The organism is Lacticaseibacillus zhaodongensis, from assembly GCF_009687905.1.
In the GTDB taxonomy this organism is placed as follows: Bacteria; Bacillota; Bacilli; order Lactobacillales; family Lactobacillaceae; genus Lacticaseibacillus; species Lacticaseibacillus zhaodongensis.
Window position 1 is genome coordinate 1 of record NZ_BLBG01000012.1, and the last position, 57671, is coordinate 57671.

49 protein-coding genes are annotated in these 57671 nt (G+C 54.7%); 18 read left to right on the plus strand and 31 right to left on the minus strand.

The genetic code is table 11. The annotated features are described in order from the left end of the window. Positions 1-83 precede the first annotated feature (83 nt). The 4 genes from GN107_RS08420 to GN107_RS08435 all read right to left on the minus strand — a co-directional run bounded on the left by GN107_RS08420 (position 84) and on the right by GN107_RS08435 (position 10114). Positions 84-494, minus strand: coding sequence for a mucin-binding protein (locus tag GN107_RS08420; RefSeq protein WP_155287368.1), 411 nt, complete (start codon positions 492-494; stop codon positions 84-86). A 45-nt stretch (positions 495-539) separates the two neighbouring features. Next, positions 540-5819 (minus strand): mucin-binding protein, encoded by a 5280-nt coding sequence (locus GN107_RS08425; RefSeq protein ID WP_155287369.1) that lies wholly within the window; start codon positions 5817-5819, stop codon positions 540-542. A 247-nt stretch (positions 5820-6066) separates the two neighbouring features. Further along, positions 6067-9069, minus strand: a complete 3003-nt coding sequence (locus GN107_RS08430; RefSeq protein ID WP_155287370.1) for an LTA synthase family protein — start codon at positions 9067-9069, stop codon at positions 6067-6069. Between the two features lie 124 nt (positions 9070-9193). Continuing rightward, on the minus strand, positions 9194-10114 hold the full coding sequence (locus GN107_RS08435; protein WP_155287371.1) for a LysR family transcriptional regulator: 921 nt from the start codon (positions 10112-10114) through the stop codon (positions 9194-9196). Between the two features lie 603 nt (positions 10115-10717). On the opposite strand from GN107_RS08435, the gene GN107_RS08440 reads away from it, so the two are divergent. Next, positions 10718-11911: an aminotransferase-like domain-containing protein gene (locus GN107_RS08440; RefSeq protein WP_196246297.1), complete on the plus strand. Its 1194-nt coding sequence runs from the start codon at positions 10718-10720 to the stop codon at positions 11909-11911. A 78-nt stretch (positions 11912-11989) separates the two neighbouring features. Here the strand turns inward: GN107_RS08440 and GN107_RS08445 are convergent, their stop codons facing one another. The 4 genes from GN107_RS08445 to GN107_RS08460 all read right to left on the minus strand — a co-directional run bounded on the left by GN107_RS08445 (position 11990) and on the right by GN107_RS08460 (position 15000). Next, the gene (locus GN107_RS08445; protein WP_155287373.1) at positions 11990-12877 is read right to left on the minus strand and encodes an SLAP domain-containing protein; all 888 of its coding nucleotides are present in this window, start codon (positions 12875-12877) and stop codon (positions 11990-11992) included. Positions 12878-12984: 107 nt separating this feature from the next. Then, on the minus strand, positions 12985-13305 hold the full coding sequence (locus GN107_RS08450) for a hypothetical protein (protein WP_155287374.1): 321 nt from the start codon (positions 13303-13305) through the stop codon (positions 12985-12987). 25 nt (positions 13306-13330) lie between these two features. Then, complete coding sequence (locus tag GN107_RS08455; RefSeq protein ID WP_155287375.1) at positions 13331-14623, minus strand: Y-family DNA polymerase; 1293 nt, start codon at positions 14621-14623, stop codon at positions 13331-13333. Next, on the minus strand, positions 14620-15000 hold the full coding sequence (locus GN107_RS08460; RefSeq protein WP_155287376.1) for a DNA-directed RNA polymerase subunit beta: 381 nt from the start codon (positions 14998-15000) through the stop codon (positions 14620-14622). The genes GN107_RS08455 and GN107_RS08460 overlap by 4 nt, the downstream gene beginning before the upstream one ends. A gap of 215 nt (positions 15001-15215) precedes the next feature. Here GN107_RS08460 and GN107_RS08465 point away from each other — a divergent pair, with 215 nt between their 5' ends. Together GN107_RS08465 and GN107_RS08470 are read left to right on the plus strand one after the other, a co-directional pair. Continuing rightward, entirely contained in the window at positions 15216-16214 is a 999-nt protein-coding gene (locus GN107_RS08465; protein WP_155287377.1) for a DNA/RNA non-specific endonuclease, read from the plus strand. Between the two features lie 304 nt (positions 16215-16518). Next, the gene (locus tag GN107_RS08470; RefSeq protein ID WP_155287378.1) at positions 16519-16611 is read left to right on the plus strand and encodes a type I toxin-antitoxin system Fst family toxin; all 93 of its coding nucleotides are present in this window, start codon (positions 16519-16521) and stop codon (positions 16609-16611) included. Between the two features lie 505 nt (positions 16612-17116). Here GN107_RS08470 and GN107_RS11315 read toward each other — a convergent pair. The 6 genes from GN107_RS11315 to GN107_RS08495 form a co-directional block, all read right to left on the minus strand. Beyond that, complete coding sequence (locus tag GN107_RS11315; RefSeq protein WP_196246298.1) at positions 17117-17290, minus strand: hypothetical protein; 174 nt, start codon at positions 17288-17290, stop codon at positions 17117-17119. Positions 17291-17343: 53 nt separating this feature from the next. Next, a complete protein-coding gene (locus GN107_RS08475; protein ID WP_196246299.1) occupies positions 17344-18558 on the minus strand; it encodes an AI-2E family transporter in 1215 nt (404 codons plus the stop codon). A 103-nt stretch (positions 18559-18661) separates the two neighbouring features. Further along, positions 18662-18883, minus strand: coding sequence for a putative immunity protein (locus GN107_RS08480; protein ID WP_155287380.1), 222 nt, complete (start codon positions 18881-18883; stop codon positions 18662-18664). Beyond that, positions 18884-19045, minus strand: a complete 162-nt coding sequence (locus GN107_RS08485; protein WP_155287381.1) for a YdeI/OmpD-associated family protein — start codon at positions 19043-19045, stop codon at positions 18884-18886. It abuts the gene before it with no gap. Then, positions 19045-19395: a DUF2200 family protein gene (locus GN107_RS08490; RefSeq protein ID WP_155287382.1), complete on the minus strand. Its 351-nt coding sequence runs from the start codon at positions 19393-19395 to the stop codon at positions 19045-19047. The genes GN107_RS08485 and GN107_RS08490 overlap by 1 nt, the downstream gene beginning before the upstream one ends. Positions 19396-20048: 653 nt before the next feature. After that, entirely contained in the window at positions 20049-21704 is a 1656-nt protein-coding gene (locus tag GN107_RS08495) for a peptide ABC transporter substrate-binding protein (protein ID WP_155287383.1), read from the minus strand. A 403-nt stretch (positions 21705-22107) separates the two neighbouring features. Between GN107_RS08495 and GN107_RS08500 the strand changes: the two genes are divergently transcribed. The 8 genes from GN107_RS08500 to GN107_RS08535 all read left to right on the plus strand — a co-directional run bounded on the left by GN107_RS08500 (position 22108) and on the right by GN107_RS08535 (position 30246). Beyond that, on the plus strand, positions 22108-22797 hold the full coding sequence (locus GN107_RS08500; protein WP_155287384.1) for a response regulator transcription factor: 690 nt from the start codon (positions 22108-22110) through the stop codon (positions 22795-22797). Beyond that, complete coding sequence (locus GN107_RS08505; protein ID WP_230678590.1) at positions 22794-24200, plus strand: sensor histidine kinase; 1407 nt, start codon at positions 22794-22796, stop codon at positions 24198-24200. Before GN107_RS08500 ends, GN107_RS08505 begins: the two co-directional genes overlap by 4 nt. A gap of 367 nt (positions 24201-24567) precedes the next feature. Next, positions 24568-24708, plus strand: a complete 141-nt coding sequence (locus GN107_RS08510) for a teichoic acid D-Ala incorporation-associated protein DltX (RefSeq protein WP_155287385.1) — start codon at positions 24568-24570, stop codon at positions 24706-24708. A gap of 39 nt (positions 24709-24747) precedes the next feature. Further along, on the plus strand, positions 24748-26259 hold the full coding sequence (dltA, locus tag GN107_RS08515) for a D-alanine--poly(phosphoribitol) ligase subunit DltA (RefSeq protein ID WP_155287386.1): 1512 nt from the start codon (positions 24748-24750) through the stop codon (positions 26257-26259). Next, positions 26252-27472, plus strand: a complete 1221-nt coding sequence (dltB, locus tag GN107_RS08520) for a D-alanyl-lipoteichoic acid biosynthesis protein DltB (protein WP_155287387.1) — start codon at positions 26252-26254, stop codon at positions 27470-27472. Before dltA ends, dltB begins: the two co-directional genes overlap by 8 nt. Positions 27473-27645: 173 nt before the next feature. After that, positions 27646-27879 (plus strand): D-alanine--poly(phosphoribitol) ligase subunit DltC, encoded by a 234-nt coding sequence (dltC, locus tag GN107_RS08525; RefSeq protein ID WP_155287388.1) that lies wholly within the window; start codon positions 27646-27648, stop codon positions 27877-27879. Next, positions 27879-29132, plus strand: a complete 1254-nt coding sequence (dltD, locus tag GN107_RS08530; RefSeq protein WP_155287389.1) for a D-alanyl-lipoteichoic acid biosynthesis protein DltD — start codon at positions 27879-27881, stop codon at positions 29130-29132. Before dltC ends, dltD begins: the two co-directional genes overlap by 1 nt. Next, positions 29125-30246 (plus strand): serine hydrolase domain-containing protein, encoded by a 1122-nt coding sequence (locus GN107_RS08535; RefSeq protein ID WP_155287390.1) that lies wholly within the window; start codon positions 29125-29127, stop codon positions 30244-30246. Before dltD ends, GN107_RS08535 begins: the two co-directional genes overlap by 8 nt. A 174-nt stretch (positions 30247-30420) precedes the next feature. Here GN107_RS08535 and GN107_RS08540 read toward each other — a convergent pair whose 3' ends face one another. From GN107_RS08540 to GN107_RS08555, 4 genes are all read right to left on the minus strand, one after another. Then, on the minus strand, positions 30421-30885 hold the full coding sequence (locus GN107_RS08540) for a threonine/serine exporter family protein (RefSeq protein WP_308779505.1): 465 nt from the start codon (positions 30883-30885) through the stop codon (positions 30421-30423). Next, entirely contained in the window at positions 30885-31652 is a 768-nt protein-coding gene (locus tag GN107_RS08545) for a threonine/serine exporter family protein (RefSeq protein ID WP_155287391.1), read from the minus strand. The genes GN107_RS08540 and GN107_RS08545 overlap by 1 nt, the downstream gene beginning before the upstream one ends. A 104-nt stretch (positions 31653-31756) precedes the next feature. Beyond that, on the minus strand, positions 31757-31981 hold the full coding sequence (gene mazE / locus GN107_RS08550; RefSeq protein ID WP_155287392.1) for a type II toxin-antitoxin system PemI/MazE family antitoxin: 225 nt from the start codon (positions 31979-31981) through the stop codon (positions 31757-31759). A gap of 138 nt (positions 31982-32119) precedes the next feature. Further along, positions 32120-32722, minus strand: a complete 603-nt coding sequence (locus GN107_RS08555) for a nitroreductase family protein (RefSeq protein WP_155287393.1) — start codon at positions 32720-32722, stop codon at positions 32120-32122. A gap of 386 nt (positions 32723-33108) precedes the next feature. Here GN107_RS08555 and GN107_RS08560 point away from each other — a divergent pair, with 386 nt between their 5' ends. Both GN107_RS08560 and GN107_RS08565 read left to right on the plus strand, forming a co-directional pair. Further along, positions 33109-33912 carry a putative ABC transporter permease gene (locus tag GN107_RS08560; protein ID WP_155287394.1) on the plus strand — a complete coding sequence of 268 codons (804 nt, stop codon included), beginning with the start codon at positions 33109-33111 and terminating at the stop codon, positions 33910-33912. A gap of 9 nt (positions 33913-33921) precedes the next feature. Then, complete coding sequence (locus GN107_RS08565; RefSeq protein ID WP_155287395.1) at positions 33922-34395, plus strand: NUDIX hydrolase; 474 nt, start codon at positions 33922-33924, stop codon at positions 34393-34395. Between the two features lie 171 nt (positions 34396-34566). On the opposite strand, the gene GN107_RS08570 is transcribed toward GN107_RS08565, so the two are convergent. The 4 genes from GN107_RS08570 to GN107_RS08585 all read right to left on the minus strand — a co-directional run bounded on the left by GN107_RS08570 (position 34567) and on the right by GN107_RS08585 (position 38208). Next, complete coding sequence (locus GN107_RS08570) at positions 34567-34962, minus strand: DUF1634 domain-containing protein (protein WP_155287396.1); 396 nt, start codon at positions 34960-34962, stop codon at positions 34567-34569. Next, positions 34962-35807, minus strand: a complete 846-nt coding sequence (locus GN107_RS08575; protein ID WP_155287397.1) for a sulfite exporter TauE/SafE family protein — start codon at positions 35805-35807, stop codon at positions 34962-34964. The genes GN107_RS08570 and GN107_RS08575 overlap by 1 nt, the downstream gene beginning before the upstream one ends. Further along, positions 35808-36482 carry a hypothetical protein gene (locus tag GN107_RS08580; protein ID WP_155287398.1) on the minus strand — a complete coding sequence of 225 codons (675 nt, stop codon included), beginning with the start codon at positions 36480-36482 and terminating at the stop codon, positions 35808-35810. 610 nt (positions 36483-37092) lie between these two features. Continuing rightward, entirely contained in the window at positions 37093-38208 is a 1116-nt protein-coding gene (locus GN107_RS08585) for an IS110 family RNA-guided transposase (RefSeq protein ID WP_155287399.1), read from the minus strand. 810 nt (positions 38209-39018) lie between these two features. Here GN107_RS08585 and GN107_RS08590 point away from each other — a divergent pair. Beyond that, complete coding sequence (locus GN107_RS08590) at positions 39019-41376, plus strand: ATP-dependent DNA helicase (protein WP_155287400.1); 2358 nt, start codon at positions 39019-39021, stop codon at positions 41374-41376. 278 nt (positions 41377-41654) lie between these two features. Here the strand turns inward: GN107_RS08590 and GN107_RS08595 are convergent, their stop codons facing one another. Then, positions 41655-43115, minus strand: coding sequence for a 6-phospho-beta-glucosidase (locus GN107_RS08595; protein WP_155287401.1), 1461 nt, complete (start codon positions 43113-43115; stop codon positions 41655-41657). Between the two features lie 916 nt (positions 43116-44031). Between GN107_RS08595 and nagB the strand changes: the two genes are divergently transcribed. From nagB to GN107_RS08615, 4 genes are all read left to right on the plus strand, one after another. Beyond that, the gene (gene nagB, locus GN107_RS08600; protein WP_155287402.1) at positions 44032-44742 is read left to right on the plus strand and encodes a glucosamine-6-phosphate deaminase; all 711 of its coding nucleotides are present in this window, start codon (positions 44032-44034) and stop codon (positions 44740-44742) included. Between the two features lie 168 nt (positions 44743-44910). After that, complete coding sequence (locus tag GN107_RS08605) at positions 44911-46812, plus strand: M13-type metalloendopeptidase (protein ID WP_155287403.1); 1902 nt, start codon at positions 44911-44913, stop codon at positions 46810-46812. A gap of 264 nt (positions 46813-47076) precedes the next feature. Next, the gene (locus tag GN107_RS08610; RefSeq protein ID WP_155287404.1) at positions 47077-47775 is read left to right on the plus strand and encodes an SLAP domain-containing protein; all 699 of its coding nucleotides are present in this window, start codon (positions 47077-47079) and stop codon (positions 47773-47775) included. Positions 47776-48020: 245 nt separating this feature from the next. Continuing rightward, positions 48021-48809, plus strand: coding sequence for an SLAP domain-containing protein (locus GN107_RS08615; RefSeq protein WP_155287405.1), 789 nt, complete (start codon positions 48021-48023; stop codon positions 48807-48809). Between the two features lie 59 nt (positions 48810-48868). Here the strand turns inward: GN107_RS08615 and GN107_RS08620 are convergent, their stop codons facing one another. The 8 genes from GN107_RS08620 to dapD all read right to left on the minus strand — a co-directional run bounded on the left by GN107_RS08620 (position 48869) and on the right by dapD (position 57243). Then, complete coding sequence (locus GN107_RS08620) at positions 48869-49861, minus strand: choloylglycine hydrolase family protein (RefSeq protein WP_155287406.1); 993 nt, start codon at positions 49859-49861, stop codon at positions 48869-48871. A 173-nt stretch (positions 49862-50034) separates the two neighbouring features. Further along, complete coding sequence (locus GN107_RS08625; protein WP_155287407.1) at positions 50035-50739, minus strand: hypothetical protein; 705 nt, start codon at positions 50737-50739, stop codon at positions 50035-50037. 609 nt (positions 50740-51348) lie between these two features. Next, positions 51349-52434, minus strand: coding sequence for an aspartate-semialdehyde dehydrogenase (locus tag GN107_RS08630; RefSeq protein ID WP_155287408.1), 1086 nt, complete (start codon positions 52432-52434; stop codon positions 51349-51351). 54 nt (positions 52435-52488) lie between these two features. Further along, positions 52489-53664 (minus strand): aminotransferase class I/II-fold pyridoxal phosphate-dependent enzyme, encoded by a 1176-nt coding sequence (locus GN107_RS08635; RefSeq protein WP_155287409.1) that lies wholly within the window; start codon positions 53662-53664, stop codon positions 52489-52491. Between the two features lie 28 nt (positions 53665-53692). Next, a complete protein-coding gene (dapB, locus tag GN107_RS08640; RefSeq protein ID WP_155287410.1) occupies positions 53693-54454 on the minus strand; it encodes a 4-hydroxy-tetrahydrodipicolinate reductase in 762 nt (253 codons plus the stop codon). Next, on the minus strand, positions 54454-55326 hold the full coding sequence (gene dapA, locus GN107_RS08645) for a 4-hydroxy-tetrahydrodipicolinate synthase (protein WP_155287411.1): 873 nt from the start codon (positions 55324-55326) through the stop codon (positions 54454-54456). Before dapA ends, dapB begins: the two co-directional genes overlap by 1 nt. Before the next feature lie 15 nt (positions 55327-55341). Beyond that, entirely contained in the window at positions 55342-56496 is a 1155-nt protein-coding gene (locus tag GN107_RS08650) for an N-acetyldiaminopimelate deacetylase (RefSeq protein ID WP_155287412.1), read from the minus strand. Positions 56497-56526: 30 nt separating this feature from the next. Then, positions 56527-57243, minus strand: a complete 717-nt coding sequence (dapD, locus tag GN107_RS08655) for a 2,3,4,5-tetrahydropyridine-2,6-dicarboxylate N-acetyltransferase (protein WP_155287413.1) — start codon at positions 57241-57243, stop codon at positions 56527-56529. Between the last annotated feature and the right edge of the window lie 428 nt (positions 57244-57671).

Consider the following 57671-nt stretch of genomic DNA (forward strand, 5'->3'; position numbering starts at 1 on the left):
GTGGTGCATCGATCACCAACTTCTCCGCTCAGTCAGTATTCGCAACGCTCCAAACGTTGCTTTCAGACCGGCCAGATGCGATTTTATGTCCCAAATACCGAGGTGAATAATCCAGGTTGATTAACTACAGCCGGTGCGGCCACAGCGCCATCCGCAATCACGTACACAATCGTGCGGGTCACTGGCTTCGTCACCGTCTTTTGGCTGGTCGTGTGCAGCAAGTGCACGGTGAAGGTCTGGGTCGTGCTGTCGTCCGCGTCAAAAGTTGCGGCCGGATCGTAACCATCCGTTACCAGATCGTAGCCCGCGGCCCGGTATTGCTTAATTTTTGCCGCCGGGTCAAAAGTAATTGCCGTGCCCGTGTTTCCGGTCAGGGTGTCGGTGTGGAGCACCTTCTGGGTGGTGTCATCAAAGTAAACTAAAGCAGCGTGCTGAGCATCGCCATCCGTGTTGTCATAGTACTTATCCGGCGTTACGGATGCCCCTGCTGGCACCGCAGTCTTAACCTGCGGATCGGTGTCTGGCAGCTCGGCCGGGCGTTAAGTAACCGTCACGGTCGTGTCCGCAGCACCAAGCTGAACTGTCTGGGCCGGGACGGTGAACATATCCGTGCCGTACCCATTGAGCACTGGCGACTGCTGTGCAGGCAGGGTCAAAGCTGCTGGGTTGGGCTGGGTGATTGCAATCTGCTTGCCAGTCACATTATCCGTAATGACTGTCTGCGTGAAGTTAACGGTCTGGGTAACCGAAGCTGGAGCCGCAACCCCACCATCCGCAACCACGTAGTTAATTGTGCGGGTGACTGGTGTGGTGACGGTCTTTTGACTGGTTGTGTGCAGCAGGACCACGGTGAAGGCCTGAGTGCTAGCGTCATCAGTATCGAACTTGCTGTCGGCAGCGAAATCACTCTTGAGCAGATCGTAATGCTGGTCCAGATAGGTCTGAATTGCTGCCTGAGGGTTGTAGTCAATTGCCGCACCCGGCGCACCGGTTACTTGATCAGTTTTCAGGGTCGTGCCGGTCGTCTTGTCAACATAAGTGATGGTCGCTTTTTGCAGCGCGTGGTAGGTCACAGTGACCGCGATATTCTTTTGATCAGGCTTAACGGTTTGCGCCGCCACAGTCGCAATATCAGGCACGTAGCCGGTCAGTGCTGGCGTATCAACGGCGGCAAAAGTCTGGCTCGCCGGCGTTGACGGCCCGCTGGCAACAGCTTTACTAGTGACCTGATCGATGGTATCCGTGCGGGTAAAGTCCACCGTTTCGACTTTTGTTGCGGGTGCGCTAGCCTTACCGCCAGCGACCACGTAGGTAATGGTCCGCTGAACATGAGTAGTTACCTGCTCATCTTTGGTGGCATGCTCAAGCCGGACGACAAAAATCTGGGCGGTCTTGTCATCGGCATCATACTTGGCTCCGGCCGGGAACCCGTTGCTGATCAGTTTGTAACCCTGTCTGGTATATGAATCGATTCGCGCCTGCGCATCGTAAGCGATGGTCGTCCCACTGACACCACTGAGCTGATCCGCTCCCAGCGCGACGTGCGCTGTTTCGTCTAGATAGTTAACCACAGCTCTTTGCTTTGCTAACTTATTGTAGACCAGGGTAATCGTGCCGTTAGTGAGCTTGACGGTGTCTTTGTCATAGGCAGCCGTACCGGTTAACAGGCTCTTACTGTTATCAGTCAGCACGTAGCCGGTGAAGCTGTGCACTAATCCTAGTGCGTTCAGGTCGTAAGGCTGTCCAGCAGCAACGTTGGTCTGGGCATCATCACCGAGCTTGGTGCCGTCTTCAGACTGGTACTTAACGACTAGGGGCAGCTGCAACTGCTTATAATTAAAGACATAGGTTGAACTGCCAGCAGAGAAGGTCATGTCCTTCTTTGAAGTACTTGGAACGTAGCCAGCAATCGCTTTAGCAACAATAGTCACCGTTGTTCCGACGGTGCCGGTTTGAGTATCCGCCGGCAGCAGATCAACCGTTTTGCCACTCACATCCGTGGTCTGATACTTCACGGTGAGCGTGCTCTGCTGCGGAGTGAAATACAACTGAACCAGCTGCTTCTGCGCATTAGTTACCTGATAACTCTTAGGGTTGTTATTATCGGTGGTGTAACCGGCAACTTTAGTGTAGGCATCCCCCGTCAGGTCAACGGTAGAGCCGTACAGTGGGGTAAGGTTAGCATTTTTGATGTTAGCACCAGTTAGTTTGTTGATGTACGCAACCTGAACCTGCATCTGTGTCTTGTCGTAAATAAACTTGACGACCTCATTATTACTGTCAATGTAAGTGAAGTCTTGCGTAGCTTGCTCTGGCTTGTAACCCGCAATCTCCGGAGCAGTCAGCGTGATTTTGGCACCGACATCCCCCTTTAAGGTGTGGCTGTTCATCAAGCTGTTACCAGCCTGATCAACGTATTCAACCGTGACCATCCGCTGCGTCCGTACTTGGGTTGGCAGCTGGGTAATCCGGGCGCCAACGATTGCGCCACCTGTATCGTTCGCATAGGTGTACGCCGTAGCAGTTACCGCTGCGTCTTGACCCGTCTGCGTATCTGTTACCTTAACTGGCATTTCAACATCGAGAGCCGTGGCCGCGGGAACGGTATTGCCTTCGACCAAAACGCTACGGACCTTGCTCCAATCAGTGATTGCACTAGCGTCCTGGAAATCAACAGTTTGTGCAGCAGTCAGCGGCGTGCCATCAGTGACGGTGTAGGTATTGGTACTGTATTTAACAGTCGCCCCCGCCGGGTCAGTAACCCCACCGGTGAGTTGTAGCGTGTATGCCGCACCATCATTTTTGCTTGGTAAGGTGACCATCGTGGTGTAGTTGTTAATTGGCGCACTGGTCCCGTTGTAAACGTACGCCCGGATAACACCGGTATTTTTGTCATCATCGGGGTAGAACGTTGCAACACCACTATCATCTGCCACGTACTCAGGCTCACCATCTGCCTTAATTCCGTTGGTCAGGTAAAGTGTTGTTGGCACTGATAACTTCCAAACTGCTGTTGTGTTGATATTGTTATTACCTGCGTACAACTTGTTTAGTCCTAATGCCTCCGCATCCTGGGCCACCACTGTATCTCCGTTTGCGGCGACTGCTGCCGGCGTTAGGGTCTTGCCGTTAGCGCGATTCCAAAAGGTCTCATCAATTTGATTATTCGGCATGCCAATCAAAACTTGGCCGTAATCATCTGGCGCCAGGGTTGGATCATCACCAACAACCACGTCTGAATTAACCTTCATGGTCACCCAAATGTTGTTAACGATTGGATTCGAGCTTGCACGCCCATTCGCAGCGTTATTCAGACTGTAGCCGGCAGGAACTGCAATTTTCAGGTATTGTGTTCCGTCTGCCTCAGTTAGAACGCTGGTGTTGTTATTAAAGTTATCAGTTTTCTCGTAGGTTGCATGCGTAGGTAGGCGCACATAAAGAATTACCCCTTCATCTGCATTAACATATGTCTGCTGACCGGCATCAAAGAAGGGATCAACTCTGAATTCGAACTCATCACCAGCCTGCACAGTGTGACTAGGTGCATCAATTGAGTTATCCTGCTGATAAATCGTGTGGTCTGGCGTCAAGGTTAGCTTAGTTCCATCGAGTTGCTTGGTAGTGCCACTGGCGTCCTGATAGCTCACATCAACATGGTAAGCAGTATCCGTTGCCGGTAAAGCATTCGTGGTTAAATTAGGATCGATGCCAACCGTCCCGAAGGAAGAATTGACCATCTTGTTAACTTTCAGCACATACTTCTTGATACTACCGTTAACCGTTGGATCCCACACAATATTGTCGTTTTTATCATAATTCAGCTGGTTCAACCCAACCGTTGCTAGTTCATTACCGTCTGCATCAACCGCACTGATTGTTGCATCCAGTCCCCGGTCACGTTGTGCAACATCCGCGTTAATCAGGATCGATTTGGAGCTCAGACCATCTGGAACACTGACGGTCCAAGCTCCGCCCTGATCACCAGTTGTATTCTTGCTAATGTAAATCATGCCGCGCTGGTTAACGTTGTACTGATTAACGTCATTTGGACCAACGTAGACCTTACCAGTGCCACTGCCAAAGACGACCTCACCATCGTCCTTGTTCTGATAACTAACTTGAAAGGCATCCGGTTGCTTAGTAGGGTCCGCGCGCTGCACCGTCATTGGTGTGTTAGCTTCTTTGGTAACACTACCGTACTTGGTACTAATAGTTGCGGTCGCTTTGGCAGTGGCAGTTGCGGTTCCTGTCCCATCGGTGGTTAATTTACCAACGAAATATGTTGAACGATCAAGCGAATTTGCATTTGTATAACCGGCTGCAATGGCCGCACCAATATTTAATTTGGCAACAACATCCGCACCGGGAGCAGACTGGGAAAAGTCGAAAATTGACGCATGATTGCGTTCATTTTCCAATTGATTGCTTTCAGATGGATCTAGAACAAAGCCGTCTGGAACCGGGATCGTGTAGGTGTAATCATTGACGTCTGTCAGCGGGATGGGATCGCTGTAATAACTATCAAATTCGGACGCAAACTCCTCGTTAGTAGAAACAGTCTTAGCCGCGTTATCCCCCTGAGTTGTGTACTGATCATAATCGAGTGAATCAAGAGGGTGCATATTGTACGTAGTTTGGACGGCAACGCTTTTGGCAACCTTGTTGTTCAATGCAACCGTAAACTGACCCTGGTTAACATTTTGCATTGGTGCAGAGTTCGTGCTGACGTCTATGGAAAACTTGACAGTAGAATTGTCAGCTGTTGCGGTGTAATTAACCGTTTGCCCCTGCGTTGACTTATTGAGACCATTAACAACGTCAGCCCGCGACACAGTCTGGAACGCAGGCGTGGTGATGGTAATTACATCATCTTTTTTCAAGTCAGTGGCCGCAATTGTAACTGTGTGCAGCTTTGGCGTGTTACCAGAGGGATTGATGTTGAAAATACCATCGTACGTGTCCGTGACAGTGTCGACATCCTTACCGTCCACCTGAACGCTAATAGCTTCAACATTATCGTTTAATGACTTGTACTCAACTTTCGGTGCCGCAGAGCTGGTCACTATTGCCTTCTTAACACCCGCTTGATTAGCAACTTTGTTAGGGCCATCCGTATTGTTCGTGGCGGTATCACTTGTAGCTGACTGCGTAGCGCTGCCCTCAGTTCCTGCAACCGCCGTGTCAGGGGCCTTAGTGCCCGCATCTGTCGTACTTGCTGCCGGCGTAATCGTTCCGGCAGGCTCATTGGTCGTGGTGTTCGCAGTTGTTGCGGGTGCTGCTGCCTTTGCATCTGGCGCGGCATCTGTACTTGTTGTTGTCTTATCCTGAGCTGAAGTGGCAGGAACGGTGTTAGCTAGTGCATTAGCCGTCTTGATGTAGTGCACCGTCACCGCACTGCTGCTGTCAGTAGCGCTTGGCGTTGCCGCGACCACCGTTGCCATATCTGCAGTCTGCCCAGCAACGGTTGGCGCGCTAACGGCTGCGAACGCACTAGCGCCAACTGCATGCCAAGTACCGTGCGCATCTTGGCTCAGGGTGACACTTTGCACGGTGTCAGGACTAACGCTCGCGCCATCCGCCCCAACGTAGTGAATGGTCCGCGTGATGGTTTTCGTAACCACCTTATCGGCCTGCTGCGTATTCGCCGCAGTCTGTTCTTCAGCTGGGTCTGTCGTCGCGGCAGCCACACTATGCACATGACTACCGATGTTGGTCACGGCAAAAGTGGCGATAACTACACCGGCAATCACCCAGCCGTGCTTATCCTTATACATCCGATAACGAACTTTACGCTCAACAATATTATTTTTAGTCTTCATGAGTTACTCCCCCTCAAGTGCAAGCAAAACGTTAGTTATCTTTTTCTTCACCCCTAGTTTTAAAGGAATCCAGCAATATTCGTGGTCAATATTGCATAAAATGTTTAGTCTATTTTGAATCTCCACTATTGTAGTTAATGGTTACGATAACCTATCGTTAAATGGATTTGCTTCACAAAATTTTGCGCACGAAAACAGGGTGCACCACAGCTTCCACTGCGATGCACCCTGCTATTAATTCTAACGTTTACTTCATCATCCCCGCCGCATACGAATACTGCTTACCGACGTTGATGTCGTACTGAATCATCTGGTAGTCATGGAACAACTGTTTCTGTTTCTGACTGAGCTTCTTGTAATCCAATGTTTGGCCTTGGTCATTCACGAAGGTCGTGCCGTACGTGCTGCTGTCCCGAGAACTAACGGTTTTCGTCCACTGGGCGGGCAGCTGGTTGTGCGTTTGCGTCAGCAGTTCAGAGTACGGGTCGACCTTGATGTTACCCTGCTTGAGCGCCATGGCAATGAAGTCGTTGGGACTGACCATGGTGTCTTTACCCTGCATTTTGCGGGCGCCGTGTTCGCGGGCGTACTTGTTACTGTAGATGAAGTAGTCCGTCTTGTGCATGAGCACCTCATCGGTCAGACCGGCGTAGATGCCCGGCAGGTGGTCGCCGTAGAAGACCCAGATGATCGGCTTATTGATTTTGTCGATTTTGGCCTTGAACGCCTTTACCGCTTGATCGGTGTAGTTGATTCCCTGCGCGTAGGTCTCGATTTGCGACTTACGCGCCGTCAGCGTGGCGGTCGATGCCTGCACCTTGAACTTGCTCTTGTACCAGTCGTTGAACGGCATGTGGTTTTGAATCGTGATCAGGTTGATGAACTGGCCACCCTTGCGCGCGTTGATCTGCGCCAGCGCGTTGGCGTAGGATGTGCGGTCGGACATGTACGGACTTTTGCCCAAGCGATGCTGGTCAATGATCGGGTACTTGCTGTCGAGGTAAACAAACTTGTTGAACTTGAAGCGCTGGTACACCTCGGGCCGGTTGTAAAAGCTACCGGTGTAAGGGTGAATGGCGCTGGCATAATTAAAGTTATTGCCAATGTTCGGGTTCGCCTTGAGCTTCGGCACCAGTTGCGTGTAGGGCGTGTTGATGGTGCTATCAAAATTCCCATTGTTGAAGCCGGTCAGCGTCATGTATTCCATGTCCGCGGTGCCGCCGCCGTAGCCAAAACTCATCATGTAACCGCTCGTGGTTTGCTTTTGCAGCTGGTGAATGTACGGAATTGGGTCGCGGTTAAAGTTCAGCTGCGGAATTCGGGTTGGGTCGGCAAAACTCTCGGAGAGGTTAAACAGCACCGTCTCGTTCTTCAGTAGCTTGCTGCGGTGTTGATTTTGCTGATCCGCCGCCCGCTGGTACTTGCGCACGATGCGCAGCACGGCCGCCTTGGAGTAGCCGCTCGGTTTGGCCATCGCGTGCACGTCTAGGCTGGTCGCAAACTGCATGATTGGCCCGTTCGCCTGCGCAAAAGTCAGCTCGTTGTTGTTCTGCAGCGACACGCCCATGCTGGTGATGACGTTGCGGCTGTAGTTGAAGTTGTGGTTCAAGGTGCCAAGTGAAACGATGTACGCCGCCGCCAAGCCAAACTTGAGCACCCGGTACAAGAGCGGCTGGTTAAGTGGCTTAGCCCGGTGCTGTAAAATCCCGATGGCCACCGCCGCGGCCACAATGGCGATGACTGCAACGCTAACGAGCACCGGATTCAGCATCCCCATCAGCTCGGAAGTCGCCTTGAGTTCCGACAGGTCAGACGGGACGATGGGCTCGGAGCGCTCAGCAATTTTGATCACACTCGCCGCCGCGATGCCGAGGCCGATTGCCACCGTTGTCAGCAGCGACGTCCAGTAGCGGTCCGTCAGGCTGAGCAGGACCCAATAGATGGCCAGCAGTGCGATCGTACCGACCAGCATGTTCGGCGTCAGCAGCAGGATCGTCACGCTGAAGATGTTCAGGTTCGGCGTGGCCGTGCCCTCCATCGTCTGGAAGGACTGGTTCATCAGCAGCGCGCTGGCAACCTGCACGCAAAACAGCAGGCCGAACGCGAGCAGCGGCCGCCAGTAGTGACCCCACAAACTGCCCAGACCCGCCCGCCAGGTGGTCGCAAAATGCCGCCACGCATCGGTTGGGCTGAGCTGCCAGTTGCGGTCCAGCTGCCGCCACAGCCAGGTCCGTTCGGCCACCGCAGTCGCCAGTAGCGCCGCCACCGCGGCCACAACGGCGAAAACAATTGCTGCAGGGACAAGCCAGAACAAGTGCAGGGCGGCAAAATCGAGCTCCAGCTTGCCGAACGCACTCGCGGTGGCGCTAGACCAGGTGCCCCCGGCCATCAGCAGCGCCCCCGCCCACACGGCGAAGCGCTGCCCGCGGTCGCTCTTTTGCAGCTGGGTGCTAGTCCCTATCAGGTCCGCACTGGCCGATAAGCGCAATGCCCAGCGCACGATGACCAGCGCGGGCAAAACTGTCAGTGGCGATAGCATGCCCACAAAGCGCGAGGAGCTCTCAATGTTCAAGTTGGCCGACTGCATCCAGTAGCCGTAGCCAATCGTGCCGGCACCACCAAACAGGAACCATAGTAGGTTGCGGGCGGGCAGGTGCACGCCGTTATCCACTGTCACGAGCCCCAGCGCGGCGATCACCGCTACGCCAAGGACGCTGCTGCCGTTGCCGAGCATGAAAATGTCCTTATTGAACACTAAGGGTACCGTCAGCAGGAACAGCCCGAGCGTCCGCAGCTCCCGTTCGTGCAGCCAGCGCTTCAGTGGCGGCTGTACGCAAACGTAAAGCAGTACCCCCGTGATGAGTGGCTGGGAGTTGCGCAGCAGTGGCAACAGTTGGTCGTAAATCGCCGCCCGGTTCAGCAGGTGCACCGTGGTGAAGTTCAGCAGCAGATATGTAATGCCTGTTAAGTAGGCAAGGATGTAAAAATGGCCGCCGTCCGCAACCTTCAGCGGCTTGCGTGCCAGCGCGACGGCAGCCCAAATCAGCCCCGCCAAGCAGAGGATTGATAAACCATACTTCAGTAGGGTCCCCTCAATCCACAGTGGGGTCGGAATTGACGCATTAAGCGTGTATTGTAAGGCGCCGTGCACACCGTAAGTTAGATAATAAACAATCACCGCGCCCAGCATGACAATGCTGATCAGCGCGGTGACCACGGGGCGCGACTTGTGTTGGTCTGTTCCGTCCATCGTTTTATTTTCTTTCTTAATCACATTTTTTATAAGGTAACTATTGTTGTTAATTTTAACCCAAAATCATGGGCAAGCAAGACGGCCGCAGCCGCCCTGACCGCAAACTGCCTAGTTGTCACAATTAGTTGGCGTGCTGCGCGTGTGGCCGGTGCCCTAAGTAGTCAGCACCGTACTGATCGGCGAGGTAGCGTTCGATTTCGCGCTGCATCCGGGCCACACTCGGTGCTTGCGCCTGGGTCGGGTTGACCAGCAGGCAGAGCGTCCGGGCAAAGGGTTCGGAGAACGGATAGGTGTTGACCGAACCGACCAGCTTGTTCAGGGCCAGCTGCGGCAAAATGCCCATTCCGAGGCCAGACTCCACCATCGACAAGATGGACTGGTCATCAATCGAATAGGTGATGGAGTTGGTGGAAACGTGGTAGCGGTCCAGCGCCATTTTGGTATCACGGTCATAATCCTGTTGTTGCAGGATAAAGTTGCGCTTGGCGATGTCATCATCATCGACGTAAGTCTTGGCGCGCGGTACAAAATCACTGGGTGTCACACAGTAAATCGGATCTTTAAGCAGTGGCTCGACCGTCACGTTGGCGTTCACCGGCAGCAGCGAAAAGCCAATGTCGATGGTCCCCGTCCGCACCTCTTCAGCTATGTCGTTGAACCCGGCCTGGACCACTTCAATCTGCACTTGCGGGTAGCGCTTTTTGTACGCGCGAATGATCGGCGGCAGCCAGTTGGTCGAAACCGAGGAGAACGCCCCGATCCGCACGCGGCCGGCCGCCAGTCCGTTAATATTGTCGGCGACCTGCTGCAGCTGGTCTTCCAGGTTCAAAATACCTTGGATCACCGGTAGGACGGTGCGGCCGTCACTGGTGAGCTCCACCCCGCTGCGGCTGCGGATGAACAGCGGGAAGCCGAGTTCGGTCTCCAGCTGACTGATACTGTGGGACACCGCGCTGGGAGTGACGTTGAGGGCACCGGCTGCTTGGGCGAAGGTACCGTAGTTGACGACGGCGGCGAATACTTGATACGAAAAACTAGCCATGAATTTACTTACCTTTCTTGGTGCTGTGACGGTTAAAACCGGGTGGTGCGCGCCTCTTGCTCCCGTTTCGCCGGCGGTAGTGACAGACAGGCATGCTGGGGCCGGGTTCAAGCCTCGGAAAATCGCCGAGTCTTGACCCTGAACTACGAGCCCGCCGTGTTGTCGCACATAACCGCGATAAACTAGCAATAGTGACTATTATCTTACAAGCGGTCTCTCCGTTCTCCCCGATAATCAGCGAAAAGCACGCTGATTATCGTTTCAGCATGGTCACTACCGCCAGCTACACTCCGCAAGAGGAGCGCACCACACTTAGTTAGCTGTCCGAAGGCTACTCTGTTTGCAGTCATAGAGTTCTTCGGTAAACCGAAAGCTATTCTTGCATACGCCATTGTCCTAGAATCAGCTTAGCCAAGCAGCACCAAATTAATCATGGAATTAGTTTAGCATAAAAGATGAGCCGAATTCACCTCAAAATGAAATAGTTGAGTTTTACTTACGTCAATGTAGCATCTACCATAGAAAACGTAAACAAAACCGTTTCGCTGCACAACAATTTTCGCGCAATCAATTAATAATCTTATCAAAATGGAGGACTTACCCATGCGTTTAGCTAATCGTATCGACGTTAATTCAGATTCTGGCTTAGAGGCACTGCTGGCCGCCCCGGCGCAAGGGCAAGTCTCTCTTGCTGGCGGACTACCTGACCCCGAGCTGTTCCCCGACACCCAGATTGCGGCGGGGTTTGCGGCGGCGATGCAAACAGACTCTCAGTGTGCGCTGCAATACGCTAGCGCTAGTGGTTACGCACCCCTCCGCGCTAAATTAGCAGAACGCATGCGCCGCGACGGTATTGACTGCGCAGCTGAAAACGTCATGGTAACGCAGGGTGCGCAGCAGGCCCTCGACCTCGTGGCCCGCATGTACATTAACGAAGGTGACGGACTAGTCGTTGAAGGGCCCACCTATCCCGGCGCCCTCGCCGCGTTCGATACTTACCAGCCGCAATACTACACAGTTGCCATGCAGGAAGACGGGCTCGACATCGGCCAGTTGCGGCGGATTTTGCAGCAACACGCAATCAAGTTGCTGTACACGGTTCCCGATTTTCAGAATCCGACTGGCACCGTGATGAGCATGCTCAAGCGCCGGCAGCTATTACAGCTAGCCAACCAGTACGACTTCATGATTCTGGAAGACGCCCCTTACCGCGACCTGCGCTACCGCGGCATCAGTCTCCCCACCCTGCGCGAACTCGACAAGAGTGACCACGTCATTCACGTGCGCAGTTTCAGCAAAATCCTCTCACCAGGATTGCGCCTCGGCTGGCTCACGGCTAGTCAGGACATTTTGAATCAGCTTGTTAGCCTCAAAAGCGGTGCGGATCTTGAATCCAGCAGCCTGATGATGCGGGCCATTAACGCGTACATGGATGCCAATGACCTTGACGCCCACGTTAACGCTCTGCGCCACCGCTACGCTGAAAAGTGCGCCGCGATGGTTGATACCCTCGTAGCCAACCTGCCCGCAAACGTTCAGTTCAGCCGGCCAGATGGTGGCTTCTTCGTTTGGGTCCAGTTGCCAGAGGGCTGCGACAGCGAGGTCATTTTGAGTGACTGCAAAAAGGCCGTAAGTTTCGTGCCAGCAACCACACTTTACCCTAGCCACACCATCAAGAACGGCATGCGGCTGGCATTCACGAACCCGAGCGTTGCTGAAATCAAACGGGCCTGCACCGAACTGAGCGCGACGATCCGCGTATATGTAGGGGCGGATATAGCAGCGCAGAGTAAGTAAAATAATTAACGCCTATTGAACGCAAAAAGTGACCAGCTCATCGAAAAGCTGATCACTTTTTTGATTGTCTAAATGAATTTACTTAAAGCTGACGTACTGCCCATCGATGTACTGGTCCCCACCGAGGTTGTAGTAGAGCTCATCGTCGATAAAGACGTAACCGAATGTCTTCCAACTCGTGCCATTCTTGGCCTTCTTGAGCGTACCATTAGCATTCTTCAATGGCTTGAGGGCTCGGTTCCAAATCTGCACACCGGAACCTGGAACGTACTTAACGGTCACCTTACCAGTCTTCTTAACTAGCTTCATTGTCTTGGAGTAGCCAGTACCGGCGAGCGCATTGGTCTTAGCACCCGTGAGCGTTCCCGTTGTGGCCTTGACCCACTGGTTACCGCCAAGGTCGTAGTAGAGATCACCGTTCAGTGTCATCTCGCCGAAGACCTTCCACTTGCTGCCGTACTCGAGCGGGTCAGCGAGACTCCAAACACCTTCCTTGCTGTACATCATTGAACCCGTTTTGCCCGCGGTGAAGACACCGCTGATTTTGGTAACTGCTGGGGCTGCATTGTTGCCACTGTTGCTGGTGAACACACCTAAACCGGCAGCGACGTACTGATTACCACCAACGTTGTAGTAAAGTTCAGAACCCAACTTTTTGGCGCTGAAGACCTTCCACTTGGAGTTGAGGCTCAAATGCTTACCTGTATCTTTGCCGTCCGCGGTACTGATGGAGGCTGTGATGTTCTTGACCGTGAAGGTGCCGATCGTGCTCATCTTGGCAGTAGCGGTTGTGCTGGTGCTAGTTGCGGCAAAACTGGTGACGGTGCTAGCTGCAACGGGTGCGATGGTGATTGCCGCGACCGCAACTGCAGCAATCGTGAATTTCTTATTAGTTATAAATAATTCTTCCTTTACGTATTGGTTGTGATGAATGATTGCGGTAAATGCTATTAGAAGTATTCCCACGTATATTATAGTCCAGTTACTAACCCAGCGGACCTATCTTTAGCAGAACGTAATCTATTCAATTTACCAACTAATTTTGCATAGTAGTGACTAATAGCAATTACAACTCATCCGTGGTGCCCGTGCACAGTATCGTGCGTGATGTCGGTGCCGGGGTGGATCAGGTAGCGGGTGTCGCGCATCTCGATCCTCAGTTTGCTCATCCGCCGCAGTGCCGCCAGCATTTCCTTATACAGCACCGGGTCGCGGGCAAAATGCACCAACTCGTAGCTGCGCGTCAACTTGGTCCGCTGCTTGCGCGTGTACAAAAAGAAGGAATAGATGTCTTCAAAATGATTATCGACGACAACTAACCAGTATAAGTAACGGTATTTACGCAGGAAGTAATGCTCATAGTTGGCGCGCATTTCTCTTTCTTCTGCGAGCACATAATTCCTCCTTTGCTGCTATGTTTTAGCCGTGATGGCCGCCGACCAACCCGGCCCGCTTGATAGCGGTGCCGCCAGCGGTCTTGGAGTAGCCCCTGACAACCGCCTTGTATCCGTAACGGTCGCGTAAGGTATCGATAGTTTTTTCAAGCTGGCTGCGGGCGGCCGCCTCAGCGACCGGTTCGAACAATGATAATTGCATGGTGCTGCAGGTACTGATGCGCCCGGCGCGAACGCCCACGTTGCGCAGGGCGTTCCCGTGCCACTTCTTCTCAAACAAGTAACGAACGGCTCTGATCAAGTCATCGGTGCGGTTGCTCGGATCAATGACCGTCTGCGCTCCGAAGCCATTTTTGCCCGCCGCATCAGGTTCCGCGTAGCCGATGTAGATACCAACGATTTCGCACTGCACCTGGTGCTTACGCAGGCGGGTGGCCACCTGGTCGGCAATTTCGCTCAGCACCGTCTCGATGTCTTCACGCTTGGTGTAGTCACGCATCAGCACCTGGCTGTTGCCGTAACCTTTGTTCTCCGCGCGGGGAACGTAGCGGCGGCTGAGGTCGGAATAGTCGATGCCCCAAGCGTTGTAGTACAGTTGCAGGCCCATAACCCCCAACTTGGCCTTGAGCTGGCGCTTATCGGCGTGCGCCAGGTCGTAAAGATTGTGAATTCCCATGGCCTCGAGCCGGGCGGCATAATGACTGCCGATGCCCCAACAATCCGTGAGCCGCGGGATTTTCCAGATTGTGTCCGGCACGTCATCGTAGGACCAATACGCCCGCCACGGCGCCTCGTCCTTGGCCGCGTTGTCCAGCGCCAGCTTGGCCAGCAACGGGTTGTCGCCCATCCCCACCGTCGTCACAATGCCGAACTTCTGGAACACCTTGTCCTGAATCGCCGCCGCGATATCTTCGTTGCTACCGAACAGCTTGTGCGAATCGGTGACATCAATGAAGGACTCATCAATCGAGTAGGGGTACCAGTGCTCATCGTCGGTGTACTGGCGGTAAATCTGGTTGATGCCGTAGTTCTTGCGAATATAATCCGCCATCCGTGGCTCGGCAAGCTCGATGTCCATGTCATCGTTGACCTGATAGCGCCGGGTGCCGAGCTTGACGCCGTAATCCCGCTTGGTACTGGGACTGGCGGCGAGAATCAGGCCGCCCTGCGACTCCTCGTTACTGAGCACGGCAATTTTGGCTGCCAGCGGGTACTCCCCGCGGCGGATTGCCTCCACCGACGCGTAGAAAGACTTGCAATCGATGCACATGATGTCATGAACGGGTAGCCGGCGCGGATCGTCCAGCGGGGTGCTCATGCTGCCCACCACTTCTCCGGTTGCAAAATGTCCACGTGCCGCGTGTCCGCGATGTTGAAGGCACGGACTCTACCGTCTTTAGTCTGCAGGTAGCCCTGCCCATCCGCGAGGCCCACGCAGGCCCCCTCAATCGGTGCGAGGTAGTGGCCATCCGCAATCACGTTCGACTGCACTGACAGTACCAACCCGTTCTCCCAGGCCTCCTGCACGCGCGTGTTGATGAGAGCGTACGATTGCTCAGCTTGCGGCTCCGCGGGGATATTAGTACGGGCTTCCTTTTCCATGTAGGCGGAATGGTCGCTCAGGATCCAGCCCATCCACTTCATCATGCAGCGGTCGTCGTATAACCACAGCTCACGCGGGACATCTCTACTCATTCTAATCATCCTTTCACGGCATTTTTTACAAACAGGCGTTTGCTTTACCCACATTATACGAACATACGTTTGCTACTGCAAGTCCCGATTTTGTTTTCTGCGTATCAAAATTATTTTGGTTGCCTCGGATAACAACATTTATATTGCTATTGCTACCTGCTAATAGGACAATATTAGTTGGTACAATCTGAGGGATTAATTTTGGAGGAGACAAAATGAAGACAAACATCGTTACGCGGCTGGGTAGACGCGTTACCAAGACGTTTGCGCTCGCCGTCACCATGCTGGCGGTCGGCGCAGGCGCAAGTACTATTAACGCGCAGCCAACCAATGCCGCAGCTAAGACTGGGACTTACGCCTGGTTTGCGGCCCAGAACTACAAGGGCAAGCAGACCATCACGGTATCTGGTAACAAGCCAACTTTTAGCAAGAATGACCTGAGCCTGAAGCGCGGCGCATGGGCAACTTACGGCAACCTGGACCGCTACAACCGGGCCACCGCCGCTAACGCCATGCTGAACAAGCGCCTCATGCCGACTAAGGAACGCGAGCCACTTTACATCAACCCAACTGGCTGGCACAACAAAAAAATCGGTAAAACTTACCTGTTCAACCGTAGCCACCTGATCGGTTACCAGCTCACCGGGCAGAACAACAACCCGAAGAACCTCATCACCGGGACTGCATTCCTGAACGCGCCAGCAATGGAGCACTACGAGAACACGGTCGCCGGTTACTTGCGGGCCCACAGCACGTCCTACATCCGTTACCGCGTTGAACCAATTTTCCGTGGCAAGGAGCTGCTCGCCCGTGGGGTCCACATGATGGGCCAGTCCGTTGGTAGCAATGCCGTCCGCTTCAACGTTTACATTTTCAACGTGCAAAAAGGCGCCACGCTCAACTACGCAACTGGGAACAGTACCGTCAGTGGTGTTGCCAGCACGCCGGCGAAGAAGGCACCCGTTAAGCGAGCTCCTGCTAAAAAGGCAACGGTTAAAAAGGCACCGGTTCGGCACGTGACCAAGAAGGCGCCGGTCAAAAAAGCCGCACCCGCAACGAACCTGAACCGCACTGTGTACGTGGTTAAGAACAGCAAGGTTTACCACTTCAACCGCCACTGTGTCGCACTTCGCCGTAGCAAGCACGTCTACACGATGACCTTGCGCCAGGCAAAAGCACAGGGCCACACCCGTCTGTGCAAGGACGAATACTAGAACTGCAAAATTAGATAACGTAAAATGAAAAGCAGCTCGCAATCCGGATTTGGATTGCGGGCTGCTTATTTGATTTTACGATAACGCTTGTGATGATGATTTACATATTCACCGTAAATAAATTGACGTATGGGTTTGTCCCATCAGCACCAGATACGAAAGCACGCATTTGTATCTCTGCAGTCTAGTCGTTAACTTGAATGCGTTTTGAATACAGCACGTAAATTAGCGTAAACATAAGCATTTGAAGTTCCATATAATAATTGTGTCACCCATCTCCCAGTGACTGGGGGGAGGTGAAAACATGTATTTTGTTCTATCGAACCTCATTTTCCCGCTCGTCGTCGGAATGCTCCTTGCAGTGTTTGAGCGGTGGCTGAATAAACACGACGACTAGGGTGACAATTCAGCCTTTTGGCACCATAGTAGCGCTCTCCACCAAGAGCGCTACTTTTTTGCACAAAAAAAGCCTGTTGCCACCACAACAAGCTTTTTCGAGGCAAAAAGCATGCACTCGTTCTATCTATGGGCATTATATCATGAATTCACACTCACGCAATACAAGTTGCTGCCGCTTTAGCATTAAAAAGTGATTGCTACCAAAGCTGCCAGCTCTTTGCAGCAAAAAAGCCTGCCGCCGCCAGACAACAAGCTTTTTAGAAGTGAACCACATGGGCACCCTCTTATCCACGGCGATTATATCAATGAAGCCAATTTTGCACAACACTAATTGGACTTCTAGCCACATCCGAAATTTTCAGGCACATAGAAAAATGGCACCCGCTGGTTAGACGGGCACCATTTAAGGGGGTAACTGCGGGCTGGTTAGGCCCTACCTATTGCCACATTTCATCTTGGTAGAATTGTATCACGCAAGCAATTTAACAATCAATTCACTGCGTTTACTTAGCCGCACCGCAGTAACCGTTGCAGGCACACTTATCATCCGTAAGCATCCGACAATGGCAAACGCCATCCTTGCTGGCGCAGCGGCAACCGTCATGGCAGGTCATCCCCGCGTGGCAAAATGGATTAACGGCTTGGCTCTGATTATGGTTCTGATCTTCTGCAGACATTATTTTCGCTTCCAAGATCTGACTAGTAAACCAACATTTTCTGAATCAGCGGCCTACTTTTTGTCCGCTGCATCCTTCTTATCAGAGCTAGGTTCCTCAGGCTTCGGCGTTTCCGCATCCGCGTCATCTCCGGCAGCCGCCGCCACGGCCTTATCCCGGCGCATGAAGTTGAAGAACGTAATTCGGGGCTCCTCAACCAAACAAGCCAAAATGGTTTTGATGACCGCGTAAACGGGGATGCCCAGAATCACACCGAGCAGGCCGAACATGTTCCCCGCCGTCAGCAGTAATACCAGCACGGTCAGCGGGTGGATCTCCATCGACTTGCCGATCACGTTCGGGTAGACAAAATTGTTGTCGATCTGTTGCACGGCAACGGCGACAATCACGGCAAAGACAACCTGTTTCCAAGACACCGTGGACGCCACCAGCACGGCGGGAATCGCACCGAGCCACGGCCCGATGTACGGCACCATGTTCATGATCCCGGCTGTGATCCCAATAACCAGAGCATAAGGCGTACCGCTGATGGTGTAACCAATGCAGCTCAGGATGCCGACAATCAGCATGTCCGTGAACTGGCCGGTGAAGTAACTATCCATCGTCGCGTTCATTTTGTGCAGAAGGTTCGCAACGAACTTGCGCCAGCGCGGCGGGGTGAACCGCTGCAGGCTTGGGGACAGGCGGTCGCCATCCTTCATGAAGTAGAACAGGACCAGCGGCGCCATGAAGACGTTCACCAGCGCGTTGCCAATGTGGCCGACCACCGCGCTGAAGGTGATAGCACCGGTGCTCAGGTGCTTGCTGGCAAACTTGAGCGCCTCACCCTGGTTTAAGTTGATGCTGTTCAGAATATCCTGAATGTGCAATTCGGCGGCCAAATTGCTCTTGGCAAAAGTCCGGACAAAACTCTCCGTGTCCTTCAAGAAGGCCGGAATGCTGTTGACCAAGCCAACGACCTGGTCCACGACCTGTGGAATCAGGTAGGCTAAGCCGCCGACAATGATCAAGACAAGGAACACGAAGGCCATCACGTTCGCTGCCCGGCCGGTAACGTGGAGCTTGCGCAGCAACTTCACCAGTGGTTGCAGCAGGTAGTACAAGAAGCCCGCAATCAAGAACGGCCCCATAATGGTCGACAGGAAGGTGCTGATGGGTGTAAACAAGAAGGAAATTTTGGTGCAAACAAAGATCAGCGCCGCAATCACCAGCAGCAGTAGGCCCACTAGCAAGCCTTTGACAACGTTGTTCCACGATTCATGTTTCATGGGGCCACCTCGATTCGTTGATTTTTCCGGATAGATAACACTTAGTTTCATTATACACACCCGGCGTACGGATTCCTCATGCAAAAGTCGGAAAAGCGGCCGCTCAATTGCCGGTGCAGACGGTTTTTGGGGCCGCGAGCTGCCATTGCCGCTCCGTTCGCGCCGCGACCAAGGGCTCAGCTTGGCCAAAAGCAATGACGGCCATGGCAAAATCAGCGGCGATGAGCGCGTGCCGTTTCACGTGCGGCGTCAGGCTAGCCTGGTGGCAGAAACGGTAAAATGCTTTGGCTTGAGGTGCGGCGGCCGCCCGGTATTTTGCCATCATTTACGTCGCCAGGGCGTGCACAAGTCGCACTTGCTGGGCAGCCGGGTTCGCGGCCGCCGCGACCCAGGTTTCATAGCGCCGCCGGTAGCTTGGGGCCAGCTGCTGGAAGAACGCCAGTGCATCCTTATCTGCGGCCAAGAATGCGGGTAGAGTAGTTGCCATTAGTGCTGGCCCCGGTGGATGATTTTGGTGACCGGGCGCCCCTTGGCCAGTTCATCGACCACCTTGTCTAGCTCGCGGACACGCCGCATTAAGGGGTCGGTGCTGGTTTCGACCCGCACCCCGCAAACAACACCGGTGATTGCGGCCGCTTCAGCCCGCCACGGTGCGCGCTGGCAAAATTCAGCAACCGTTTCGGTCTCAGGCAGGTTTTGCAAAGTAGCAGCGGGCACACCGGTAAACGCGGTCAAAACTTCGTCCAGCTCCGCTTGCTGGCGGCCTTTGCGCGTAATTTTTTGCAGGTATAGGGCGTAGATGCGCTGCATTGACATGGTGCCGATTGGTTTGGGCATGGAGAGGGCTCCTTTCAGGTAGGGGACGGGTGATAAGGACAGTATAACGGACCGGTGGATTCGGGAAAATAAAAATTCACCCTGAACTAAGGAAAATGTTCAGGGTGAATTTTACGTTAATGCTCAGGAGCTAAGCGGCTTGGGGATAACTCGCATTACATTGATTTATTTTCTAGCTTACGGTGTCTAGTCGAGCTCCGCGGGGCTGCCTCTTGAACTTTTGCAACTTGTTGCCATTAGTTCAAAGGACAACGTAGTGAAGGTTGCGGCTAGCTGACACCGAACCTAATTGGCATTAGGCCCAGTGTCCTCTAGTCCTCACCTTCAAACCGCCCCGCTGCGCTCTAATTTACACTGTCCATCGCCCCCGGCCACTCCGTTGTCCATTCCACTACGGGCAGCAAGCTGCACTAGTGGAAGTGGCGACTTTGGACCGATCTGAATAAGAGCTAATCGGTGCAAAGTCGGCCACCTTCGCCTCGCTACGGATGTAGGAGAGTAAGCGGTGAACCGCCAACTCTCCCAGCATCTGAACGTGCGGCAAAAGCCAGCTCCTTCCGCTTAACAAAAAATTCACCCTGAACACAAAATACATGTGTTCAGGGTGAATTTTACGTTAATGCTCAGGAGCTAAGCGGCTTTTGCCGCACTCCCTACTTAATATACGCGGTCTTGTAAGACCACTGCGTACCAGCGGTGTTGTGGACGATGCCCTTCACGTTGCTCTTTTGCATCCATGAGTAAACACTCTGGTACAGCGGTGTTACCGCCTGGTCGTTGGTCAGCAGCTTGCTGGCCTGGACCATGTCGCCCCAGCGCTTGGCCGCGTCATTTGCGTCCGTCGTGCTGGCCTTGGTCACAAGGTCGTTGTACTGGGCGTTGTTGTACTTACCAACGTTGTAAGAAGAATTATTGCCCATGATTTGCAGGAAGGAAATCGGGTCGTTGAAGTCGGCACCCCAACCGGTCAGGGCGATGTCAAAATCACCCTCGGTCCGCAGCTGCTGCGCTGACTGAGTTGGCACCGTCTTGATGACGATTTTGATTCCCGGCATCAACTTTTCGAGCTGGGCCTCAACGTACTGGACAACTTCCTTAGTCGCGGGGTCATCCCCGTTGTCGGAGCCCGCCAGCAAGGTGATTTTGGCGCTCGTCACGCCCGTTGCCTTCTTGGCGGCGGCCCACTTCTTAGCAACTAACTGCTTGTTGTAAGTGTTGGCCCCACTAACCTTCTGGTCAACGGAGAAGTCCTTACCCGTGGTCGGGTTGCTTGCCAAGTCACTAGCAACCATCCCCGTTGGGATCAGCGTGTTGACGCCGACCACCTTCTTGGCGAGAGTCTTGCGGTCCAGCGCCGCAGACACGCCCTGACGGAAGTCGCGGTTGTTAAACAGTTTCTTCAGCTTCGGGTCGTGGTCGCGGAAGTTGTAGGCCATGAAGCTGACGTAAGAGTAGGCGTAGGTGTGGTACTCCTTGTTGCGTGCGTAGTTAGCCACCTGCGTTGGGTCCAGCTGGCTCATGTCGACTTTGCCGGTCTGGTAGAGGTCGAGGCTGGTCGTGTTGTCGTTGACCACGTGGTAGGTGATCTTGTGCAACTTGACCTTGCCCTTATCCCAGTAGTTATTGTTCTTAACAAAAGTCCAGTCGTTCGCGGTCCCGTTCCACTTGCTGACCTTGAATGGGCCGGAGTAAACACTGTACTTGGCGTTCGTGCCGTACTTCTTGCCGTACTTCTCCGCCACGGCCTGGTTCTGCGGGCCAAACAGCGGGTAGGCCATCAGGACCTTGAAGTAGGCGATCGGCTGGTCGAGCTGGACCTGCACCGTGTGCTTGTCCAGCGCCTTGATGCCCAGCGCGTCCGGCGCCATTTTGCCCGTTGTGATGGCACTCGCGTTCTTCACGCCGTCAAAGAGGTAGGCGTATGGTGAGGCCGTCTTCGGGGTGACCGTGCGCCGCCAGGAGTAGACAAAATCCTGCGCGGTGATGGGGTCGCCGTTGCTCCACTTGGCGTTCTTACGGATGGTGAAGGTCCAAGTCTTGCCGTCCGCACTCTTGGTGCTGGACGCGGCGAGACCGGCGATGGCCTTGCCCTTCTTGCCCAGGCGGTAGAAGCTTTCGTAGACGTTCCCAGTCTGGCCAAAACCGGTCGACTTGGAAATATCGATCGTGTCGAGCTGCGCGGCGGCGGGCAGCTTGAGCGTTTGCTGCTGCTTGGCGCTATCAGCGGACTTGCTGCCACATGCGGCCAGCAACACCGCGGAGAGCAAGGTAACGGTCGCGACACTAAATAACTTATAATTCTTCTTCATAAATTGGTTTCTCCCAACGTGTGGTGTGAGCCGAGCCCACCGCCACTTTTACCGGGCACTAGCAGTCCGCTAGCGAGAGGTTCTTGCTACGCGGCCACTGGCACCGTTAGATTCAATTCCATACACGCGCACTGACAACAGCAACACATATATGACCACCCCCAGAATATCCTTCGTTTCGGTTGTGCAAATGCGCAACCCGCTGGCTTTTATTATCGCAGATTAACTTATCTTTAGTCAATGAATTTGCCCGGACAATCCCGGGGGTGCTGTCCCCACGAGCGGGTAATAACAATCTTAATTGCGACTTCACTCATTCTTAAGTCGCTTACGGACAACGCCGTGATACGCTAAACTGATTCCAAGGCTTGTGGAAACTGAATTATTTTGGAGGGTAAACATCATGGCACAAACGATTTTACTAGTTGAAGACGAAGATGGGCTGGTTACCTATTTGCGGTCCGAGTTGCAATTTGAGGACTACCAGGTACTGACCGCCGGCACCGGCACGGAGGCGCTACGGGTTTACGCGGCGCACAAGGACGAACTGGACCTGATTATTTTGGACTGGATGCTGCCCGAACTGGACGGACTCGAGGTCATGCGGCGGATCCGGCGCCACGACAACATCCCCATCATCATGATGACCGCCCGCGATTACGTCGGTGATAAGGTTGCCGGGCTCGACAACGGTGCCGATGATTACATCACCAAACCCTTCGAAATCGAGGAGTTCCTCGCCCGCCTGCGCGTCATCATGCGGCGCAAGGGGCGCAGCCACCCCGCAGCAAATAACTACCAGGTTGGCGACCTAGAGCTCGACGTCAAGGCGCGCCGGGTCACCCGCGGCAAGCATCAGGCCGAGCTAACCCAACGTGAATTCGCACTGCTACGGGTGCTGATGCAAAATAGCGGCGAACCGCTGACGCGCGACGAGCTGCTGGACCAGGTCTGGGGCGCCGACTACAGCGGCCAGCCCAACATCGTTGACGTCTACATCCGCTACCTGCGCGGCAAAATTGACCTGCCCGCCCACCAGAGCATCATCCACACGGTGCGCGGCGTCGGTTACGTGATTGAAGGCGGTGAATGATGCGCAAAAGAAAACCCCGGGTCCGCTCCAGCGCGGCCCGTATCAGCCGCACCTACGTGGCCCTGCTGACAATCGTCATGCTGAGCACGGCTCTGGCCACCGTCAGTGCCGTGGGGCTGCACCTCGTCCGCAACAAGCGGGAGGACGCGACCCAGCTGATGACCGTCCTCAAGAAATCATTTTCCGACTACAAACCCGACTGGGATTACTGGCGGGACACCGCACCGATCAACGTCCACAGTACTTTTGTGCGCGTCAGTGTGACCAAGGCGAACGGGCAGAAACACTTTTTCTACTCCCACAACGCCCACCACTTCCTGCAGTACAACTGGGAATCGCTGCCCATCCTCAAAAATATTCAGTACCAGCCAGCCCGCGGCATCTACTACCACACCACCGACAAGGTTGCGTACACGGGCCACCTCACCGTGCGCTATGAGGTCTGGCTCAGCCTGAACAACGTCATCCAGCTGTTCAAGCTGATTTTGGAGGTGATTACCCTCATCACCATCATCGGAATTGCAATCGGCATCTGGCTGACGATCCTGCTGGCCAAACGCCTGAACCAGCCGCTGGTCGACCTGACCACCGCGAGCCAGAACATCAAACAAGTCGCGAATCCGGAGCAGGCTGAATCGCTACCGGTGCCGGCTGAGCCCCAGGAAGTCCACAATCTCGCCGCCCAGTTCAACAAGCTGCTCGCGGCCCAGAACCGGCAGCTCGTCCGCGACCACCGCTTCGTTTCGGACGCATCCCACGAGCTGCGCACCCCGCTGGCGGCGATTCGCGGCCACATTGAACTGCTGCAGCGCCACGGCAAGCAGCACCCGGAGATCATCCCCGCTTCCCTGGCCACGATTGATACCGAATCGCGCAAAATGCAGGCACTGATTGAAAGCCTGTTGCAGCTGTCGCGAATGGACCAGGCACAATTGACGCTCCAGCCCTTTGACCTCAGCGCCCTGTGCAAGCAGGTGGCGGCGACCTACCAGAAACAGTTACCGCAGCAACTGATCGTTAAGGCCCCCGAACAGGTCACGGCAATGGGCGACCCCGAAACCGTCGAGCACATCCTGCTGGCACTACTGGCCAACGCCCGCAAGTACGCCCCAGAAAACAGCACGATTCTCCTTATAGTTGCGGCGGCGGGCAACACGGCCAAAATGGAGGTCCGGGACCACGGCGCTGGCATCAGTGCCGCGGACAAGCCCCGCATCTTCGACCGCTTCTACCGCGTGGACGCATCGCGCTCCAAGAAGATTCCGGGCACCGGCCTCGGTCTCGCAATCGTCGCGCGCCTGGCAGCCCTCAACCACGGCCAGGTAGCGGTCCACGACAACCAGCCCCACGGCAGTGTGTTCACGCTGGAATTGCAGCGCGTCCGGAAGAATCAGCTAGCTTAACAAAAGCTTTGCTATTGGGTCATTAATTTTTAAAATGCTGCTAAGCCAGCATTTGCAAGGCTAATCTTAAAAAATCTCATTTGTTGCTCAGCTTTTATAAATAGCGCCCCCTAAGGATGATTCCTAAACTGAAATTATCCTTGGGGGGCGTTTTTGTACAGAGCGGAACGGGGCGTTCTGAAACTGAGCATTAACGTACTCAAGTCCAAATGCTTGGGTTTAAGCGTTTGGATTTGAGTGGGTTAAGCGCAAGATTCAGCCCCGTGTAGCTCGACTCAGCACCGGCTGCTAGAAGAGCATCATTAAGCAGCTCGACTACGTGCAGAGCAGATCCCCCACAAGCAGATATTGGAGGCCAGTAGCCATTATGCACAAATATTTTGAGCAGCACCCGGCGGCGAGCTTCATCTTGCGCACCGCTATCTACGCCGCAATTATCCTCACCCTGGTTTATCTATACAGCTACCGCGGCGTTTCTGGAGCCCACTTCATTTACAACGAATTTTAAACCACGCGGATTCTTACCCGTGGCAGAGGAGAGACCAATATGAACATGGAAATCATTAGCGAAATTGACCGCAACGCCGCACTGCACCCGGAGCGCATTGCGTACGACTACCTAGGCCAGCAAAACACTTACGGCGAGCTAAAAGCTGCCAGCGACGCCATCGCCGCGAACATCACCGCCCGGTACTTGGACCGCAAGCGGCCCATCATGGTTTACGCCGACCAGCAGTTCACGACCATCGCGGCCTTTCTGGGCTGCGTCAAGGCCGGCCACGCCTACATCCCCGTGGACACGCACTCACCTAACGAGCGCCTGACCATGATTGCGGAGATCGCTCAACCAGTTTTGACCATCGCCACCGCCGCACTGAGTGTCGAACTGAGTATGCCCATCATGAGCCCCACAGAGCTCGCCATGTGCATTCAGAACCCGGAACAGCAGCCAAAAGTGCAGCTGCAGCCCGTCAGCGGCGATGAGAACTTCTACATCATCTTCACCTCCGGCACGACCGGCCAGCCCAAGGGCGTGCAGATCAGCAGCACCAACCTACGCAGCTTCACCGACTGGATGCGCGACTTCAAGTTGCCGCAGCAGCCCCGCTTTCTCGTTCAGGCGCCGTACTCATTTGACCTTTCCGTCATGAGCCTGTACCCAACCTTACTCGCCGGTGGCACGCTGGTGGTTTTGCCCCGCGCCGAATCGGAAAACTTGGGCACAATGTTCAAACTGTTGCCCAGCCTGCATCTGGACGTTTGGGTGTCCACACCGTCATTCATGGCGATGTGCCTGCTCGACAATAATTTCACCGCTGCGCACTACCCAGAACTCAAGCAGATTTTCTTCTGCGGCGAGGAGCTCACAAATCAATTAGCCAGCACAATTTTGGAACGCTTCCCGGACGTTGAGCTCTATAACACTTACGGGCCGACCGAGACGACCGTTGCCGTCACCGCGGTCCAGATCACGCAGGCGTTGCTCCAGCAATACTCCCGCCTGCCCATTGGTTACGCGAAGGCCGACACCACAATCAGTTTAGTTACTGATGCGCCAGCCGGGACGGAGGGCGAACTGCTCATTAGCGGCCCCAGCGTCTCCCGCGGTTACATCAACCGCCCGGAAAAGACGGCCGCGGTCTTTAGCACCCAGGGCGGCAAGCGGAGTTACCGCTCCGGCGATCTGGGCACCATCGCCGCGGACGGGCTGGTGTTCTACCACGGACGCACCGATTTCCAGATCAAAATGAACGGTTACCGCATCGAACTGGAAGAGGTCAACCACTTCCTGAACGCCTCCAAGTACATCAAGCAGGGCGTTGCCATCCCCCGCTACGGCGCCGATCACAAGGTCAAGCAGCTACTGGCCTACATCGTGCCGGAAGCAGGCGCGCTCAGTGGCACGCAGCTCACCGTCGCCATCAAGGCCGAACTCAAGCAGATGATGATGGCCTACATGATTCCGCAGCGTTTCGTCTACCGGGACCAATTGCCGCTAACGGCGAATGACAAGGTGGCCATCAAGGCGCTGATCAGCGAGGTCAACGATCATGCCTAGCATGCAGCCGTACACCGACCCGCGCTACTTTTGCATTCTGCTCCTCGCCCTCGCCCCACTGGTACTCGGTCTGCTCCGGGGGCGGCGGCACCGCAATTACGAAAGTATCGTCAGCCTGGTCTTCATCGTCCTGATGTTCGCCGGACCCAAGTGGCAACAAGGAGTGTCACTCATCGTTTACGTCGCGTGGCAGTTCGGCCTCATCTGTGCCTACGCCCACTACCGCAAGCACAATAACGCCGGCTGGGTCTACTACCTGACCCTGTTTGCGGTCATCTTGCCCCTAGCAATCGTCAAAATCACCCCGGCGGTCGCCGGCGGGCAGCCCAGCCTGATCGGTTTTCTGGGCATCAGCTACCTCAGTTTCAAGGCGATTGGCACCCTGATGGAAATGCGCGACGGCGCCATCAAGGAATTGCGGCCGCTGCTTTACCTGAGCTTTTTGCTCTTCATGCCGACCATCTCCAGCGGGCCAATCGACCGCTACCGGCATTTTGCCAAGTCCTACGACAACGCACCGAGCCGAGACAAGTACTTGGACATGTTGAGCCACGGGGTGCGCTACCTGTTCCAGGGCTTCCTCTACAAGTACATCATCGGTTACTACTTCGGGACCATCCTGCTGCCAATCGTCGCCCGCCGTGCCCTCTTGGACCGTGCGGCGGCTGGCGGCACGGGGATCTCACTGGCGCTGGTCGCGTACATGTACGTTTACAGCATGTACCTCTTCTTCGATTTTGCCGGCTACAGCCTCTTTGCCGTCAGCGTCTCGAACTTCATGGGCATTGACACCCCAATGAACTTCAACCAGCCCTTCCGCGCCAAGAACATCAAGGACTTCTGGAATCGCTGGCACATGAGCCTGTCCTTCTGGTTCCGCGATTACGTCTTCATGCGCATCACCTTCTTCACCATGAAACACCGCTGGTTCAAAAAGCGCGTCCACATCTCGCAGTTTGCGTACCTCTGCAACTTCCTGATCATGGGCTTCTGGCACGGCGTCACCTGGTACTACATCACTTATGGCATCTTCCACGCCTGCGCCATCATCATCAACGACATCTGGCTGCGCTTCAAGAAGGGCAAAAAGTTGCCGAGCAACCGCTGGACTAACGCGCTCGCCATCTTCGTCACCTTCAACGTTGTGTGCTTCAGCTTCCTGATTTTCTCAGGCTTTTTGAATAAGCTGTGGTTCACTACGGCTATTCGTTAAAAACACAGAGCGGAGCGGGGCGCTTAGAAGCTGAGCATTAACGTACTTCCGGAAGAATGCCTGGTCTTTAGGCATTGTTTCGGAAGTGTGTTAAGCGCAAGCTTCTGCCCCGCGCAGCTCGACTATGAAGTAAATATCAACTAAATCCAAATCAATTTTAAGGAGAAACAATTATGGACGTTAAAGAAACTGTTTTAAGCATTTTGAATGACCTCACCGGCGAGGACCTGTCCGACCGGATGGATGAGGACCTGTTTGCCACCGGCCTAATGGACTCCATGGACACCGTGCAGCTCGTTTTGGAGCTGCAGGAACAACTGGAAGTGGATATCCCCGTTTCCGAATTTGACCGCAAGCAGTGGGCCACCCCGAACATGATCATCACCCGCGTCAAGGAGCTGCAGTAATGAAACGGCGGCTCTGGCAGATCCTCGGGCCGGTGCTCTGCGCCTGCATCCTGGTGTTCGGCGCCCTGCTACTGCCGCTGCGTTTCGGGGCCCCGAGCGCACGTGAAGTCCACTCGGCGGCGGTATCACTGAACCGCGATGTTTTGTCCGGGGAGCGCATGAAAAAAGCGGCGGTGCGCCGCGGCTACGTCCCCTTCATTGGTTCATCAGAACTGTCCCGGATGGACCCCTTCCACCCCAGCGTGCTGGCGCAAAAGTACCACCGCAACTACAACACCCTGCTGCTGGGTGACCCCGGCACGCAGGACCTGAGCCAGTTTGTCGACAACCAAAGCCTGCTGGGCAAGTTGCGCGGCAAGAAGGTCGTCTTTATCATCTCGCCACAATGGTTCACGGCGGGCGGCCAGCGCAGTGACGCTTTTGCCTACTACTACTCGCCCCTCGAAATGAGCGGCTGGCTGCTGCACAAGCGTGGCGGCCTGGCCGACCGTTACGCGGCGCGCCGCATCCTGGCCATGGGCAACACTAAGGGCGCCGTCCACGCGGCCCTGCTCAGCGTCGCGGCCGGGCAAAAGCTCAGCTGGCCAGTACGCACACAGCTGCGCGCCCAGCACCAGTTGCTGCTTAACGAGGACAACTTGTTCAGCCGCACATTGCACTCCGGGCGCCCGGCCAAGATCACCCGCGCGGCGGCCAAACTGCCGGCCCACGCTACTGACGCACAGTTAGCCAAACTGGCGGACAAAATGGGGCGGCGGTGCAGCCGCAACAACCCCTTCGGCATCAATGACGGTTTCTTCCGGAAACGTCTCTACGGCCGCAAATTGGCCCGGTTAGCCGGCAGTCAGCAGAATTTTGACTACCGCCGCTCCCCTGAGTACAGCGACCTAGAGCTACTGCTACATGAATTCGCACGCAACCGCATCAACGTGCAGTTCATCATCCCGCCCGTTAACGCCCGCTGGGCCGATTACACCGGACTGCCGCGCGACATGATGACGGAAACCGCCAGCAAGATCAAGTATCAGCTGCGCAGCCAAGGCTTTGACCACATCCTCGACATGACCACCGACGCCAAAAAGAGTGCGTACATGGAAGACACGATTCACTTAGGCTGGCGGGGCTGGGTCGCTGTCGACAAGACGGTCCACCCATTCCTAGAACGCAAACTGCCAGCGCCGCACTACCACCTGCAAAACCGCTTTTACACCCACAAGTGGCAGCAAACCGTGATGGGGGCAAATCATGAGTAAGCAGAACCCAGTTAAACAACATGCGAACATGCGCATTCACCTGATCCTCTTGGGTATCGTCATTTTGGCCCTAGCAGTTTTCGGCGGCGTCGCCAACTACATGCACCACGCAGGCCAGCAACACGCCCCCCTGATTTCACTACAGCAGCAGGCGGAGAACAACGCCCACAACCTCGTGGCCCAGCAGTTAAAGGCCGCTGGGTTCAGTGGCAACGTCCTCGTTGTCCGCCACGGCCGCACCTTCGTGAACGTTAGCCGCGGCCTGGCTAACGCGCGCACTAAGCATTCAAACACTGCCCGCAGCGCCTATGAGATCGACTCAGTGCAAAAGTCCCTGACCGCGGCCCTAGTCATGCAGGAAGTGGAACGCGGCCGGCTGCGCCTTAGCGACCGCCTCGCCCGATTTTACCCGCAAGTACCGGGCAGTCGGGACATCACCATCCGGGAACTCCTCGACATGACCTCGGGCCTGAGCTGCAAACGGTTCATCCCGCGGGCGGGAGCCAGCGACAGCCAAATTGTGGCCGCCTACTGCCAGCAGGTCCACTACCACGCCAGCCACCGTGGGACTTGGGATTACCAGCCGGTGAACTACAACCTGCTCAGCGGGATCCTCGAACGCGTCAGCGGGATGCCTTACGCCCAACTGCTGCAAAAACGGCTGCTCACACCGCTGCATCTGGCCGACACGCATCTGGCCTATGTTCCCGGCCAGCGGGACGCGACCGGCTACGGCAAGAAAAACGATGTTCCTAACTACCAGGGCTCTTACCACACCAGTGCCGCTATGCAGCACGCGGAGCTCGGCACCGGCCAGTTGTTCACGACCACGTCCGACCTTTACCGCGTGGAAGCGGCAATCGTCTCCGGCCGGCTGTTAGGGCAACGAGGCAGCTCACTGCTGCACCGACCCGGCAGCGTCAGTTCCTACGGCGGCGGCCTGTATAATAACGCCCGCTACCTGTATGCCAATGGCTTTGGCTACGGCTTCTCCGCCTTCGTGCGCATCAGCCACGACGGCAAGAATGCGGTCATCATGCTGGCCAATGCCGACGACAGTCACTACCAGTTCAAAAAGCTGGCAGACCAACTGGCGGAGAGGTATGTCAGATAACACAGAGCGGAAGCACGCGCTTAAAGACTGTAACAAGTGATGAACGCACTCTCTGTGGCCAATATTCCGACCACAGGTGAGTAACTCCTCGCCTTCAACAAAATCCCCTATTCACAAAGACAGGTCCACGCGCCGCATACGGCACCGTGGACCTGTCTTTCAGTTAACAAGGAATTATTTATCAATTTTGGCGTTTGCCAGCCGCTTCAGCTCCGGCCGCAGCTTGCTGAAGATGGCCTCGGCGATCACGAAGCCGACTGCCAGCGAAACGGCAATCGTCAGTGTCTGCACGAAGCCGTGCGAGGCGCTGGCGTCCCGGCCCAGGGTGAAGGCGCGCATGCTCTTGTAAATGATTGCGCCCGGGACCAGCGAGACGAGGCAAGGAATGTAGAGGACGTTGACCGGTGCCCGCACGATGACCGCCGCCAAGTTGGCGACCAGGCCAATCGTCACCGCGGCCAGCAGGTTGGGCAGGATGACGCCCCGCGTGTGCGCGTCCACGAGCAAGTAAACGAACCACGCCGCGGCGCCCGTGTAGCCCGCCGGCAGGAGCGTCCGCTTGGGGATGTTGGTGATGATGCCGAAACCATAACTGGAGGCAAAACTCAAAATAATGCCCACTATGTACTGAATCCACATTAGAAGCCACCCCCTAACAAGCGCCCGAAAATACTGCCGAGCACCACGCCGGCGCCGATTGCCCCGGCGGTCATGATGGCGTCGACCACCCGCACGAGCCCGGAGATGGTGTGCCGCGCGATCAATTCCCGCAGCGAGTTGGTGATGGCCACGCCGGGAACTAGGGGCATCAGCGCGCTGACCACGATTTCATTCGCACTATTGCCGAGTCCGCACGCCTGCAGAAAGCTGGCGAGCAGGCCGATGACCAAACCGCCAACGCCGACCGCGATGTAGGGCACCTTGTTCACGTGCCCGGTCCACTGTGCGGCTAAGTAGCCGATGATGCCCACGGGCGCCGCCCACGCGAGGTCACTCCAGGTCGCGTGAAACGCCAGCATCGGCGCCACGGAGACGAGTCCGGCCCCGAAAATTTTGACCGGCCAGCTGTAATCCTGCCGGCGGGCGTTGACCCGGTGCACACTGTGCTTGAGCTGGGCGTAGTCGATCTTGCCCGCGGTGAACTCCCGGGAGAGCGTGTTGATGGCGTCCACCTTGCGCAGGTCGAAGTCGCCGGTGCGCACCTTAACGAGGTGGGTGGTCGGATCCGTGTTGGAGTCAACGAAAATCGCGGTCATGGCCGCGTGACAGGAAACGTCCACGCCCGCCGCCTTGCCGATATACTCCACCGTGCCCTCAACCCGGCCCGTCTCCGCGCCGTTTTCCAGCAGGATTTTGCCCACCAGGCCGCAGAGGTCGATGATGTCTTTTTCTTGAGTACTATTCATTGTGTGCCTACCTACTTCGCATCGTTATAGCTAAACTGTACCGCCAAACCAAGTTGGGGCCAAGCTTACTAGACTCCTTTGTTCAAAATGTCTTGCACTGGGGATCACTCATCAACGTGCCAATCAACATCTGACCATTCTTCCGGCATCTTATCCGCAGATTGTTGCTTGCGGTACGGATTGACAAGTTTAGGTACCACCGTGAATGCCGTTCCGTCCGCCGTCGGAATCATTAACCAGTGCTGGCCCGCAGTAAAATCAATCCCCGTATTATCCGGCAAACTCAGAACCAGTGAATCGCCGCGCGCTACTACTTTCACTTCAAACATGCCGAACGCCTCCTTGCTCAGCACTAGTATAACTGAACAGCACAACTTATGAATTGGCGCCAACCAAAATAAATGGCCCCGCCAACACCAACTTTTACAGTTAGTATCAGCGGAGCCACAGCATAACCTTATCTAGTTTTACTTCAGGACCTTGAAACGACTAGCCTTGTCGAGGTAAGTCTTCTCGCCGGCAGGCTTCTCAATGGACCCGAATGGCATCTGGGCCCGCAAGCGCCAGTTGGCAGGAATGTCGAACGCAGCGCGGACCTGATCGTCAATGATCGGGTTGTAGTGCTGCAGGTTGGCACCAAGGCCGTTGGTTGCCAGGGTGGTCCACACTTCGAGCTGGGCGTTACCCTGTGACTGTTCGGACCAGTCGTAGAAGTTGTCAGCGTAGAGCGGGAAGTCGTGTTCCAACTTCTTCACCACGTCAGTGTCGGTGAAGTACAAAATGGTGCCGTACGCAGCCTTGAAGGCAGCAATCTTGGCCTTGGTCTTCTCGTAGGCAGCTTCAGTTGGCACCTCACTCTTGAGGCGCTTAACAACGATGTCCCACAACTGGTCGTGCTTGTCACCGAACAGGAAAACGACCCGGTTCGTCTGGGAGTTGAAAGAACTAGGACTTTCCTCGATCACGTTCTCGAGCAGGTCAACGATCTCGTCATCGCTCTGCTTAACATCCTTGCCGAGGGCGTAGATGCTGCGGCGCTTCTTCAATTCATCAAGTACTTCTGTATTCATAACGTTAATCACCTTTCGTTTTCTTCAACTTACTTATTATAAGCGAAAGCTAGGCGCTACGTAAAGAGCGAACATCAATTCGTGCAGAGCGGAGCCATTTCCAATTGTGCAGCTTGCTGCCCATAGAGGAATGGACATCGGCGTGGGAGCAGGGTGGCACAGCTCGACTATGATACAGAGTGGAACGGGGCGCTTAGAAGCTGAGCATTAACGTACTTCAGGTAAAATGCCGGTTTTTGGCATTTGGACTGAAGTGTGTTAAGCGCAAGCTTCTGCCCCGTGTAACTCGACTATGCACGGAGCCGTGCGTTCAGTTACGCCTCCAACCGCGCACCATGTTACCATATAGCTGTAAGTGGACGCAGCGGCAAAATGGAGGCCTACCCATGAACTACACGCAGCAACTGATTGCACTCGAGCAGCAATTCACCATCTGGGCGCTCTACTTCTTCGCGTACGGCTTTATCGGCTGGATCTGGGAGAGCGGCTACGTCAGCGTGCGCAAAAAGCGGTGGGTCAATTCCGGCTTTTTGAACGGCCCCATTATCCCCGTCTACGGTTTCAGTATCGTTGCCGTGCTCGCGGCGGTGCGCCCCTTCGCGCATAACCTCATTTTGCTCTACCTCATCAGCGCCGTCGTGATTTCAATTATTGAATACGTGACGAGCTGGGGGATGGAAAAGCTGTTCCACGCGCGCTGGTGGGATTACAGCAAGGTGCCGCTGAACATCAACGGCCGCATCGCCATCCCCATCTCCGCCTTTTGGGGCCTCGGCGTGGTCTTCATCGTGAATTGCGTCCACCCCTTCGTTGCACGCGTGGTCACGCACCTCGACCTGCGTTACGGCATGTTCGCCGTCGTGGCCATCATGGCGCTGTTCATGTTTGACGTCGGCTTCACGCTGGCCAACGCGCTGGCGCTGGGTGCCGCGACCAAACGCATCGGGGACGCCATCGCCGCCAAGAAGGCCGAACTCGCCGCCCGCGTCGACCTGCGCGAACAGGAATGGCTGGAAGACTACAAGGATGGCAAACGTGGCAGTAAGCTGCCCCACCTGTCCTACGTGCAGCGGCGCCTACTGCAGAGCTTCCCAAACCTGCAGCTGCGCGACACGCCAACTGAAGTTAAGGATATCCGCGACCTAGTAGCCCTGCTCCGGCAGCAGCAAAAGGCTAAGCACAAGCAGTAATTCTAGGGGGTGGCCACAATCGGCTATATCGAAGACTTACGCGAAATCATCGGCCACCGCCGCGTCATTTTGAACGGTAGCTGCGCGGTACTTGTAAACGCGCAAAACGAACTGCTCATGCAGCAGCGCAACGAACCGCAGAAACGCTGGGGCCTGCCCGGCGGCCTCATGGAGCTGGGCGAAACCACCCGCGCAACGGTCGTGCGGGAGGTCGCAGAGGAGTGCGGCATCCGGCTCGACCCCGCTGCACTCACCCTGCTCAACGTCTACGCGGACGGACAGATGCGCACGGCGGCCAACGGTGACCAGTTCGACATCGTGAACACAGCCTACTACGCGGAAAAAATTGAGGGTACGCCACATGTTAACGACGCTGAATCATTGCAGTACTGCTGGATCCCGCTCGACCAACTGCCAAGCAATATTCCCCGGAACCACCGGCAAGCGATTGAAGATTACCTGAAGTTGAAACGGCAAAAATAAATAACTGAAGGTGCAAAAAGGTGCAAGTCCGTGAAGACCTGCACCCTTTTAGATGGATTGATTACCAAATAAAAAAAGCCTGCCGCCGCAGATCAGCAGACTTTTTGAGGTGAAAAACATGAACTCCTTCTTATCTAAGAGTATTGTAACGCGTCATTTGACTACACGCCACTACTTTCCGTAGTACCCGATGATCATCGCGATAATCAGAATCACCAGCACCGCGGACGTGATGTACGCGTAGAGGCGGTCGTGCTCCTTCACGAAGGCGTAGATGGAAACCACGACCCGCAGCACGGGTGTCAAGATCAGCAGGAATACACCGGTCATGATGACGGCATAGGGCCGCAGTTGCAGTGTGCCGCGGATGATACTGCCAAAACGGTGCGGGTGCACGCCCACCGGATAGCCACTTTTGCCGGTTACAAACAGCAGGATGAGGCCGATGACCAGGACAACGGCGGCGGCCACCACCCCGATCTGCATGATGCGGCCGATGAGCAGCTCGACCTCCTTGTTCTCGGCGGTAAGCTGGTCTGGATTATTATTTTCAGGTGTTTTTGCCATTAGATACTTACCCCGAATCCCTTAAGAAACATCTGCAGGCCCATGTAGCCGATGATGGGGATGAAAATCATCCGCAGCACGCGCGTTGGCAGCAGCGGCATGATGCGTGTCCCAATCGTGGCGCCAATCAGAATCCCAATGGCGAGCGGTGCGGCAATCTGCGGCTGCATCGACCCGTTAAAGAAGTACACGGTGGCACTGGCCGCGGCCGTGACCCCCATCATCAGGTTCGAGGTCGCGGATGACGGCTTGAGCGGCATGTGCATGATGGTGTCCATGGCAATCACCTTGAACGCCCCACTCCCGATACCGAGCATCCCGGACGCAACCCCGGCGCCGAACATCATCGTGAAACCGCCGGGAACATTAGTAACCGAGTAATCAGTTTGCTTGCCGGTCGCCTTATCAAAATAGATCCCGTTCAGGCGCAGCTTGCTGGCGATGGCGTCGTTAGTCGTCGCCGGCTTCGAGTCGGTTTTGCCGATGAGCTTCCGGATCATGTTGTAAGTGGAGAAAATCAGCAGCGCGCCGAAGAGCCAGTACAGAATTTTGCCCGGCACGAAGCCCGCGGCGATGGCCCCCACGATGGCCCCCACGGTCGTTGCGATTTCGAGGAACATCGCCACGCGCAGGTTCAGCAGGTCGTCGCGTAGGTAGGCAATCGTCGAACCAGAGCTAGTAGCGATAACCGCGATGACGCTGGCGGCGATAGCGTAGCGAATCGGCAGGCCCATGATCATGGTCATGACTGGCGTGACGATCATGCCGCCACCGATCCCCATGATGGCCCCCAGAATGCCGGCGAAGAGGCCGGTCAAAACGAGCAGTGCAGCTTGACTGAGCATCTAGGCACCAGCCTTCTTGGCCGCAGCTTTCGTCGTGGTCTTGCGGGTTGTCGTCTTCTTCGCTGCGGTCTTAGTGGTGCTCTTCTTGGCCGCGGTCTTGCGCGTTGTGGTCTTCTTAGCGGCCGGCTTGCGCTTGCTAGTTGTCTTCTTGGTCGTACGGCGGGTCGTCTTTTTGGCGGCCGGTTTCTTGGCTGGTGTTGGTTCAGGCTCAGGCTTGGCGGCTTCTTCCTGAATGTGCAGCAAGTAGGCGCTGACCTGCGTAACGGCGGCGCTGACGGCACTACTGCTGTCCTTGGCAAAATCACCGGAGGTTGCGAGCAGGCTGATGTGCAGGCCGGAAGCGTTCAGGAACTTGCTCTCGACGACCAGGTAAATTTTGACGGGGACGATTTCGTCCGGTTCAAAGAACCCGCCAACCTTCTTGGCGTTGGCGAGGGGCAGGTTGATGACGCCCGTCTCCAGGCTGATCAACGTCGGCTCCGGCGTGCTGACGGTCAGCGTCGCACGCATGAGTTCCCCAGCGGCCGTGGCGCCGTTGATAGCGGTGGCGAGCTGCTCAATTGCAGTCTGCAGGGCTGCATCACTAGCCGCGGCTTCGGGAGTGATGCTCTGTTCAAAATGCTGCACCTGCTCGTCGGCGGTCCGGTTCAGGTAGTGCTGGATATTAATGTCCATCAGGTTTGATCCTCCACATTTACTTCGTTTTTTCTATATATATGGCTTACGTTAGGGGCCGGCTTGCGGTCCGAATTACGGTGACAATCATAGCGTAACAAGGGTGAACTGCGCAAATCACGGGCAAAATCATACACTGTTTTTTAAAGTTTGCCGGGCCGCGGGGAGGGGTGCCGCTGCTCCGCTACGTATATGCTTACGCGTGGAACAGCCCGGGGCCGGCTCCCGCGAAGCTCCGCTTTGCTCCCGCCTGTTATGAAGTGACCTCTGTCAAGCCACATTTTCATCTTTGTCAGTGACATTAATAAGCTTCAGAATCGATCCATCGACGATTAACCACTCTGTTATCCGTGGATTGGTTACCACCAAGTTAATGGTCCTGTCGAAGGCAATATAATCTAATTTCGTAGGTCACAGATTTTTTCATCACTCTGCACGGCCAATGCAGCTGATGATCTGTGCTAGCATAGGCGGAAACGTATGTTGCCGGACCTTCCCACACTCTGAAGCTTATTGATGCCACTGATGCTGATGTATTCCCTTGAGCCCTTTAATTATTTTGTGATTCTTGAATTTCGAACTCTACACTTAAAGTTAAACCACGCAATTATTAATCTAGGTGCCCAGTTTCCATACCCCATACGAATCCTGCCAATTCTCTTGCAACAGCCGCTGTCGCAACGCAACTGTTTTTACCCCTTGCTACCATCCGTTGATACTTTCTTTGAAGGTGCTCTGTTCCCCGATCGGCATAGGCAATGACTCGTGTACTTTGATTTACTTGTCGCCGTGTCACTCGCTTTGATTTTGAACCAACGTGACCTTGTACCAGTGATCGAGTGCATTCGATTAGTAGAGTCCGAACTGCTGTATTGCCTTGCTTAGTGATTCCGCCTTTGTTATTTGGATGTTCACCACTAGAATGATCTGATGGCGTCATTCCAATAAAGTTCATGAATGCACGGGCGTTAGGAAATCTAGTGAAATCTGCGATTTCAACTTGTAGTGTTATTGCCGCAGTAGTGGCGATACCTTTGAAACATTGCAATTCGCCAACCTTTTCTGCATAGCGGTCGTTATGAGCTATTTCATCTAGTTCCTGATCAAAGCGCTTGATTTTTTCTGCGAATTCTTCCAATTGCGCAACGTACTCGTCTATAGTTGTACGCAGTAGTGGTGATACTTTAAGTCCTTTTATCCACTTGAGATGTTTCTCCGTCCAAGCTGAGCCCTCTACATAATGAAATCCTTGACGTAGTAGTAATGAGGACAGCTGTTGCTTTACGCGTTTAAGTGCCGAACAAAAATCGTTGCGCATACGAATGTATTCTTTGACCTCAATGTCTTGATTGTCTGGAACGTAAACTTCGGCGTAGGTGTGGTTTGCCAGATTAGTGGCAATCATTCTTGCATCAACCTTATCGTTTTTGACCATTGTGTGCTTTGCCTGGCTGTACATAGTTGTAGGTGCCATGATGACACAGTCAATACCCAGCCGTACTAGCGCATTACGTAACGCATAACCTAGACAGCCAGCCTCATAACCCGCCTTAAAGGCCGTACCTGGTTCTGATTCATCTGACAAATGATCAATAAATTTGACCACGAGTTTGGGGTCTGACGCACATTGTGTTTCACCTAGTATCTCTCCAGTCTCACCATTTAGAGCACAAAGACTAAATGTAGATTTGTGGACATCCATACCAACATAAACTATACTTTGCATTATGGTGACCTCCTAATTGTCATAGGGTAAGGGCTTTTATTCTTCCAACAAGGATATTATGCTTCCGAATCCCTGGCCTGACAACTTAGGAGGTCACTTCATATTATCTAATTTTGGGGCCGCCCTCACTTCGTTCAGTCGCGGTCCCAAAATCACCCCCAGATGTTAAACAGAAACCCGCTGTTTAACATCTGTTTGGGCTTTACGCGGCATATACTACGCTACGCAGCGGCACCCCTCCCAGCTACGCTTGTTTTCTAATGTTGGATAGTTCATTAATCTACTTAGTGCTAACCGACTGACAACGATGATATAAAACTAACGGTACATTTAGGGTGAGACGTTACCAATCGTGCTAGCTAAGTCACTATGAGTAATCCAAACTGCTAGCAGATGGTGATACGGTGTTTGCCACATGTTGATTACAAGATATCTGTCGACCAAGAATATCACTGTAGGGCGGTGGGCGCCTTTTCCGGGAACGTAGCTGGCGGTAGTGACCATGCTGAAACGATAATTACTAGTCTAGCCGGTTTTCGGCTAGGCTAGTAATTATCGGCGCGAGTGGAGAGACCGCAAGGAAGATAAATCAGCAACCGTTTAGTTTACCGTGGCCAAAATGGCAACACGGCGGGCTCGGAACTCAGTGGAAGACTTGGCGTACTTTGCCAAGCCTGAAACGGCGCCAGCATGCCTGTCTGTCACTGCCGCCAGCGTAGTGGAAGGAAAATGCGCCCGCCACCCGGCATATAAGCAACCACTGCGCTACAATGTCAGAGTATATCCATCAAACAGAAAGGAGTCCTGACCATGCCTAGCACCCGCATCGGTGTCCGCGAACTAGTTGAATTCACCGTCCGTTCCGGCGACTTGAACCCCGCCACCCAAGCGTCCAACAACACCGCCGCGCTGGGCAGCCGCATCCACCGGCAGGTTCAGGACGCCCACAACGAGGACGGCTACGAGAGCGAAGTCTACCTAAAGCAGGCGGAAACCATTGCCGGCCAAGATTACATCATTGATGGCCGCGCCGACGGGGTACTCACCAGCGATGACGGAGTGCTGCTTGAGGAAATCAAGACTTCGGCCCGTGACTGGGACAAGTTGGACCAGTGCACACTGGACCGTTACTGGGCCCAGGCCAAGGTGTATGGCCACTACCTGTGCGCGCAGCGGGACATCGATGAAATCGACATCGACCTGATTTATTTTGATACCCGGCACAATCAAGCCGCGCACCACCACCAAGTGCTCACCGCCGCCGAGCTGGCTAACTTTTACCGCGAGCTCTTGGCCACTTTTGCCACCTGGATCCAGATGCGCAGCGACATCATTACAGAACGAAACAAGACGGCGGTGGCACTGCAGTTCCCCTTCACGCAGTTTCGCGCCGGTCAGCACGATTTTGCCGGCAACGTCTACAAAACTATCTACAGCGGTAGCCGGCTCTTCGTTGAAGCTCCAACCGGCACCGGCAAAACTATCTCCACGCTCTTCCCCACCATCAAGGCGATGGGTGCCGGCCTCATCAACCGGGCCTTCTACCTAACCGCCAAGACTGCCACGCGGATGGTTGCCGAGGACGCGATGGCGCTCATGGGCAAGGGCGGGCTCAAGGCCAAAAGTATCACCCTAACCGCCCGCGACACTATCACCTTTCCCGAAGAACCAGAAGACGCGACGCTGAACCCCTACATGCTCGGCTACTACGACCGCCTGCAGCCGGCGCTGGCGGACATGTTGTCGTCGGAAGACCTGATCACCCGTAGCGTTATCGAGACTTTTGCCCGGAAGTACACGCTCGACCCCTTCGAATTTTCGCTGGACGCCAGCTTATTTTGTGACGTCATCATCTGTGACTACAACTACCTCTTCGACCCGCGCGTGTTCCTGCAGCGCTTCTTCGCCGAGAACGACGACGGCAACTTCTTCCTCATCGACGAGGCGCACAACCTCGTTGACCGCGCCCGCAGCATGTACTCCGCTGCCGTGAACCGGGCGGCGTTTGCGGATATCATCCCGGCACTCAAGGGCCAAAAGGGTGGCAAAATGACGCAGCTACGCAAGGCTATCCGCGGCGTGCTCGACACCTTTGACGTTTTGGACGCCAACTCGGACGGTCAGGAACACTTCCAGCAGGACGCCATCGAACCCATGCGCGACAGTCTGGACGGCTTTTGCACCAGGTTCCACGAGTGGCTGGAAATGGAGCCGAGCGCCCAGACCAAAATCGTCATTGACGCCGGACTGGATACCTTCTTCCTCGCCAACGCTTACGTCAAAATCAGCGAGCTTTACGATGACACCTACGTCACCCGCGTCGTGCGCATCAGTCGCGATGACATCATGGTCAAGCAGCTCTGCCTGAATCCGAGCACCTTCCTCGACGCCAGCATGAAAAAGGGCCGCGGAGCAGTCCTCTTCTCCGCGACCCTAACGCCCATGAACTACTATCAAGAAATGCTCGGTGGTAAGGACAACAGCATCAGCTACACTCTACCCTCACCCTTCCCGCCGGCCAATCAAAAAGTCATCGTGACTAGCAACGTCCAGACGACCTACGCCGAGCGGGAGGGCAGTCTACCGACCATCACCGCCTGCCTGACCGCGATGGTGCTGGCCCAGCCGGGTAATTACTTGGTGTTTGCACCATCGTACAGTTATCTTGATAACGTCCGCGCCGCCTTCACCCGCGCCAACCCCGACCTGCGCCAAGTTGCCCAAGTCAGCGGTATGAGTGCAGAGGAACGGCAGAATTTCCTGGACGCGTTCGCGGACGGCCAGCCAGTTGTTGGTTTCGCGGTTCTTGGTGGCAGCTTTGCGGAAGGCATCGACCTACGCGGTTCCAGCTTGCTAGGTTGCGCGATTGTTTCCGTTGGGCTGCCCGGTTTATCCGGCGAAACCGACCAGCTGCGCGATTACTACCAGCACCTGAACGGCCAGGGCTTTGCCTACGCCTACCAGCTGCCGGGCTTCAACAACGTCCTGCAGGCGGCCGGCCGCGTGATTCGCGGCGCGCATGACGTCGGCGTGGTGTTGCTACTGGACCGGCGCTTTGCGACGAGTCGCTACACGGAACTCTTCCCCGCACACTGGGCCAACTACCAGGTGACGCGGAATACAAAGGAGCTGGCGAACAGTTTGACGCAATTTTGGAATGAAAAATAGAGTGGACCACAATGCGGTTAGCTTCTGAGCATTAACAGAAAATGCGCCTATTCCCGGGCTTTGGGAGTAGGCGCATTTTAGGTTAAGCGGAGGAAGCTGCATTGTGGGCCACGTTTACATGCTGGGAGAGTTGGCGACTTGTCGCTTACTCTCCCACATCCGTAGCGCAGCGTAGGTGGCCGACTCCTCACCATAATTACGAACGGTCAGGAGTCGGCCGGCAGCGATGGCCGTTAGTAAATTCGAAGCCTCTTCTTGTGACCGAGCCTCTTAGTTAGTTACTTAGCTTTTACATCGCTCAAATCTGCACCATTTGTCGCAATCACGTTCTTGTACCAGTAGAAGGAATCTTTCCGGCTGCGGGCCAGCGTCCCCTCACCCGCGTCGTTCTTGTCGACGTAGATGAAGCCGTAACGCTTGTCCATCTGGCCACTGCCAGCAGAAACAAGGTCGATGCAACCCCACGGCATGTAGCCCCAGAGCTCAACGCCGTCCTCGTTGACGGCCTTTTCCATCTCCGCGATGTGGGCGCGCAGGTAGTCGATGCGGTACGGGTCGTGCACGCTGCCGTCCGCTTCAACCTTGTCGTAAGCACCAAGGCCATTTTCAACGATCATCAGTGGCTTTTCGTAGCGCTCACTCAGCCAGTTCAAAGACCAGCGCAGGCCCTGCGGATCAACGGTACAACCCCAGCTAGTCTTTGGCAGGTGCGGATTATCCACACCCTCAACATCGCCAACAAAATCGTAGTGCGGGTTGTCCGCCTTGTGGGCCACGGTCTGGGAAGCGTAGTAGGAGAAGCCAACGTAATCAACGGTCCCGGCAGCGAGTGCTTCTTTATCAGCAGCCGTGATGTCCTGCCGGTAGCCAGTGCGCTTGAAGTAAGCCTCCATGAAGGCTGGGTAGTGACCGCGCACTTGAACATCACTCCACCAAGTCCGCTTTTGCATGGCTTTTTCCGCCATGAAGAGGTCTTCAGGCTTGGAAGTGGCCGGAAACATCGGGGTGAAGTTGATCATGCAGCCAATTTGGTTGGTAGGGTCGATCTCGTGGCCAATTTTGACCGCCTTGGCGGACGCAACCAGTTCGTAGTGGGACGCCTGGTACATCGCGCTGGCGCGGTCCGCATCCGTTGCGTCCTTCGGGAACAGTAGCCCGGAGTTGGTGGCCATGGAGAACTCGTGGCGATAGTTGCACTGGTTATCGATTTCGTTGAAGGTCATCCAGTACTTAACGACGCCCTTGTAGCGCTTGAAGCAGACCGTCGCAAAGCGCACGAAGAAGTCGATCAGCCGCCGGTCCCGCCAGCCGCCGTATTCATTAACGAGGTGCAGGGGCATTTCAAAATGACTGAGCGTAATGACCGGCTCAATGCCGTACTTGTGGCACTCCGCGAAAACATCATCGTAGAACTTCAGCCCCGCCTCATTCGGCTCCGTTTCATCCCCGTTCGGGAAAATCCGCGTCCAGGCGATCGACGTCCGGAAAGCCTTGAAGCCCATTTCGGCCAGCAGCTTGATGTCTTCCTTGTAGTGGTGGTAAAAATCGATGGCTTCGTGGTTCGGATAGTTCAGTCCCGGCTGCGGACCTTCAGGAGTGATTTTGCGTTCCACCCCATTAGCACCCGCGGTCATCACGTCGGCAATTGAAACGCCCTTGCCGCCCTCTTGCCAGCCGCCTTCGAGTTGGTGCGCCGCAACCGCACCGCCCCAGAGAAACCCATCAGGTAATTTAGCCATAATCAATATTTCCTCCCCATCCATTTGGATATGCCTTTTAATTTAAAAGGGTTTACAAATTTATTCTACCGCAATTCACGTGAAAGAGCTTACAAACTTTTTTTGCGGAAACGTTGTACTTTTGACGACAAAAAAACAGCAGCGGCCGGCCGCTGCTGTTAGCTCGTGATTTTAACTTTAATGGCACACATTCTTGCTTGCGTACTGCTTTAATTATGTAGGCTTGCTTGCAGCTGTTGATCACTGCCGGACTATTCCCCCCAAATGCCGTCCGCGTACGCGATCTGCATTCGCGCATAAAAAAACCACCATTGCGGTGGGAAAGTTTGGGGGAACTTTTGTAGGGAGTGTAAGTTTAGGTTTGTTTGAGCTATCGCTCTTACAAGTATTACTATAAAGGATTTATTTTCTGGGCGAATGCAAAAACAAACAGAATGTTTTATTTACTTCTGAAATGGCTTCACAAATAATTAATGGTTATGCTAAGAAATATCTTTATAGGCCAAACCAAATAGTGGCTGTCAATCGCCAAGCTAGCGCTGTAAACACTGTTGTGACGGTCTTCATAGCAGTTCACAACTAATGTTGATTTGTTGCCAACACTTGAAAAAATACAGTACAAATTAGGACCATTTTGTCAAAAATCAGTGTTAGACAATTAAAAAAATTGTATAGCTTTTTAGCATAAAAATTGTTTTTTATTCCCGCCAATCTAGGTGCAAAAACCGCCAATAAGTCTGTCAGCTTTTGCCTAGCCGAGCCCAGCCGCAAGCTACTTGTTGCTGGCCAAAATATTATCTGGGCGTGGAAACGGTATTTTTGGTCTAGCCCTATTGACAGGGACTGGGCCAATGTTATAATTGGACTATACCAATAAAGGAACGACAGTCAACATTAAAAAAGGAGAACATCAAACATGCAAGTACGTGTATTCAACAACAAGGACGAAGCTAGTGCAGCTGCTTTTGACATCATCAAGGACGGAATGCAGAACGGGGCGAAGGTCCTGGGTCTGGCAACAGGTAGTTCACCTGTTACCCTCTACGACAAGATGGTTGCTAGCGACCTCGACTTCTCTAACATGACCTCCGTCAACCTGGACGAATACGTTGGTCTCTCCGGTGATAACGACCAGAGTTACCGCTACTTCATGAACCAGCACCTCTTCAACAAGAAGCCTTTCAAGGAAACCTTCGTTCCCAACGGCCTCGCAACCGACGCTGACAACGAGCCAGCTCGCTACGACAAGGTGATTGCTGAACACCCAATCGACATTCAGCTGCTCGGTATCGGCCGTAACGGTCACATCGGCTTCAACGAACCCGGCTCAGATCTCAAGGGTGGGACCCACAAGGTTGCCTTGACCCAGTCCACCATCGACGCCAACGCCCGCTTCTTCGCTAACAAGGATGATGTTCCTCGCTACGCATACTCCATGGGAATCGGTTCGATCCTGAAGTCCAAGAAGATCATCCTGCTGGCATTCGGTGAGAGCAAAGCCGACGCCATCAAGGCCACTGTTGAGGGCCCAGTTACGGCAGATGTTCCTGCTTCAGCATTGCAGAACCACGACGATGTAATCATCCTCGTTGACAAAGAAGCAGCCAGCAAACTGAGCCAGAAGTAAAACCGAATTAGCTGAGAAAAGGAGCCTGCCAGGCCTTGGCAGGCTCCTTTCTGTATTCTGAAACTGAAGACGGACAAAATCACCACCGTGACAGGGTTTAATTGGTATTAGAAAACAGTATACTGAATTGAAAAGTAGCTTATCTGCGGATACGGGAGGAACTTCAGAATGACAAGAATTCAAGATGATTTGTACATGGCCATCAATGGTGACTGGCAAGACAACACCGTAATTCCACCTGACAAGTCGAGCATTGGCGCCGACCGGGACCTAACCGATAACATTGAAAAACAGCTGCGCGCTGATTTCGATGCCCTCAATTCCGGCAAGAAGAGCAGTTCGGATACGAACCTGCTAACGGCCGCAAAGCTCTACGCCAAGGCTGCTGACTTCAAAACTCGCGACCGCTTAGGCATTGAACCCGTTTTGCCGCGGGTGCACCACTTGCTTGACCTGCCAACTCTGGCCGATTTCAATGCGGACTTACCCGAGTTGATCGCGCAAGGCTACCAAATGCCTCTGGACTGGCAAGTCTACGCCGACCTGAACGACGCCAGCACCAACCAGATCAATTTTGGCGCGCTCGACACGATTCTGCCCGACGCTGCGCTGTACAAGGAAAATCCAAGCAAATACCAGCCAATGCTCAACTCTTGGAGTGATATGGCTAGTCAACTGCTGCTAAAAGTGGGGCTGACTGCTGGGCAAGCAGCGATGTACATTCGTGACGCTCTCGCGTTCGACGCCCGCTCTGCGAAATACACCATCACAAACGAAGAGGCCGCGGAGATCAAGAACCTGAACAACCCCTGCAGCTGGGATGATTTCGTTCAGCAACTCGCCGGTTTTGCCTTCCCGGCTGCCGTCGCCCGCTTCATGCCGGCGACACCAGCGACCGTCAACGAGTTCACGCCCAAGACTTTTGCCAACTGGTCAACGCTGCTAAACGAAGACAATTACCACGAATTCCAGCACTACGCCATTATCCAGGAACTCATTGGCGCCAGTGGTTACCTGAGTAACGAACTGCGCCACATCGGTAATACCTACAGCCGCTTCCTGTCCGGTCAGGAGGAAGATGTCAGCGAGGTCAAAAGCGCGTACCGGCTCGCCAACGCCTACATGGCCGAGCCAATCGGCATTTACTACGGTAAAACCTACTTTGGTGAAGATGCCAAGCGTGACGTCACGGCTCTCGTTAAGCGCATCATTGCAGCTTACAAGCAGCAGCTGAGCGCTAACACCTGGCTCAGTGCCAGCACCAAGGCCAAGGCCCTGCGGAAGCTCGACACGATGGCCATCAAGATGGGCTACCCGGACAAGGCTCTGCCATTTTACGACCAGATGCACGTTGAAGATAAGGATGACCTGCTAACGACGGCGCAAAAACTGGACGATGTGATCATGCGCGAGCAACTGTCCCGCGTCGGCCAGCCGGTCAACCGCGGCGAATGGGGCATGCCGGGTCACTTGGTCAACGCTTGCTACGACCCAACAATGAACGACATCCTCTTCCCCGCCGGTATTTTGCAGCCACCGTACTACTCCAAGTCTTGGAGTGAAGCGGCTAACTTGGGCGGGACCGGCGCGACGATCGGCCACGAGATTTCCCACGCCTTCGACAACAACGGGGCCCTTTTTGACGAATACGGCAACATGAAGAACTGGTGGACCAAGGACGACGAGGCCGCCTTTGCCAAAATCACCCAGCAGATGATCGACCAGTTCGACGGCCTGCAGTACGAAGGCGTCCGCATCAACGGCAAGCTCTGTGTCAGCGAGAACCTCGCCGACAACGCCGGCATGGACGTTGCGCTGAGCCTACTGGGCGACAAGCCTAGCAAGGAAGAACTGCAAGAATTCTTCACTGCCTACACCAAGTCCTGGCGCTACAAGATGCGCCCAGAACTGGCCAAGACCGTCCTGATGCAAGACGTTCACGCCCCGGCAACATTGCGGGTCAACATCCCCGTGCAAAACTTCGACGAGTGGTACCAAGCCTACGATGTTAAACCCGGCGACGGCATGTACCGCGACCCAGAAAAGCGGATCGTGGTGTGGGATAAGTAGCACAGAGCGGAGCGCTCATAAGCTCGCCTACTGAGGTGAGTTGCTAAACACGATTTTCGCCCATAAATTAGCATATTCAAAAGGAAACTTTCCCAACAAAATTATTCTGCGGAGAAAGTTTCTTTTTATTAAAGTTCAAGGATAATGCAAGTAAGCGTCCACACCGTTTTTATTGAATGCGCTATAATACCAATGGATGCGCATATCACGACACCCACTTTAACCGATTAATTTCGGCCGACACTTTGAGGAGAGGGTTTTTCTATGACAAATAAAAAGTTTACCATTGCAGCCGTTGTTGCCGCAGCCATCACCGCAGCGCCAATCGCTGCACCAGCTATTGGCGCAATCGCACCTGTTTTTGCTGCGACAAGTACTACTGCAACCAGTACTGCCACGACAACAAGCACCGCAACTGGTACAAAGGCAATCACCAACGGTACGGTAAAGCTCTGGACTGGGAATGCTACTGCCAAGGTCGATGACACCATCATTTACAATGATAACAACTTCACCATTCGCGATAATGGTGCTGGCTATGCACAGAAGTACACAACCTACACTGTCACCCACCTGTTTACTCGTAAGTCTGATGGCGCCAAGTTCTACATGACCGACGATGGCAAGTACCTGCCGGCCAAGGACTTTAACTTCACCGCAACTGGCGCCACGGCTGAAGATACCACCCTGCCCCTTGGCGCAATTAAAATCAACTACAACAAGAACTACGGCATTCAGGTCTGGACTAAAGAGGGCAAGATGGTCCGCTTTAACGATGTCGATGCCGCTTCTTGGAACAAGGCTCACCCTAAGACCAAGGTTAAGGTTGGCGACCCTAAGAAGCTGACCGGTCAGACCACCTGGAAGGTATTCAATGATACCTACACTGCTCACGGCACGACTTACTACAACCTTGGTGGCGACCAGTACATCGATGCTAGTTACTGCGTTAAGATTAAGTAATCTTAACTGATTTGTGCAAAAGGAGTTGGCGGAAAAGCCAGCTTCTTTTTGTTATTTCCTCGACAATCGGCCCCAATTATCATGATTATTAAACACGCGCACCTGCTGTAATGAAACTGCATTCATAATGCAAACCACGGCTGCCCCTACAGCTTTACGATTTGCGTTATAATGATGGAGATAAATGTTTGGGCGGATACTGCTTCCACCAACGATTTTGCTACAGCTTTAAGGAGGATGTTAATTTGACTAACAAGAAGTTCACACTCGCAGCGGTTGCCGCTGCCGCAATTGCCGCCGCACCAATCATCAGCACAAGCGCAGCTGTTTTTGCTGATCCAACTGGCCCAAACATGGCTGAGCTGGCGGTTGAACGTGCCAAGGCTGCTCAGGCTAATGGTGCCTCAACTGCTGATGCACTTGCCGCCGCTACTGGTGGCAGCCAAACTACTACCGCCGGCACCGGCACCACACAATCCACCGCTGACACAGCAACGATTGCAGTTACTGGGACTGTCACCGTCAAGCGCACTAGTCTTCTTTACAAGGACGCTAGTGGCCAGGACACACCGGTTGGTTCCGCAGTTAAAGGCGCCGTCTACGCCGTTACTAACCAGGTAACTCTGGGCAACGGTGCCACCTACTACGAAGTTGCGGGTGGCCAGTTCCTGAGCGCTGACGACGTTGACTCCAGCAAGGTTGTTTCCACAGCGGATGCAAGTAAAACTACTACAACCACCAAGAAGACTGATGCAACCACCAAGAACATTGGGGTCATCAAGGTCAACTACAACGCGAAGTACGGTATCCAGATTTGGAACAAGGCCGGCCAGGTTGTTAAGTATAATTCCGTTGATGCGAAGGCATGGAACGCAAAGCACTCCAAGAAGGTTAAGGTCGGCGACGCGAAGAAGCTGCCTGGCCAGACAACTTGGAAGGTCTTTAATGCGACCTACAAGGATCACGGCACAACCTACTACAACCTTGGCGGCGATCAGTACATCGATGCGAACTACGTCAAGAAGATCAAGTAAACTAAGTAAATCGTGCTACTTAAAAGGAGCTGGCAAAATGCCAACTCCTTTTTGCATTCCTATTTAGCTGTCACATCAACAAACTGCTGCACCTGCGCCAGTGGGAACTCGGTCGGTTCCGCCGCATTCAGCAAGTCCTCCGTGAGCGCAACCTTCGTGATGGTCTGATCATCGTAAGGCTGCATGAAGTACGCATGGCGGCTCATATCCATGTAGCCGCGGTACTGCGTGTAATCGGAACTGCCATCTCCGCTGATTTTGATCCCGCGTGGAATGTCGAGGCTGCCCAGCAGGTGGCTGATCGTGTTCACCGCCGCGGCCTGACCGTGCACCTTTTCGGCGTGTTCGCGCAGGAAGGCCATGCGCACGAAGCGGGAAACTGAAGTGTAATCTCCAGGCAAGCCGACCGCACCAGTGCCGGCACCGAAACCATCCGCTTGCAACGCGCCGTACTTAGTTCCGGCGGCCAAGGTTGGCTGCAGCTGGGCAAAATTCTTCAGGTTCTTCACGTGCCACGGGAAGTCCGGACTGTTGGTCATGACGCCAACGGGATTGTCATACAGCTGCAGCCCCTCGCCTTCAGCCTCAAGCACTGCGCAATCTCCGCTCGCATCCGCAACAATCCAGTGCAGGGGCACAACAATGTCGCCCATGAACTTATTTTTGACGGCAACGACATTCAGCGTTGCCAACCGGTCGCGCAATTCGCTCACACTGTGCATGTTGCCAAGCAAGTAAGGAATCATCTCGTGGGAAGCCAGGTTCACGTGTCCAGCGAGGGACGCGGGACTGTACTTGGATTCCGTAAAGTACAAGGTGGCGGCGGCAAAACCCGCCTCGTTCACGCCATCAACGGTCAGGTACTGGCCAACATTGCGGCCGGCACCGACAAAACCAAGTGGCCCGGCAAAACCATTCGCCGCCACGTCGCTATTAAAGTGGTGCTGGCGCGGGATCACAACCGGCCGCCCCCCGAGCTCAAAGCCAAAATCCATAGTCCGGGACAGGAAGAACTTCCCGTCAGCATCTTCATAAGTAAAACTAGTACACATTCGCAGTCTCTTCCTTCTCTATGTTTGCTAAATAGTATGCACTTAATGTTAGCACCGCGCTAGTCTTTACGTAATAGCAGCGGTCAATCAGAAGTAATTGTCATACACAGAGTGCGGAACTAAAACGGCGGCGAAGCATCGCGCCCCGCCGCCGTTCATAAATATATTTAGTTTTAGTTATCAGCTGCGTGCTTCGCCACGATTGCGTCCGCCTGCGCCTGGGTTGCCTGCACCTCACCCTGGGCTTCGTTAAGTGCCCGGGTCTTGGCATCTGAATCTGCGCGGGCAGATTCGGTCTCCTTCTTAGCAGCGGCCAACTGGTTCTGCAGGTCAGCAATCTTACCCGTCAGTTCTGCTACCTGGTTGTTGAGCTTGCTGATGGAGTCATTCGCCGTGTTGAGCTTTTGCTGGAGAGCATCAACCTCCGCCTGCTTCGCCATCACGCGCTGGTTACCGATGTCGATCTGCTGCTGAACTTCCCGAATCTTTTCCTGAATCTGCCGCTGCAGGGACGCCACTTCGCTGTCCTTTTGTTTGGCCAAGTTGTCGTACTGCGTCTGGAGCTGTGCTTTCTGGTTGGTCAAATCGGTCACATTAGCTCGCGCTGTGTTCAAGTCACTCTGACTAGTCGCCAGCTGTTTTTGGGTTGCGTCCAGGCTCGTCTTGGCCGTGGTGAGCTGCGTCTGGCTGTCCTTCAACGCGTTGGTCTTGTTCGTCAGCATGGAATCCAATGTCGAAAGGCTAGCGTTGATACTAGCAATGTTGTTGTGCCCAGTCCAGTAGTTGTCAGCAAAGGCCTTAACGCCCATCCCTGCAAAACCAAGCGTCACGGCGGCGATAACAGCAGTAGCAATCTTAAGCAATGTAGCCTTCTTCATAGTGAATTCCCCCAAAATTTTAGTTATATAGTCAACAATCAGCATTTTTGCGTATAAAAAAACTCGTAATCGGCATTCTAGTCGGTAGCGGGTTGTTTCCATTCCGAACGTATAAATTTGATGCACATCCGCACTTGTAACGATTATCGTTTGCGAACGTGCCGTGCTTCCTATGAATACTATTATGCCTGTTATTTTTGAAGATAGCAACATTAACTAACAAAAAGTTTGTAAAAGTTCCGATAATTAGCGTTATACCGGCGTTTGCTCGTAAATAAAGGTAGCATATCAATAACTAATAGCAGTCATTACTTAAACAAAATATCCATTTGAGCAGTGTTTTCGTGTCAGCCCATTCTGTATGCTTGTTATGCAAAAAGTTAGGTTATATGGAGATATGAATCATGGCTAATGCTACGATAACCTGCGTTTTAATAACAAAAAAAGCGAAACTCACCTGAGTTTCGCTTTTTCAGCATTTTGCTTCCCTTAATTGCTAATTTATTGTGGTAAAGCTTAATCAACACCATGCTCGCGTGGCTTAGCTAATCCGAATAGACCAAGCGTTGGGGTTAGACCGACCCAAACTGCCGTTAACAGCAAATTAGTTTAGTTGAACAACTTTGCTGCCCCATCCGGCACGCGTACCAGATCCCGAGCAACCAGTTCCTCGGCAATTTGGACCGTGTTCCAAGCCGCACCCTTGAGCAGGTTATCGGAAACGACCCACATGTGGTAAGCACCAGGGTTCTCGACGTCGGCGCGGATGCGGCCGACGAAGGTGTCGCGCTTGCCTTCAGCCGTCAATGGCTGCGGGTAAAGCTGCTTGCTTGGGTCGTCCTGCACGACAACGCCAGGCGCCTTGGCAAGGGCCGCGCGCAGATCATCCGGCGTTGGCTGCTGTTCAGTCTCAAAGTAGACCGTTTCGCCATGGCCAATCGGAACGGGCACGCGGACACAGGTCGCGGTGACCTTGATGTCAGGGGCGTTCTTGTCGCCGAGCATGATCTTCTTGGTTTCGTGGATCATCTTCCACTCTTCGTGCGTGTAGTCAGCGTCCTCGAAGACATCGATTTGCGGCAGGAGGTTGAAGGCCAATGGGTAGTGCTTTTCAGCGCCCTTGACCGGCAAAATTTTGGCATCCATTGGCTTGCCGTCCAGGTAATCCTGAGCTTCACTGCGCAGCTCGTTGATGGCAGACTGGCCGGCACCACTAGCAGCCTGGTAAGTGGACACGATGACCTGCTTCAAGCCGTACTGAGCGCGAATTGGTTCCAGCGCCACCACCATCTGAATCGTGGAACAGTTCGGGTTGGCGATGATACCGTTGTGGCCGGCCAAGGCGTCGGGGTTCACTTCGGGCACGACCAGCGGCACGTTGTCGTCCATGCGGAAGTGCGAGGTGTTGTCAACGCAGACGGCCCCGCGCTTTACGGCTTCTGGCAGCAAGCGGCCGGAGACATCCCCACCAGCGGAGGCGAGTACAATGTCGATGCCGTTGAATGAATCCGGAACGGCCTCCTCAACTGTTACCGGCTTGCCGTTGAAGTGGAGCGTTTTGCCTGCGGAACGGGATGAGGCCAACAGGTGCACCTCGTTAACTGGAATCGTTGACTGCTCCAACTGCTGAATCAGCCGGGTGCCGACCGCGCCGGTTGCCCCGAGAATTGCTACGTTAAACTTCTTATCTGCCATAATTGCCGTTACTCCTTAATGATTTAATTTTGAGCTGCAAGAACCCACTGCTTCTTACTGATTTTGCTGTGCAAACTGCTGGATCCGCTTGACTGCTTCTTCCAACTTGGCGGTCGCCGCCGCGTAGGACAGGCGCAGGTAACCCGCGCCGCCGGGGCCAAAGACCGAACCGGGGACCAGGCCGACTTTAGCCTCCCGCGCCAAACGCAGGTTGAAGGCCACGTCGTCCGTGCCGAAGCGGGCCGGCATTTTGGCGAAAATGTAGAACGCCCCACCCGGCGTCGCGGCACTGAAGCCAGCCTGCTTGAGGCCCGCCAGTACCAAGTCACGGCGCGCGCGGTACTGCTCGCGCATAATTGCGGGATCCTTGCGTCCGTCATTCAGCGCGGCGAGGGCCGCCAGCTGCATCGGGCTCGCCACCGTCGTGACCATGTACTGGTGCATTTTGCCGACCTGCTTGGTTAACGCCGCGGGCCCGGCAACGTAGCCGACCCGGTAGCCGGTCATCGCGTGCGACTTGCTGAGGCCGCTGATCAGCAGCGTCTGCTCGGGCAAAAGCTTACCCAGACTCAGGTGATCCGCATCGTAGCTGAGCTCGGCGTAAATTTCATCAGCAAGCACCAGCAGGTTCGTGTCCGCAATGGCCGCCGCCAGCGCCTTGATCTGCGCGTGGGTGTAGGTCACACCGGTCGGATTACCCGGATAGTTAATGACCATGGCCTTGGCGTCAGGATGCTGCGCTAGGGTTTGCTTGAGCAGTGCCGGCGTCATGATGAAGTCCGGCGCGGTATTGACCTCAACTACGTTCAGTCCGTGCATCCGGCTGACCGCCGCGTACAGTGGGAAGGTCGGGGTCGGCACGATGATGGTGTCACCAGGGTTGAACAAGGCCTGAATCGACGCGGTAATCGCCTCCGTCGCCCCAGTGGTCACGACGACCTCTTCCGGTGCGTAGTGGGCGGCAAAGCGCTCGGCCAGGTAATTGCTGACGGCGCTACGCAGCTCAGGATAACCCATTGACGGTGCGTAGTGGGAATGGTCGTTCTCGATTGCACTGACCGTCGCCTGTTTAACGTGTTCTGGCACCGCAAAATCTGGTTCCCCGAGCGTCAGTTTGATGATGCCTGGGACGCTAGAAATCTGCTGATCCACCGCGCGAATCGCTGACGGCTGCACCTGTGCGAGCAGCTTGTTGCCCAAACCGCTTAGTCCTGCTTTTGCTTCTGGCATGTGTTCACCCCTTGTCCAATCTAATTACTTACAGCAACGCGTCGAGACCGACCGTCAGCGGTTGCTTGAGGCCATTGACCCCACGCAGCGCGATGCGAATCCCGGCCATGAACGACAAACGATCGAACGAACTCTGCTTGATGGTCAGGCTCTCACCCGGCGCACCGAAGATAACTTCCTCTTCGGCAATGTAACCAGGCAACCGAATCGCGTGCACCTGCACGTCATCGATCCGTTCACCGCGGGAAGCGTCATCCGTCTGCGGCTTCTTTGGCTTAGGAGCCAGTGGAGCGCTCTTGCGGGCCTTGCTGATAAGCTGGGCCGTTGCGCGCGCCGTCCCGCTTGGGGAGTCAAGCTTGTCGGCGTGGTGAATCTCCAGCACCTCGGCGTCAGGCATGAACTGCGCGGCCTTGGCCGCAAACTGCATCATGAGGACAGCGGAGATGGAGAAGTTCGGCACGATCAGCAAGTGGCGGCCGTTGTTTTTGGCCAACTCACCCAAGTTTTCAGTATCCTTAGGGCTGAGACCGGAAGTCCCGATCAGCGTGTCGAAACCGTGGCTGAGCGCGTACTCACCGTTGCTACGGGCGCCATCGGGAGTGGTCATGTCCATCCAGACGTCGGCCTTAATGTTGATGTCCTTGTAATCGGTGAAGACCGGGAAGTCGGCGGGCTCAGCACCCAGCGGACTGTAGGCCCCTACAATTTTAATATCATCGGTTTCGTTGATCATCGTGGTAATTTTGCGGCCCATTTTACCAAACGCACCGGCTAATAAAACTGTTGTCATTATTCCGCCTCCAAAATGCTTACTACTTGCTCTGCCTCATCGTCTGTCAGTGGAATCATCGGCAGACGCATGCGGCCGTTGATCTCGCCGCGCCGCGCCAGGTACATCTTCGTTGGCGCCGGGGATGGGAACATGAACAGTGCCTGCATCTTGGGCTTCAAAGCGGCCATCAATGCATCAGCCTTGGCAGTATCGCCGGCCGCCTCGGCATCGAGGCAGGCGCGCATCTGCTTGCCGTAGAAGTGACTGGCAACGGAGATGACCCCCGCCGCGCCGGCCCGCACGGCGTCCAGCATCTGCGCGTCCTCACCGGTGAAGACGGTAAAGTCCGCCGGTGCGTGCGCGGTGATGTACTTGATGTCGGCAGGCGTGGTCACCTGCTTGACCGCGTTGATGTTCGGGTGGTCCGCCAGCTTCAGCAGCGACTCGTTGGTCAGACCGACAACGGAGCGGCCGGGAATGTTGTAAAGCATGACCGGTACCGCGCTGGCATCGGCGATTTCCGTGAAGTGGGCGATCATCCCCGCATGGCTCGGCTTGTTGTAGTAAGGCGTGACGGCCAAAAGCCCATTCACGCCCTTGATTTCACTTGCCTCCCGCGCCAGTTTGACGGACGCGGCGGTGTTGTTACTGCCAACGTTGGCAATCACCAGCGCGCGGCCGTGCACGTGCGTTGCAAAATACTGGAACAGCGCGATTTTTTCGTCTTCCGTCAGGGTCGGTGATTCACCGGTGGTTCCGGCAACGATGAAGCCCTGAGTGCCCTCCTTCAGCAGCCGTTCAACCAAGTTATCAAGGGCAGGGTAATCAACATCCCCGTTCGTGTTAAAGGGTGTGATGATTGCGGTCATAATCTGAACATTCTCGTACATTTCAGTCATCCTTTCTTACATCTGCATGCGGTGGGCCAAGAAGCGGGTCAGTGCCCCGACTCCCGGCAGCAATGCATCCTCATTCGGGCTCATCTGGTCGCTGTGCAGCGTGTGCTCCGGGTCGCCGACGCCGAGCCACACCATGGTACCCGGGAACTGTTGCAGCAAGTAGCCAAAATCCTCACCGGTCATGGCTGGCGCGATGTCCGCAAAATCGGTCTGCGGATCGTTACGCATGAAGTCGATCAAGTCGGCGGTTTGTTCCGGCGCATTTTCAACCGGCATGTAACCACCTTGAATCAGCTTCAAATCAGCCTGCACATCGTAGGTAGCAGCAACGCCATCCGCAATCGCCCGCACCCGCTTTTGCATCATCTCGATATCCTGCTGGCGGAACGCCCGGATGGTCCCGTCCAGCTGGGCGCTACCGGCAATCACGTTGCCGATGGTGCCGGCGTGCAGGTCACCAATCGTGACGACCCCGCCGCGGACCGGATCAACGTTGCGGGACACGACCGTCTGCACCTGCATCACGAAGGCCGCGGCCGCAACTAAGGCATCCTTGGCCTCGTGTGGAAAGGCGGCGTGGCCGGAAACACCAGTAATTTTGAGGTGAATCTCGGTCGTGCCCGCAAACAACGTCCCCATGCGGCTGGCAATCTGCCCGGCCGGCAGCTGCGGGTTGTCGTGCAACCCGTAGAACTCATCGGGCCGCCACTTGCCGCTGAACACGCCAGTTTCGTACACGCGCTTGCCGCCGTAATCATTCTCCTCTGCGGGCTGGAAGAAGAAAATCATGTTGTCTCGCGGTTGCGTCTGCGTGAAGTGGTACAGAATCCCGAGGGCAACGGTCATGTGCACGTCATGCCCGCACGCGTGCATCTGCCCGGGAATAGTCGAGGCAAAAGGCAAACCGGTGCGCTCCGTGACGGGCAGGGCGTCGATGTCGGTCCGGTAACCAATCGTCCGATTGCCCTCAGTCCCCTGCAGCCGCACGAGAATGGCGGTTGGCACAGTTTCAACGCCACGCACCTCCATAAATGGTACCTGCCACTTGGCAATTAACTTGCGCAGGTACGCGCTCGTGCGCTCTTCATGCAGCGCCAGCTCCGGAATCCGGTGCAGATTCTCCCGAATTGTACTCAGTTCACTTGCCGTTAAATCAGCCATTCGCACTTGCCCCCATCTTAATCCTGAACGCTAAATGTTACGTAGGTCGTCAATCAAACCGGTCTTGGATTCAGTTTTAGCATCCACCTGCTTGATGATTTTGGCCGGAACACCACCGACAACCTCGCCGGCGGGAACATCCTTGGTCACCACAGCACCCGCCGCAACGACCGCCCCAGCACCAACGCGCACACCCTCAAGCACGACGGCGTTTGCACCGATCAGCACGTTGTCTTCAATGATGACTGGCGTTGCGGATGCGGGTTCAACCACCCCCGCGAGCACGGTGCCCGCACCGATGTGGCAGTGCTTGCCAACGGTGGCGCGACCGCCGAGGACAGCGCCCATGTCGATCATGGTCTCGTCCCCGATGACGGCACCGATGTTGATGACGGCGCCCATCATGATGACGGCCTTATCACCGATAGCAACGTGCTCACGAATGATGGCGCCCGGCTCGATGCGGGCGTTCACGCCGGCAATGTTCTTGAGCGGCACTCCTGAGTTCCGGGCACTAACTTCGGCCCGCTGCTCCGTGATGTGGCCGCTATTAGCCTGCAGCCAAGGTGCCAGCACGTCGTTATCGCCGTACAGCTGGCCGGTCTTAACGTCCAGGAACGCCTGCACACCAGCCGGCACTGGGGTCAGCGCAGCCATATCGCCGGCAATGGTGACGTGGACTGGGGTTTGCTTAGGGGCGTTAGCGATGTATTCGATAATTTTTTCAGCGTCAAAATTCTGAGTCATGATGATCTCCTTCTATATAAATGCTTGGATGGCTAGTTAATCGTACGCGGGCAAGTCCATTCAGGCGCCTTGGGCTTGTAGTTCCCGCTGCTACGGTAGCTTTGTCTAGGTTCAGCAGTTGGTTGATGCCGGCGGGCGGCGCATCTTGCTCCCGTTGCGCTGGCGGCAGTGACTGACAGGCATGCTGGGGCCCGGTTCCAGACTTGGCGAAGTTCACGCCAAGTCTTCCACCTTAGCTCCGAGCCCGCCGTTTCTATACAACGTTTTCGGTAAACTCGCAGTACTACTTAGTCTACTACTAGCGGTCTCTCCGCTATCCCCGATAATTGAGAGCAACACTCTTGCGAAACCCACGCAAGAATGTCGCTCTCAATTATCGTTTCAGCATGGTCACTCCCGCCAGCTCCACTCAGCAAGAGGCGCGGCCC

What these genes read in the sequence shown, in the direction of transcription:
- GN107_RS08475 (WP_196246299.1), bottom strand. Translation starts at nt 18,558, where the DNA reads ATGAAACATGAATCGTGGAACAACGTTGTCAAAGGCTTGCTAGTGGGC.
- GN107_RS08650 (WP_155287412.1), bottom strand. Translation starts at nt 56,496, where the DNA reads ATGGCTGATTTAACGGCAAGTGAACTGAGTACAATTCGGGAGAATCTG.
- dltD (WP_155287389.1), top strand. Translation starts at nt 27,879, where the DNA reads ATGAAACGGCGGCTCTGGCAGATCCTCGGGCCGGTGCTCTGCGCCTGC.
- dapD (WP_155287413.1), bottom strand. Translation starts at nt 57,243, where the DNA reads ATGACTCAGAATTTTGACGCTGAAAAAATTATCGAATACATCGCTAAC.
- GN107_RS11315 (WP_196246298.1), bottom strand. Translation starts at nt 17,290, where the DNA reads ATGTCTGCAGAAGATCAGAACCATAATCAGAGCCAAGCCGTTAATCCA.
- GN107_RS08620 (WP_155287406.1), bottom strand. Translation starts at nt 49,861, where the DNA reads ATGTGTACTAGTTTTACTTATGAAGATGCTGACGGGAAGTTCTTCCTG.
- GN107_RS08500 (WP_155287384.1), top strand. Translation starts at nt 22,108, where the DNA reads ATGGCACAAACGATTTTACTAGTTGAAGACGAAGATGGGCTGGTTACC.
- GN107_RS08585 (WP_155287399.1), bottom strand. Translation starts at nt 38,208, where the DNA reads ATGCAAAGTATAGTTTATGTTGGTATGGATGTCCACAAATCTACATTT.
- GN107_RS08595 (WP_155287401.1), bottom strand. Translation starts at nt 43,115, where the DNA reads ATGGCTAAATTACCTGATGGGTTTCTCTGGGGCGGTGCGGTTGCGGCG.
- GN107_RS08590 (WP_155287400.1), top strand. Translation starts at nt 39,019, where the DNA reads ATGCCTAGCACCCGCATCGGTGTCCGCGAACTAGTTGAATTCACCGTC.
- GN107_RS08625 (WP_155287407.1), bottom strand. Translation starts at nt 50,739, where the DNA reads ATGAAGAAGGCTACATTGCTTAAGATTGCTACTGCTGTTATCGCCGCC.
- GN107_RS08540 (WP_308779505.1), bottom strand. Translation starts at nt 30,885, where the DNA reads ATGTGGATTCAGTACATAGTGGGCATTATTTTGAGTTTTGCCTCCAGT.
- GN107_RS08510 (WP_155287385.1), top strand. Translation starts at nt 24,568, where the DNA reads ATGCACAAATATTTTGAGCAGCACCCGGCGGCGAGCTTCATCTTGCGC.
- dapB (WP_155287410.1), bottom strand. Translation starts at nt 54,454, where the DNA reads ATGACAACAGTTTTATTAGCCGGTGCGTTTGGTAAAATGGGCCGCAAA.
- GN107_RS08535 (WP_155287390.1), top strand. Translation starts at nt 29,125, where the DNA reads ATGAGTAAGCAGAACCCAGTTAAACAACATGCGAACATGCGCATTCAC.
- dltC (WP_155287388.1), top strand. Translation starts at nt 27,646, where the DNA reads ATGGACGTTAAAGAAACTGTTTTAAGCATTTTGAATGACCTCACCGGC.
- GN107_RS08490 (WP_155287382.1), bottom strand. Translation starts at nt 19,395, where the DNA reads ATGCCCAAACCAATCGGCACCATGTCAATGCAGCGCATCTACGCCCTA.
- GN107_RS08435 (WP_155287371.1), bottom strand. Translation starts at nt 10,114, where the DNA reads ATGGCTAGTTTTTCGTATCAAGTATTCGCCGCCGTCGTCAACTACGGT.
- dapA (WP_155287411.1), bottom strand. Translation starts at nt 55,326, where the DNA reads ATGTACGAGAATGTTCAGATTATGACCGCAATCATCACACCCTTTAAC.
- nagB (WP_155287402.1), top strand. Translation starts at nt 44,032, where the DNA reads ATGCAAGTACGTGTATTCAACAACAAGGACGAAGCTAGTGCAGCTGCT.
- GN107_RS08455 (WP_155287375.1), bottom strand. Translation starts at nt 14,623, where the DNA reads ATGAGCACCCCGCTGGACGATCCGCGCCGGCTACCCGTTCATGACATC.
- GN107_RS08440 (WP_196246297.1), top strand. Translation starts at nt 10,718, where the DNA reads ATGCGTTTAGCTAATCGTATCGACGTTAATTCAGATTCTGGCTTAGAG.
- GN107_RS08495 (WP_155287383.1), bottom strand. Translation starts at nt 21,704, where the DNA reads ATGAAGAAGAATTATAAGTTATTTAGTGTCGCGACCGTTACCTTGCTC.
- GN107_RS08425 (WP_155287369.1), bottom strand. Translation starts at nt 5,819, where the DNA reads ATGAAGACTAAAAATAATATTGTTGAGCGTAAAGTTCGTTATCGGATG.
- GN107_RS08485 (WP_155287381.1), bottom strand. Translation starts at nt 19,045, where the DNA reads ATGGCAACTACTCTACCCGCATTCTTGGCCGCAGATAAGGATGCACTG.
- dltA (WP_155287386.1), top strand. Translation starts at nt 24,748, where the DNA reads ATGAACATGGAAATCATTAGCGAAATTGACCGCAACGCCGCACTGCAC.
- GN107_RS08505 (WP_230678590.1), top strand. Translation starts at nt 22,794, where the DNA reads ATGATGCGCAAAAGAAAACCCCGGGTCCGCTCCAGCGCGGCCCGTATC.
- GN107_RS08480 (WP_155287380.1), bottom strand. Translation starts at nt 18,883, where the DNA reads ATGATGGCAAAATACCGGGCGGCCGCCGCACCTCAAGCCAAAGCATTT.
- GN107_RS08630 (WP_155287408.1), bottom strand. Translation starts at nt 52,434, where the DNA reads ATGGCAGATAAGAAGTTTAACGTAGCAATTCTCGGGGCAACCGGCGCG.
- GN107_RS08470 (WP_155287378.1), top strand. Translation starts at nt 16,519, where the DNA reads ATGTATTTTGTTCTATCGAACCTCATTTTCCCGCTCGTCGTCGGAATG.
- GN107_RS08430 (WP_155287370.1), bottom strand. Translation starts at nt 9,069, where the DNA reads ATGGACGGAACAGACCAACACAAGTCGCGCCCCGTGGTCACCGCGCTG.
- GN107_RS08610 (WP_155287404.1), top strand. Translation starts at nt 47,077, where the DNA reads ATGACAAATAAAAAGTTTACCATTGCAGCCGTTGTTGCCGCAGCCATC.
- mazE (WP_155287392.1), bottom strand. Translation starts at nt 31,981, where the DNA reads ATGTTTGAAGTGAAAGTAGTAGCGCGCGGCGATTCACTGGTTCTGAGT.
- GN107_RS08545 (WP_155287391.1), bottom strand. Translation starts at nt 31,652, where the DNA reads ATGAATAGTACTCAAGAAAAAGACATCATCGACCTCTGCGGCCTGGTG.
- GN107_RS08460 (WP_155287376.1), bottom strand. Translation starts at nt 15,000, where the DNA reads ATGAGTAGAGATGTCCCGCGTGAGCTGTGGTTATACGACGACCGCTGC.
- GN107_RS08605 (WP_155287403.1), top strand. Translation starts at nt 44,911, where the DNA reads ATGACAAGAATTCAAGATGATTTGTACATGGCCATCAATGGTGACTGG.
- dltB (WP_155287387.1), top strand. Translation starts at nt 26,252, where the DNA reads ATGCCTAGCATGCAGCCGTACACCGACCCGCGCTACTTTTGCATTCTG.
- GN107_RS08575 (WP_155287397.1), bottom strand. Translation starts at nt 35,807, where the DNA reads ATGCTCAGTCAAGCTGCACTGCTCGTTTTGACCGGCCTCTTCGCCGGC.
- GN107_RS08560 (WP_155287394.1), top strand. Translation starts at nt 33,109, where the DNA reads ATGAACTACACGCAGCAACTGATTGCACTCGAGCAGCAATTCACCATC.
- GN107_RS08465 (WP_155287377.1), top strand. Translation starts at nt 15,216, where the DNA reads ATGAAGACAAACATCGTTACGCGGCTGGGTAGACGCGTTACCAAGACG.
- GN107_RS08580 (WP_155287398.1), bottom strand. Translation starts at nt 36,482, where the DNA reads ATGGACATTAATATCCAGCACTACCTGAACCGGACCGCCGACGAGCAG.
- GN107_RS08635 (WP_155287409.1), bottom strand. Translation starts at nt 53,664, where the DNA reads ATGCCAGAAGCAAAAGCAGGACTAAGCGGTTTGGGCAACAAGCTGCTC.
- GN107_RS08555 (WP_155287393.1), bottom strand. Translation starts at nt 32,722, where the DNA reads ATGAATACAGAAGTACTTGATGAATTGAAGAAGCGCCGCAGCATCTAC.
- GN107_RS08570 (WP_155287396.1), bottom strand. Translation starts at nt 34,962, where the DNA reads ATGGCAAAAACACCTGAAAATAATAATCCAGACCAGCTTACCGCCGAG.